The sequence below is a fragment of the Pseudoalteromonas sp. SG43-7 genome (genome assembly GCF_014164295.1).
In the GTDB taxonomy this organism is placed as follows: domain Bacteria; phylum Pseudomonadota; class Gammaproteobacteria; order Enterobacterales; family Alteromonadaceae; genus Pseudoalteromonas; species Pseudoalteromonas rhizosphaerae.
This window is the reverse complement of record NZ_JACJEY010000010.1, coordinates 1-57,671: the sequence shown is the minus strand read 5'-3', so window position 1 is coordinate 57,671 and position 57,671 is coordinate 1. Positions and strand designations below refer to the sequence as shown.

The 57,671-nt window shown below is 40.8% G+C and carries 51 protein-coding genes and 1 tRNA gene (1 of these 52 running past the window's edge); 26 read left to right on the top strand and 26 right to left on the bottom strand.

Annotated features, from left to right (window positions below):
- From H5200_RS06475 to H5200_RS06440, 8 genes are all read right to left on the bottom strand, one after another.
- On the bottom strand, window positions 1-590 hold the 5' portion of the coding sequence (locus tag H5200_RS06475) for a hypothetical protein (RefSeq protein WP_182761185.1). The gene continues 109 nt to the left of window position 1, outside the view; only the first 590 of its 699 coding nucleotides appear in the window; it begins with the start codon at window positions 588-590; its stop codon lies beyond the left edge, outside the window.
- Window positions 591-728: 138 nt separating this feature from the next.
- Complete coding sequence (locus tag H5200_RS06470; protein ID WP_182718464.1) at window positions 729-2,561, bottom strand: DUF885 family protein; 1,833 nt, start codon at window positions 2,559-2,561, stop codon at window positions 729-731.
- Between the two features lie 81 nt (window positions 2,562-2,642).
- The gene (gene hemW / locus H5200_RS06465; RefSeq protein WP_182718463.1) at window positions 2,643-3,779 is read right to left on the bottom strand and encodes a radical SAM family heme chaperone HemW; all 1,137 of its coding nucleotides are present in this window, start codon (window positions 3,777-3,779) and stop codon (window positions 2,643-2,645) included.
- A complete protein-coding gene (locus H5200_RS06460) occupies window positions 3,776-4,375 on the bottom strand; it encodes an XTP/dITP diphosphatase (protein ID WP_182761184.1) in 600 nt (199 codons plus the stop codon). Before H5200_RS06460 ends, hemW begins: the two co-directional genes overlap by 4 nt.
- A gap of 3 nt (window positions 4,376-4,378) precedes the next feature.
- On the bottom strand, window positions 4,379-4,822 hold the full coding sequence (locus tag H5200_RS06455) for a DUF4426 domain-containing protein (RefSeq protein WP_145234922.1): 444 nt from the start codon (window positions 4,820-4,822) through the stop codon (window positions 4,379-4,381).
- A 51-nt stretch (window positions 4,823-4,873) separates the two neighbouring features.
- Window positions 4,874-5,407, bottom strand: a complete 534-nt coding sequence (locus tag H5200_RS06450) for a YggT family protein (RefSeq protein ID WP_182718461.1) — start codon at window positions 5,405-5,407, stop codon at window positions 4,874-4,876.
- Window positions 5,408-5,464: 57 nt separating this feature from the next.
- On the bottom strand, window positions 5,465-6,286 hold the full coding sequence (gene proC / locus H5200_RS06445) for a pyrroline-5-carboxylate reductase (RefSeq protein WP_182718460.1): 822 nt from the start codon (window positions 6,284-6,286) through the stop codon (window positions 5,465-5,467).
- Window positions 6,287-6,301: 15 nt separating this feature from the next.
- The gene (locus tag H5200_RS06440; protein WP_310736240.1) at window positions 6,302-7,015 is read right to left on the bottom strand and encodes a YggS family pyridoxal phosphate-dependent enzyme; all 714 of its coding nucleotides are present in this window, start codon (window positions 7,013-7,015) and stop codon (window positions 6,302-6,304) included.
- Window positions 7,016-7,017: 2 nt separating this feature from the next.
- On the opposite strand from H5200_RS06440, the gene H5200_RS06435 reads away from it, so the two are divergent.
- Genes H5200_RS06435 through H5200_RS06425 form a run of 3 tightly spaced genes read left to right on the top strand, consistent with a single transcriptional unit; the run spans window position 7,018 to window position 10,121 of the window.
- Window positions 7,018-8,058, top strand: a complete 1,041-nt coding sequence (locus H5200_RS06435; protein WP_145234931.1) for a type IV pilus twitching motility protein PilT — start codon at window positions 7,018-7,020, stop codon at window positions 8,056-8,058.
- Between the two features lie 19 nt (window positions 8,059-8,077).
- Entirely contained in the window at window positions 8,078-9,208 is a 1,131-nt protein-coding gene (locus H5200_RS06430) for a PilT/PilU family type 4a pilus ATPase (RefSeq protein ID WP_145234933.1), read from the top strand.
- A 1-nt stretch (window position 9,209) separates the two neighbouring features.
- On the top strand, window positions 9,210-10,121 hold the full coding sequence (locus H5200_RS06425) for a hypothetical protein (RefSeq protein WP_145234935.1): 912 nt from the start codon (window positions 9,210-9,212) through the stop codon (window positions 10,119-10,121).
- Here the strand turns inward: H5200_RS06425 and ruvX are convergent.
- The 6 genes from ruvX to H5200_RS06395 form a co-directional block, all read right to left on the bottom strand.
- Window positions 10,084-10,530, bottom strand: a complete 447-nt coding sequence (gene ruvX, locus H5200_RS06420) for a Holliday junction resolvase RuvX (protein WP_145234938.1) — start codon at window positions 10,528-10,530, stop codon at window positions 10,084-10,086. The two genes, H5200_RS06425 and ruvX, sit on opposite strands and share 38 nt — an antisense overlap.
- Window positions 10,531-10,566: 36 nt before the next feature.
- Window positions 10,567-11,124, bottom strand: coding sequence for a YqgE/AlgH family protein (locus H5200_RS06415; RefSeq protein WP_145234940.1), 558 nt, complete (start codon window positions 11,122-11,124; stop codon window positions 10,567-10,569).
- Window positions 11,125-11,151: 27 nt separating this feature from the next.
- Window positions 11,152-12,105, bottom strand: coding sequence for a glutathione synthase (gshB, locus tag H5200_RS06410; RefSeq protein ID WP_145234942.1), 954 nt, complete (start codon window positions 12,103-12,105; stop codon window positions 11,152-11,154).
- Between the two features lie 54 nt (window positions 12,106-12,159).
- A complete protein-coding gene (gene rsmE / locus H5200_RS06405) occupies window positions 12,160-12,894 on the bottom strand; it encodes a 16S rRNA (uracil(1498)-N(3))-methyltransferase (protein ID WP_145234944.1) in 735 nt (244 codons plus the stop codon).
- 105 nt (window positions 12,895-12,999) lie between these two features.
- The gene (locus H5200_RS06400) at window positions 13,000-13,473 is read right to left on the bottom strand and encodes a hypothetical protein (protein ID WP_145234946.1); all 474 of its coding nucleotides are present in this window, start codon (window positions 13,471-13,473) and stop codon (window positions 13,000-13,002) included.
- Window positions 13,474-13,503: 30 nt separating this feature from the next.
- The gene (locus H5200_RS06395) at window positions 13,504-14,397 is read right to left on the bottom strand and encodes a hypothetical protein (RefSeq protein ID WP_149981269.1); all 894 of its coding nucleotides are present in this window, start codon (window positions 14,395-14,397) and stop codon (window positions 13,504-13,506) included.
- 73 nt (window positions 14,398-14,470) lie between these two features.
- On the opposite strand from H5200_RS06395, the gene glnE reads away from it, so the two are divergent.
- The gene (gene glnE / locus H5200_RS06390) at window positions 14,471-17,269 is read left to right on the top strand and encodes a bifunctional [glutamate--ammonia ligase]-adenylyl-L-tyrosine phosphorylase/[glutamate--ammonia-ligase] adenylyltransferase (protein WP_182761183.1); all 2,799 of its coding nucleotides are present in this window, start codon (window positions 14,471-14,473) and stop codon (window positions 17,267-17,269) included.
- Here glnE and H5200_RS06385 read toward each other — a convergent pair.
- The 3 genes from H5200_RS06385 to tolC all read right to left on the bottom strand — a co-directional run bounded on the left by H5200_RS06385 (window position 17,266) and on the right by tolC (window position 20,268).
- Window positions 17,266-17,838, bottom strand: coding sequence for a TcpQ domain-containing protein (locus H5200_RS06385; protein ID WP_145234952.1), 573 nt, complete (start codon window positions 17,836-17,838; stop codon window positions 17,266-17,268). The two genes, glnE and H5200_RS06385, sit on opposite strands and share 4 nt — an antisense overlap.
- Window positions 17,839-17,892: 54 nt before the next feature.
- Window positions 17,893-18,819, bottom strand: coding sequence for an LpxL/LpxP family Kdo(2)-lipid IV(A) lauroyl/palmitoleoyl acyltransferase (gene lpxL, locus H5200_RS06380; RefSeq protein WP_182718454.1), 927 nt, complete (start codon window positions 18,817-18,819; stop codon window positions 17,893-17,895).
- A 105-nt stretch (window positions 18,820-18,924) separates the two neighbouring features.
- The gene (gene tolC, locus H5200_RS06375; RefSeq protein ID WP_149981266.1) at window positions 18,925-20,268 is read right to left on the bottom strand and encodes an outer membrane channel protein TolC; all 1,344 of its coding nucleotides are present in this window, start codon (window positions 20,266-20,268) and stop codon (window positions 18,925-18,927) included.
- Between the two features lie 440 nt (window positions 20,269-20,708).
- Here tolC and H5200_RS06370 point away from each other — a divergent pair, with 440 nt between their 5' ends.
- The 11 genes from H5200_RS06370 (at window position 20,709) to H5200_RS06320 (ending at window position 33,047) form a co-directional block, all read left to right on the top strand.
- On the top strand, window positions 20,709-21,335 hold the full coding sequence (locus tag H5200_RS06370; RefSeq protein WP_182761182.1) for an NUDIX domain-containing protein: 627 nt from the start codon (window positions 20,709-20,711) through the stop codon (window positions 21,333-21,335).
- 44 nt (window positions 21,336-21,379) lie between these two features.
- A complete protein-coding gene (locus H5200_RS06365; protein WP_145234962.1) occupies window positions 21,380-21,838 on the top strand; it encodes a DUF1249 domain-containing protein in 459 nt (152 codons plus the stop codon).
- Window positions 21,825-22,616: a metallophosphoesterase gene (locus H5200_RS06360; RefSeq protein ID WP_182761203.1), complete on the top strand. Its 792-nt coding sequence runs from the start codon at window positions 21,825-21,827 to the stop codon at window positions 22,614-22,616. Before H5200_RS06365 ends, H5200_RS06360 begins: the two co-directional genes overlap by 14 nt.
- Complete coding sequence (locus tag H5200_RS06355; RefSeq protein ID WP_182761181.1) at window positions 22,601-23,161, top strand: YqiA/YcfP family alpha/beta fold hydrolase; 561 nt, start codon at window positions 22,601-22,603, stop codon at window positions 23,159-23,161. The genes H5200_RS06360 and H5200_RS06355 overlap by 16 nt, the downstream gene beginning before the upstream one ends.
- A gap of 31 nt (window positions 23,162-23,192) precedes the next feature.
- Entirely contained in the window at window positions 23,193-25,082 is a 1,890-nt protein-coding gene (gene parE, locus H5200_RS06350) for a DNA topoisomerase IV subunit B (protein WP_145234966.1), read from the top strand.
- A 20-nt stretch (window positions 25,083-25,102) separates the two neighbouring features.
- A complete protein-coding gene (locus tag H5200_RS06345) occupies window positions 25,103-27,031 on the top strand; it encodes a GGDEF domain-containing protein (RefSeq protein ID WP_182761180.1) in 1,929 nt (642 codons plus the stop codon).
- Entirely contained in the window at window positions 27,024-28,118 is a 1,095-nt protein-coding gene (locus H5200_RS06340) for a sorbosone dehydrogenase family protein (RefSeq protein WP_182739971.1), read from the top strand. Before H5200_RS06345 ends, H5200_RS06340 begins: the two co-directional genes overlap by 8 nt.
- Before the next feature lie 10 nt (window positions 28,119-28,128).
- Complete coding sequence (gene parC / locus H5200_RS06335) at window positions 28,129-30,420, top strand: DNA topoisomerase IV subunit A (RefSeq protein ID WP_182761179.1); 2,292 nt, start codon at window positions 28,129-28,131, stop codon at window positions 30,418-30,420.
- A gap of 159 nt (window positions 30,421-30,579) precedes the next feature.
- Window positions 30,580-31,293 carry a 1-acylglycerol-3-phosphate O-acyltransferase gene (locus H5200_RS06330; RefSeq protein ID WP_149981260.1) on the top strand — a complete coding sequence of 238 codons (714 nt, stop codon included), beginning with the start codon at window positions 30,580-30,582 and terminating at the stop codon, window positions 31,291-31,293.
- Entirely contained in the window at window positions 31,293-31,628 is a 336-nt protein-coding gene (rraB, locus tag H5200_RS06325) for a ribonuclease E inhibitor RraB (RefSeq protein WP_182718447.1), read from the top strand. Before H5200_RS06330 ends, rraB begins: the two co-directional genes overlap by 1 nt.
- A gap of 201 nt (window positions 31,629-31,829) precedes the next feature.
- Entirely contained in the window at window positions 31,830-33,047 is a 1,218-nt protein-coding gene (locus H5200_RS06320; protein ID WP_182761178.1) for an HD-GYP domain-containing protein, read from the top strand.
- Here the strand turns inward: H5200_RS06320 and H5200_RS23915 are convergent.
- Complete coding sequence (locus H5200_RS23915) at window positions 33,007-33,348, bottom strand: hypothetical protein (protein WP_259399182.1); 342 nt, start codon at window positions 33,346-33,348, stop codon at window positions 33,007-33,009. The two genes, H5200_RS06320 and H5200_RS23915, sit on opposite strands and share 41 nt — an antisense overlap.
- A 287-nt stretch (window positions 33,349-33,635) precedes the next feature.
- Here H5200_RS23915 and H5200_RS06315 point away from each other — a divergent pair, with 287 nt between their 5' ends.
- Window positions 33,636-34,937, top strand: coding sequence for an outer membrane protein transport protein (locus H5200_RS06315; protein ID WP_182761177.1), 1,302 nt, complete (start codon window positions 33,636-33,638; stop codon window positions 34,935-34,937).
- A 96-nt stretch (window positions 34,938-35,033) separates the two neighbouring features.
- On the opposite strand, the gene H5200_RS06310 is transcribed toward H5200_RS06315, so the two are convergent.
- From H5200_RS06310 to pepA, 3 genes are all read right to left on the bottom strand, one after another.
- Window positions 35,034-37,889: a valine--tRNA ligase gene (locus H5200_RS06310; protein WP_182761176.1), complete on the bottom strand. Its 2,856-nt coding sequence runs from the start codon at window positions 37,887-37,889 to the stop codon at window positions 35,034-35,036.
- A 60-nt stretch (window positions 37,890-37,949) separates the two neighbouring features.
- Window positions 37,950-38,396, bottom strand: coding sequence for a DNA polymerase III subunit chi (locus H5200_RS06305; RefSeq protein WP_145234983.1), 447 nt, complete (start codon window positions 38,394-38,396; stop codon window positions 37,950-37,952).
- A 175-nt stretch (window positions 38,397-38,571) separates the two neighbouring features.
- Window positions 38,572-40,083 (bottom strand): leucyl aminopeptidase, encoded by a 1,512-nt coding sequence (gene pepA, locus H5200_RS06300; protein ID WP_145234985.1) that lies wholly within the window; start codon window positions 40,081-40,083, stop codon window positions 38,572-38,574.
- 264 nt (window positions 40,084-40,347) lie between these two features.
- Between pepA and lptF the strand changes: the two genes are divergently transcribed.
- Both lptF and lptG read left to right on the top strand, forming a co-directional pair.
- Complete coding sequence (gene lptF, locus H5200_RS06295; RefSeq protein ID WP_182761175.1) at window positions 40,348-41,460, top strand: LPS export ABC transporter permease LptF; 1,113 nt, start codon at window positions 40,348-40,350, stop codon at window positions 41,458-41,460.
- The gene (gene lptG, locus H5200_RS06290) at window positions 41,457-42,524 is read left to right on the top strand and encodes an LPS export ABC transporter permease LptG (protein WP_182761174.1); all 1,068 of its coding nucleotides are present in this window, start codon (window positions 41,457-41,459) and stop codon (window positions 42,522-42,524) included. Before lptF ends, lptG begins: the two co-directional genes overlap by 4 nt.
- Before the next feature lie 32 nt (window positions 42,525-42,556).
- Here lptG and H5200_RS06285 read toward each other — a convergent pair whose 3' ends face one another.
- Window positions 42,557-43,051 (bottom strand): RDD family protein, encoded by a 495-nt coding sequence (locus H5200_RS06285; RefSeq protein WP_182761173.1) that lies wholly within the window; start codon window positions 43,049-43,051, stop codon window positions 42,557-42,559.
- A 261-nt stretch (window positions 43,052-43,312) separates the two neighbouring features.
- Between H5200_RS06285 and H5200_RS06280 the strand changes: the two genes are divergently transcribed.
- Window positions 43,313-43,397 (top strand) — tRNA-Leu (locus H5200_RS06280).
- Window positions 43,398-43,530: 133 nt separating this feature from the next.
- On the opposite strand, the gene H5200_RS06275 is transcribed toward H5200_RS06280, so the two are convergent.
- Entirely contained in the window at window positions 43,531-45,435 is a 1,905-nt protein-coding gene (locus H5200_RS06275; protein ID WP_182761172.1) for a hypothetical protein, read from the bottom strand.
- 430 nt (window positions 45,436-45,865) lie between these two features.
- On the bottom strand, window positions 45,866-46,249 hold the full coding sequence (locus H5200_RS06270; RefSeq protein WP_149981252.1) for a DUF1842 domain-containing protein: 384 nt from the start codon (window positions 46,247-46,249) through the stop codon (window positions 45,866-45,868).
- A gap of 519 nt (window positions 46,250-46,768) precedes the next feature.
- On the opposite strand from H5200_RS06270, the gene H5200_RS06265 reads away from it, so the two are divergent.
- On the top strand, window positions 46,769-47,395 hold the full coding sequence (locus H5200_RS06265) for a LysE family translocator (protein ID WP_149981251.1): 627 nt from the start codon (window positions 46,769-46,771) through the stop codon (window positions 47,393-47,395).
- A 153-nt stretch (window positions 47,396-47,548) separates the two neighbouring features.
- On the opposite strand, the gene H5200_RS06260 is transcribed toward H5200_RS06265, so the two are convergent.
- Window positions 47,549-48,844: a PAS domain-containing sensor histidine kinase gene (locus H5200_RS06260; protein ID WP_259398571.1), complete on the bottom strand. Its 1,296-nt coding sequence runs from the start codon at window positions 48,842-48,844 to the stop codon at window positions 47,549-47,551.
- On the bottom strand, window positions 48,841-50,190 hold the full coding sequence (locus H5200_RS06255; protein WP_145234997.1) for a sigma-54 dependent transcriptional regulator: 1,350 nt from the start codon (window positions 50,188-50,190) through the stop codon (window positions 48,841-48,843). Before H5200_RS06255 ends, H5200_RS06260 begins: the two co-directional genes overlap by 4 nt.
- Before the next feature lie 345 nt (window positions 50,191-50,535).
- On the opposite strand from H5200_RS06255, the gene H5200_RS06250 reads away from it, so the two are divergent.
- The 6 genes from H5200_RS06250 (at window position 50,536) to H5200_RS06225 (ending at window position 57,435) form a co-directional block, all read left to right on the top strand.
- Window positions 50,536-51,786, top strand: a complete 1,251-nt coding sequence (locus H5200_RS06250; protein ID WP_182761171.1) for an HlyD family secretion protein — start codon at window positions 50,536-50,538, stop codon at window positions 51,784-51,786.
- Between the two features lie 17 nt (window positions 51,787-51,803).
- A complete protein-coding gene (locus H5200_RS06245; protein ID WP_182761170.1) occupies window positions 51,804-52,541 on the top strand; it encodes an ABC transporter ATP-binding protein in 738 nt (245 codons plus the stop codon).
- Between the two features lie 87 nt (window positions 52,542-52,628).
- Window positions 52,629-55,064, top strand: a complete 2,436-nt coding sequence (locus tag H5200_RS06240) for an ABC transporter permease (protein ID WP_182761169.1) — start codon at window positions 52,629-52,631, stop codon at window positions 55,062-55,064.
- Between the two features lie 187 nt (window positions 55,065-55,251).
- A complete protein-coding gene (locus H5200_RS06235; protein ID WP_182761168.1) occupies window positions 55,252-55,713 on the top strand; it encodes a GNAT family N-acetyltransferase in 462 nt (153 codons plus the stop codon).
- 329 nt (window positions 55,714-56,042) lie between these two features.
- Window positions 56,043-56,594 carry a cytochrome b gene (locus H5200_RS06230; protein WP_145235009.1) on the top strand — a complete coding sequence of 184 codons (552 nt, stop codon included), beginning with the start codon at window positions 56,043-56,045 and terminating at the stop codon, window positions 56,592-56,594.
- Window positions 56,595-56,799: 205 nt separating this feature from the next.
- A complete protein-coding gene (locus tag H5200_RS06225; RefSeq protein WP_259399181.1) occupies window positions 56,800-57,435 on the top strand; it encodes a hypothetical protein in 636 nt (211 codons plus the stop codon).
- The last annotated feature ends 236 nt before the right edge of the window (window positions 57,436-57,671 follow it).

Below are 57,671 nucleotides of genomic sequence, written 5' to 3'. Positions count from 1 at the left end.
GATAACGTGAGTAAGGCTTTTAAGAATGCGGCAGTGTTTATATTGCTCTGATTTTGTTTAAACTCAACTTCCATTAATGCCAGCAAGGCCGAAAATTCATGCTTTGGTAAGCTGTGTTGGGCTGGATTGTTTGCAATGTAACTTGCAACTGGGGTCAGCCCGATATCATTAACTTGCGCTAAAGCTTGCAACAAGTTTTCGTTACTTTCAAATAGCATCAGTGAACGTACATAATTAAACGGTAATTTAGCCTCACTACACTCGCTAAATAAGCGGTGCAATACATTTTGCTGCTGTTGGTTTTGTTGTGTAAAACCATGATTGAACTTTAGACCAGGGGTAAAAAAACTTAATTGGTCGGTATTATTTAGCTGACTGATGATGGCTGTTGGTAGCGAGTGTTGAGTTAATATGCGTGTGGCGATATTTTGCAGATAAGTATATTTTACACTCATGCGTTGCGCACTGCTATATAAGTGCTGTAACTGCATGGCTTGTTGTATTGCAGATAAACTGGCAAAGCTATCAACAATGGCTTGCAACTGATGCTGCTGCATCTGTTGGTTTAGTTGACTGATACATGTATCCATTGTTAATCCTATACGTTACGTGTATATCAAGTGCTTTATCCTAGCGTAAAGCACTTGTTGGTCAAGTGTTTATCTATCTTTCAGGCAATAAAAAAGGCCGTAGATACGGCCTTTGTATATGTTATAAAGTAAGGATGCTTAAGCTGCTAGTTTGCTTGCAACCCACTCATCAACAAAGTTCTCTAGTACGTTTAGTGGCACTGCGCCATTTTTAAGTACCACATCATGGAATTCACGGATATCAAACTTATCACCTAGTTTAACCTTGGCAGCTTCACGAAGTTCTAGAATCTTCAGCATACCTACTTTGTAAGCCGTTGCTTGCGAAGGCATTACAATGTGGCGTTCAACCATTTTAACGCCGTCAGACGTCGCGTTTGGCGTGTTATTTACGTAGTAATCAATACCCTGTTGGCGAGTCCACTTCATTTCGTGGATACCAGTATCAACCACTAAGCGACATGCTCGCCATAGTTCCATCGATAGACGGCCAAAGTCAGAATAAGGGTCTGCATACATGCCCATTTCTTTTGGTAATAACTCTGAGTACAAGCCCCAACCTTCGATATAGGCTGTGTAGCCACCGAATTTACGGAACTTAGGCACGCCTTCAAGCTCTTGCGAAATTGCAATTTGCATGTGGTGACCTGGAATACCCTCGTGATAAGCCAGCGCTTCCATTTGATACGTTGGCATTGCTTCCATGTCGTAAAGGTTAGCGTAGTAAACACCCGGGCGTGAACCATCTGGTGCAGGCTGTTGGTAGAATGCTTTACCAGCCGCTTTTTCACGGAAGGCTTCAACACGCTTAACAATCATGTCGGCTTTAGGCTTAACAATGAATAGCTCATCCAAGCGTGATTTCATGGTGTTAATAAGTGCCGTGGCTTCGTCAAGGTATTGCTGCTTACCTGCTTCAGTATTAGGTAAGTAAAATTGCTTATCGGTTTTCATAAACTGCATAAAGGCTTTTAAATCGCCTTTAAAACCAACTTTTTCTTTGATTTGGCGCATTTCGTCATGAATACGAGATACTTCAGCTAAACCGATGGTGTGGATCTCTTTAGCCGTTAAATCAGTGGTAGTCGTGCGCGCTAATGCGTTGTTGTAAAACGCTTCGCCATCAGGAAACTTCCAAGCACCATCACGATCATCAGCACGTTTTTCAAGCTGTGCCAAATAATTAATCAACTTAGAGTAAGAAGGTTTTACAGCCGCTTTAAGGGCTTTCTCAGCATCGCTGATTAACGCGTCTTTATCAGCTTGAGCAATTTCAAGCTTCGCAACTTTACGTTTAAAGTCGGCAAGTAAGGTGGAATCATCACCTTGTTCAAATGGCGCACCGTGAATGATATTTTTGCTTGAATCAATCACATGTGGGAATACAAATTTAGGAGCGATAATGCCTTTATCAGCACGTACTTCTAAATCAGTGATCAGTTGATCAATAACCGTGGTTACGCCATTCAAACGCGAGATGTAGGCTTTGGCATCGGCAACATCAGAAATCTGGTGTTGGTTGATTAAAAAGGCCGGGATCATCGAGTGAGTACCAAACATTTGGTTCACTGGGTAGTTATGATAGCGCCATTTAAAATCAGCAATGCTGTTTTCAAGGTCTTGCTTTTTAAGGTCATAACTAACTTTTGTGGTGTCATCTAGGAGTTCGCGGTTAATAGCGTTTAATGCCACTAAATCATCTTTTGTTTGTTGATGATCTTTCAGTACGCGCGCTTCGCTACCGTCATCCCATTTGTCGTAGTCTTGTTTGATACCCATGTATGTTTGATAAACAGGGCTGCTCATCACATCACGGTTAAAAGTATCTTCGAAAAACGCATTCGCTTTGTCTATTTCGCTTTGTACCGGTTGTGCTTGTACAGTTGGCGTGCTTTGTTGCTCTGGTGTTTGCTGGCAACCACCTAGCAGTGCAATACTCACTGCGGCGGCGATAAAGGTTAGTTTACGCATGTTTTCCCTTTTGTTGTTAGAAACCATTGAAGGTTATTAATTATTATTAGTGTGTATTTGTTAGTAAAGTTTGGGTCGTTATTACACAAACAATTCTAGCAGGTCATTTAAAAAACGATGACCTTTTTGGCTTACCTGCCAGTGACTATCCGTTTGCTTAAGCAAACCCTTGGCAATGGCTTGTTGCAGCGCATCTGCTTGGCTTTGCAGCGGTAACTGAGTTAAGGCTGTAAAGTCACTAATTGGGCAGGCTTCAAATAACCGTAAGCGATTCATAAAGAATTCAAACGGTAAGTCGTGCTGTTCAACTGGCCACTGTTTAAATAAATACGGCTTAGCTAAATCCATATAACCGCGAGGATGTTTTACTTTCTCAGTGCGGGTAATGATGCCTGTTTTAGCATCGGTTACCTTACCATGGGCACCACAACCAATGCCTAAATAATCGCCAAAGCGCCAATAATTCAAGTTATGTTGGCATTGAAAACCCGGTTTTGCATAGCCGGAAATTTCATATTGCTGATAACCTGCCTCAGTAAGTAAGGCTTGGCCTTGCTCTTGAATATCCCATAAGGTGTCATCGGCCGGTAACGTTGGCGGTTTAGAGGCAAATTGGGTATTGGCCTCAATCGTTAACTGATACCACGAAATATGTGGCGGATTAAGGGCGATGACTTTTTTCAAGTCGCTCAGCGCATCAGCAACAGATTGCCCCGGTAAGCCGTGCATTAAATCAAGATTAAAGCTATTTAAACCTGCTTCATGAGCTTGCTCGGCGGCATATATGGCTTCATCAGCACCGTGAATACGCCCCAGCGCTTTGAGTTTGTCGTCTTGCATGCTTTGCACACCAATCGAAATACGATTAATGCCAGCTGCCACATAGTCTTTAAAACGGCCTGTTTCAACCGTACCGGGGTTAGCTTCTAAGGTGATCTCGCAGTTTTCACTTAGGCCAATTAATGAATCCACCGCCGTTAATAAATTAACGTAGGCCTCACCGGTTAATAAGCTAGGCGTGCCACCACCGATAAAGATTGAATGAATTTTACGTCCTTGCACTAAGTGCAGATCGGTTTTTAAATCATCAATTAAATGCTGCACATATTCCTTTTCAGGGATCTCACCTTTTTGACCGTGACTATTAAAATCACAATACGGGCACTTTTGCACACACCAAGGGACGTGCACATATAAACTTAATGGTGGTAAATTCACAGGCCGCCTTTGAGCTTAAGCTCAGACAATAAATGTTGTAATGCCTGACCACGATGGCTTACTGCATTTTTTTGCTGTTTAGTCAGTTGCGCACTGGTGCATTCAAGTTCTGGCACATAAAAAATAGGGTCGTAACCAAAACCACCTTGGCCATCTTGGCTTTGCGTAATTTGTCCTTCCCAGCTAGCACTGCAAATCAGTGGAGTAGGGTCATCAGCATGACGTATTAATACCAGCACACACCAAAAGCGCGCACTGCGGTTAGGGTTGTTAGCAAGTTCGCTTAATAATTTATCAATATTATCTTGATCGCTAGCGCCTTCTCCGGCATAGCGAGCTGAGTAAACGCCAGGGGCGCCGTTAAGGCCATCAACCTCTAACCCTGAGTCGTCAGCAATAGCTGGTAGCCCCGTTATTTTTGCAGCATGGCGAGCTTTGATAATAGCGTTTTCAACAAAGGTGGTGCCTGTTTCTGCTACTTCTGGCACATTAAAATCGCTTTGTGGCACAACGTTTATTTCAAGCGGGTTTAGCATCTGCGCTAATTCGTTGACTTTACCCGGATTGCCAGTGGCTAACACTAAAGTTTTTTTCATGAATTAATCTACGTAAAATTTTTGCTGGAACTGCAGCTTTTGAAATTGATTACCTTGTTGTATTTCAATTTCAAAGCGCAGAATTTCTTCGTTAGTAAAATCAACTTGCGCGAGGTAATAAATTGCATCGCCTTCGATGACTTCTTTGAAGTCCAAGGTTTGCTTATTACCAAGTAGGTTTTTAGCAGTGCCTTTAAGAATGGCCGTTTGCGCTGTGGCATCGGTATCTTTTTTAAGGATTGAAATATTGACAATGCCCTTATAACCACTACGTTCTAGGCCATAGGTTTTGGCTATTTGTGGTTGAATAAAGGTTGACGGAAATGCAATGTAATGTACTTGCCATGGGCCGAGTTCTTTGTATTGTGCGCCTTGCATTTGTTCACTGTGGGCACTAAAGGTAATACCTGCTAATGCAAAGAATAAAATACTTGCGAGCTTTTTCATAAATGACTCTTAAAAAAAGAGGCCTAGTAGGCCTCTGTGTTAATGATAAGGTTAGCCGACTAAATCAATAAACAAAAACTGGGCAAATTGCAGCGCGATAATTAACACTAAAATTGATAGATCTAAGCCGCCCAGTGGCGGTAACACTTTACGAATAGGTCTTAACATTGGTTCAGTTAGCTGCTGAAATACCGCTTCTACTGGATTGTTGCCTTGGCTTACCCAGCTTAATAACGCGCGAATAATTAATACCCAAAACAGTAAGTTTAAGCCTTCTTTAATCACCGTTACTAGCGCATTTAAAAGTACAAATCCAACTTCCCATGTCGCGCCTACTAAAAATATCAGCGCAGTAATTTTTGCAGCAGCGACAATGAACGCCAGTAATAACGAAGCTAAGTCTAGGCCACCTAACCCTGGAATAATTTTACGCAGTGGATTAACAGCAAATGAAGTAGCTTTGACCACAAACTGACTCAACGGATTGTAAAAATCAGCCTTGGCGGCTTGTAGCCAAAAGCGCATTAATACGACCATTAAAAATAGATCGAATAGTGTGCTTATTAAAAATTGCATGGCGTTCATAACGTACCTTAATTAAAAACCTTAAACATAAATAGGGCTAAAAGCAGCAAAGTGCTTTTAAAGTTCTTGTTCCATTTGTTCCGCGCGAGCAATACAGGCATCCATTGCATCGGCGACAGTGTTAGTCAGACCGTGTGCTTTTAAATGTTCAACAGCTGCATGCGTGGTGCCACCTTTTGATGTCACATTAGCACGCAATTGTGAAATACTAATATCAGGTTGTGATACCGCCATTTCAGCTGCACCTAATGCTGTTTGCTGTACTAAGCGACGTGCGTCTTCATCGCTAAAGCCAAGTGCTTTGGCTTTTTCTTCTATGGCTTCCATAAATAAGAAAAAGTAAGCCGGTGATGACCCCGTAACAGCAATAACATCGTTAATTTGTGACTCTTGCTCAACCCATACCGCAATACCTGTACATTCAAATACTTGTTGCACAAAAGTATGTTCTTGCTCGGTTTCGCCGGCACCAAATAAACCTGATACACCGCGCCCTAATAAAGACGGGGTATTTGGCATACAACGTACCATCTTAACGTCTTGTCCGAGCATTTCACGTAACCGCTTAACCGTTAAGCCTGCGGCGACAGAAATAAATAGCTTATCGCTAAAGTCGATACCCGAATCTTGAAATGATTGACATAAATCACCCATCATTTGCGGCTTTACAGACAACACAATAACATCGGCATCGCGCAGTGCTTCGTTGTTATCTGCGGTGGTTTTAACCCCGAAATCCGCTGCTACCTTAGCGAGTTTTTCTTGGTTACGATTTGTTGCAATAATACTCGATGCAGCAAATCCTTTTTTTACCATGCCGCCAATAATGGCGTAGCTCATATTACCTGTGCCTATGAATGCAATTGTTTTATCTGACATATCTTAGTTATCACCTTAGCTTCGTTGGCCAAAAATATCCGTGCCGATGCGTACCATGGTTGAGCCTGCTGCAATCGCAGCTTCGACATCACCACTCATCCCCATCGACAGGGTGTCTATTTGAGGATATTGGGCTTTAAGTCTATCAAAGCAAGCACGTAATTGCTCAAAATATTGTATTTGTTGCTGTGGATCGTCAGTTTTTGCTGGGATTGCCATGACACCACGCAATTCTAAATGCGGGCAATGGTGAATAAATTCAGCGAGGCTTGCAAGTTTATCGGGGTGGCAGCCTGATTTTGAGTCCTCTAAGCTGATATTTACTTGGATCAGTACTTTTAAAGGGGCTTTATCTGCGGGCCTTTGATCGTTTAAACGTTGCGCTATTTTTTCACGTTCAATACTTTGCACCCAATCAAAGTGGCTGGCAACAAGGGCGGTTTTATTTGATTGAATAGGGCCAATGAAATGCCAAACAATATCGCTATAATTTGCTAATTGGGTTATTTTATCAACAGCTTCTTGAACGTATGATTCACCAAATTCTCGGTGACCTTGTTGATAAGCCGCTAGAATGAAATCAGCAGGTTTGGTTTTTGATACTGCCAACAAGCAGACATCGTGTTCATTACGATGATGTTTTTTTGCCGCTAGGGCAATTCTAGCATAGGCGGACTTAAGTCGTTCTGCTATTGTAACCATATAATTATCAGTTAGTTGTGGAGTCATAAATGGATATTACCGAATTATTGGCCTTTAGTGTGCAGCACAAAGCATCAGATTTACACTTATCATCAGGGGTTGCGCCAATGATCCGTGTTGATGGTGATGTGCGACGTATTAATATACCAGCGCTGGAAAACAAAGATGTTAACAGCCTAGTTTACGATATTATGAACGATAATCAACGCAAGGACTATGAACAAAACCTTGAAGTGGATTTTTCTTTTGAAGTGCCAAACTTAGCACGTTTTCGTGTTAATGCCTTCAACTCAAATCGAGGCCCCGCAGCTGTATTTCGTACCATTCCCAGTGAAGTGCTGACGCTTGATGATTTAGGTGCGCCAGATATATTTAAAACAATCTCAGATACGCCGCGTGGTTTAGTGTTGGTAACAGGACCTACAGGCTCTGGTAAGTCGACCACCTTGGCTGCGATGGTGGATCATATAAATCAACACAAGCATCATCATATTTTAACCATCGAAGATCCCATCGAGTTTGTGCACGACAATAAACTATCGTTAATTAATCAACGTGAAGTGCATCGCGATACGCATAGTTTTTCTAATGCACTGCGCAGTGCTTTACGTGAAGATCCAGACGTGATTTTGGTTGGTGAGCTACGTGATTTAGAAACTATTCGCCTTGCCATGACTGCTGCTGAAACCGGCCATTTAGTATTTGGTACATTGCATACTACGTCAGCCCCGAAAACCATTGACCGTATTATCGATGTGTTTCCTGGTGAAGAAAAAAGTATGATCCGCTCAATGCTTTCAGAGTCATTACGCGCAGTTATTTCACAAACCCTGTTGAAAAAAATTGGTGGCGGGCGAGTCGCAGCACATGAAATCATGATTGCAGTGCCTGCGATCCGTAACCTTATCCGCGAAGATAAAATTGCGCAAATGTATTCGTCGATTCAAACTGGCGCATCGCATGGTATGCAAACCATGGATCAGTGTTTAATCAATTTAGTGAATCACGGTGTTGTTACCAATGCTGAAGCGCGTGCTAAAGCACAAGATAAAAATAATTTCGGCGGCTAGGCCCGAGTAAGGAGCAGTAATGACACATTCTCTTGATTACTTTTTACATTTGATGATTGAAAAGCAAGGTTCGGATTTATTCGTATCGAGCCAATTGCCAGTCAGCGCAAAGATTAATGGCGAGCTAATTGCACTTGGCGACGAAAAAATATCAGACGAAGAGTCGCTGCAATTAGTTGAATCAGCGATGAGTGAAAAACAAAAAGCAGAGTTTCATAATACTAAAGAGTGCAACTTTGCCATAGCTACCGATGAAGGGCGCTTTAGGATCTCGGCATTTTGGCAACGAGATTGCGCGGGTATGGTTATTCGCCGTATTGTTACGCAAATTCCTGATGTTGCTGAGCTTGGTCTACCGTCGACATTGACTGATGTGATCATGGCTAAACGTGGTTTAGTGCTGTTTGTCGGTGGTACTGGCACCGGTAAATCAACGTCGTTGGCTGCATTATTAGGTTACCGTAATCGTAATCAACGTGGGCATATCTTGACTATTGAAGACCCGATTGAGTTTGTCCATGAACATCGCAAAAGTATTATTACTCAGCGTGAAGTTGGCTTAGATACGGAAAGTTTTGAGGCGGCGTTAAAAAGCTCATTACGCCAAGCCCCCGATGTCATTTTAATTGGTGAAATACGTTCGCAAGAGACCATGGAATACGCACTTAGTTTTGCTGAAACCGGTCATTTATGTGTTGCTACATTACATGCCAATAACGCTAACCAAGCAATTGACCGTATTATGCATTTAGTGCCTAAAGAAAAGCACGATAAGCTAAAATATGATCTATCCTTAAACTTACGAGCTATCATAGCACAACAACTAGTGCCTACAGCCGATGGCAATGGTCGAGTAGCTGCTATCGAAATTTTATTAAATACCCCGATTATCGGCGAGCTTATCAAAAAAGGCGACATTGGCGGCATTAAAGAAGCCATGGCTAAAGCGAAAGATATGGGTATGCAAACCTTTGATCAAGCGTTATTTGAGCTCTATAAACAGCAACGTATCAACTATGCAGATGCTTTGCATCACGCTGACTCACCTAACGATTTACGTTTGATGATTAAGCTTCGAAATAATGAACAGCAAGGGGCTGGTTTTTTACAGGGAGTAACAATTGACGGGTTAGAACCTAAAGGTCAGTAGTATGAAAAAACGCATAAAATGGTTACTTGTAACAGTTAGTTTTTATGTTGTTAGTAACTCATTTTTTGCGATGGCGACAGATCAATCGATTGCTATTTTTATCCGAGATGACGTGCATTATGATTACACACATTTTTTAGCCGGTAGAGCACCGCAGGATATTACTGATTTTAGTGGTCGATTTATACGTCGCGATGTAGTTGATATGATCATTGCCCAACAAGCCTTGTACTTGGGGGGCTTTAATAAAACTTTCAGTTATCAAATTGGTAAAATTAATTTTCGTAATACCAAACTGTTAGAAAAAGGTGAGCTACTGATCAGCTTTGATAGTTATTGGTATGAAGATGCCAAATCACTAGCAGATAAAGTGTATATCAGCGATGAGCTGATCCGTAAAGGCGAGTATTTTGCGGGGATTTTTACTTCTCCAAACAATAAAAAAGTATTTCAGCTGCAGCACCTGTCAGATTTTAATCAACTAACTAGTGTGTCTACGCCGCGTTGGCGTACAGATTGGAAAACTTTATCGCAATTACCATTAAAAGATCTAGTTGCAGAGGATGAATGGCTCAGTCAAGTGCGTATGGTATCGATGCAATGGATTGATTTTATGTTAATGCCACTGATGCCACAGATGGGTAACCAATATGTACTTGAAGATATTGTTTTGCAAGCGGTACCTAATGTGCTGATATTATTAGATGATAGTCGTCATTTTGTAATATCAAAACGCCATCCTGATGGCGCTCAGGCTTTTAAAGCGTTGCAAAAAGGCTTAAAGATATTACGAGAACAAGGTGCGATAGAAAAAGCCTATCGCCAAGCTGGATTTATTCCTGAACTGAGTGAGCAGCTTATTATAAACCTACCGCTTACCCGTAAGCTTGTTCAAAGAAGCTTTCCAAAATAATAACAGCCGACATATTATCCACATTTCCTTTACCTAAGCTACGGTAACCGCCTTGCTCAAATAATCGTGCTTTTGCATCTGCTGTGGTTAAACGTTCGTCTTGGGTCTCTACAGGCAGTCCATAGTGATTATGTAAGCGGTTGGCAAACTTTTTAGCTTTAAAGGTGACTTCTTGATTTGTGCCATCCATATTAAGCGGTAATCCAACCACCAGTAAATCAGGTTGCCACTCATCGACATGCTTTTTAATAAAATCCCAATTTGGAATACCATCTTTGGCTTTGATAGCGCTTAGGCTCGATGCGGTTCCTGTTAGTTCTTGGCCGATAGCAACACCAATGCTGGTGGTGCCAAAATCAAAGCCCATCACGGTGCGTTCACCTTTGGGCTTTAGTTGTTTTTTAGTCATGCTATCTCTGTGCTTTAAAATTGTGGTTGACCACGCTTATGCGTGGCCAGCTTCCGAACTTAATTGGCTAATATCAAAACCGAGCGTCGCGACTGCTTTTTCCCAGCGTTGCTCTATCGGTGTGTTAAAAATAATCTCAGGATCGGCTTTTATAATTAGCCATGAATTTTCGAGTAGCTCTTGTTCGAGCTGGCCTTGCTCCCAACCCGCATAGCCCAGTGTAATAATAAACTGTTCTGGTGCTTGGGCTGTGGTTAAACTTGCTAACACATCTTTGGATGTGGTTATCATGATTTCGCTGCTAAGTTCTTGGCTTGCGCTATAACCTGCTTTTGGAGAATGCAGTACAAAACCACGATCGGTTTTTACAGGTCCTCCAGCAAATACTGCAACACTTGCTGCGTGGGTGGATTTGTCGTTATCAATCTCTATTTTGTCGAGCAAGTCGCCGACAGTAATATTGATCGGCTGGTTGATCACCAGCCCCATAGCCCCGTCTTCATTGTGCTCACAAATATACGCGACAGCACGTTTAAAAAAAGGGTCTTGCATTGATGGCATTGCGATTAAAAAATGATTTTCTAATGATTGCATAACGATACCCCTTTATTGTTAGTAAATTTAAGTATGGCTCAGTTTTCTTTCTATGGCATCAAATAAGCGCCCAGTAATTGAAATATCATAGGCAGCTTCGATTTCTTTTACGCAGGTAGGCGCTGTAACATTAATTTCTGTTAGCTTATCACCAATGATATCAAGACCTACAAAAATAAGCCCTTTAGCTTTTAATGTTGGTGCAACGGCTTCGGCAATTCTACGATCTGAATCACTGATTGGGCGTGCTTCACCACGACCGCCAACAGCTAAATTACCACGTGTTTCACCATTTTGTGGAATGCGGGCTAGGCAATATGGGATCACTTCGCCATCGACCACCAATACGCGTTTATCACCTTGTTTGATCTCTGGGATATAGTTTTGTGCCATGGCAAAACGGCTACCGTGTTCGGTGAGTGTTTCGCAAATAACCCCAATGTTGGCATCATTTTCAGTCACACGGAAAATAGAGGCGCCACCCATACCATCTAAAGGTTTTAGAATGATGTCTTTATGTTCAGCCAAAAATGCGCGGATCTGGTGCTTACAACGGGTTACTAAAGTGTCAGGTGTATGCTCACTAAACCATGCGGTGAATAACTTTTCGTTCGCATCACGCAGGCTTTGTGGCTTATTAATAATAAGCGTGCCTTCAAGTTCGGCGCGTTCTAAAATATAGGTTGCGTAAATGTACTCAGTATCAAACGGTGGATCTTTACGCATTAAAATAACATCTAAATCAGCAAGTGCGATACTGGCTTTTTCTTCCAGCTCATACCAATGGTTTGTATCGTCGAACACGGTTGCTTTTGCGGCTGTGGCATACGCTTTGCCTTTACGCAATGAAAGATCATTCATTTCCATGTAGTAAATTTCATAGCCACGGCTTTGGGCTTGCATCATCATTGCAAAACCGGTGTCTTTTTTGATGTTGAATCCGCTGATCGGATCTGAAATTATACCTAACTTAATTGCCATGTTCGTTGCCTTACTGAATCTGTTGCTATTGATATGAGGGTGGTTTTACTAATTTCAATTAGCTAAATCGCCAAATTGTAGCTGTAGTGCACTTAAGACTGTCAAAGCGGCAGTTTCAGTGCGCAGCACGCGTGGGCCGATACGGATATCAACAAAATTTTGTTGTTTGGTCTGGGCAATTTCATCATCAGTGAAGCCACCTTCAGGACCAACTAAAAACCGCACGCCAGCGCTAGGTACTTCGATTGTTTTAATACTGTGCTCTGCACGAGGGTGTAGGGTAAGCTTAATTTCATCACTGCTTTGTGCAAGCCATTGGCTGATGTCTATCGGTGGATGAATCGTGGTGATCCGGTTACGACCAGATTGCTCTGCTGCAGCAATCGCTATTTTTTGCCATTGCTGGTGTTTTTTTGCAAGTCGCTCGGCGCTTAATTTAACGCCACAACGTTGACTGAAAATAGGGGTGATTTCAGTGATCCCTAATTCAACAGACTTTTGAATGGTAAAGTCCATTTTGTCACCGCGAGAAATCCCTTGCCCTAGGTGAATGCTCAGCGGTGATTCAACATCTTTTTCATTAAATTCAAGCGGCATTGCAACGACTGATTTTTTTCCTACTTCAATGAGTTCGCAAAGATATTCGCCGCCTTGGCCATTAAATAATGAAATATGCTCACCGACTTTCATCCGTAATACGCGACCTATGTGGCCTGCTGCATCATCTTCTAACTGAAGTGCAGTGGCAATTACAATAGGACTTGCTTGATAAATATGAGGAACTCTCATGATGACCTTCAACAAAAATAGCTAATATCGTTATGGTATGTAAGTCATCTCTTCGGTGCAAATACTTATTGTGAGTCAGTGATAATTAGTTAAGTTTTATTTTAACTAATTATTAAGCTTTTCACATAATGCGTCTAAATTTTGCGGTGTTTCGGCTATTTCGGTTTGGCATGATAAGTGATTATTTTGTGCTAAGTCTGTGACTGGTTCAAACAGGTATCCATCATCAATCTCTTTAATTAAAAATCGTACAGAATGTAATGAATTGAATATAAATCGTTGTTTATCATCAGCTAATAAATAATCCGTTTGATTGTATAGTACACCGGCAATATCATGGTGTTCATGTAAATAACTCGCCAGTTCTGACACGCTAATTTCATTACTAAAGTCGCAGTAGCAATAATCTTTGATCAACTGGTCAAACATTAATTTAACCAAGTGACGGGTATTTGCACCAGCAACAACAAGGGTACTTGGACTGGTGCCGTGTGGCTGAGCAAAATAATGTTCAGTGAATTGCCGGCTGAATTCACTGTCGTTATCGATCAGTAGATAGTTATTTACTTCAAACGGCATAAGGCCCCACGTATTACGTCATTTTCAATATTAAATTGAAAACATACTTATTAGTAAATAGCCTATAGCGCTGAAAACAGCAAATTCAATGCAAGCTATTCCAATATTATCCTGATGATCAATTTCAAGCTCAGTATCAATGTTTGGCAAAGAGATGAACTTGATTATAGTCGTTAATAGATACAGTAATAACCACATAGTGCCGCAATGTAAAGCTAATGTGAATAAATTCTCAACCATTTTACCACTGTGAAAAGTGGCACTGGCAAGACCCGCATAGATAGCTAATGCAAGGCCAATGGATTTACCGGCATAACGAATGCCAATAGAGGTGTTTTCTAAATTAAAGTTACTTTGTAATGACGCCCCTTGATTGGCGCGAGCAAAGCGATATTCACGGAATTTACTGTCTAAGGCAAAAATAGTTTGCAGTAAAAAGAAGCTGACAAAAGCAATTAGTAAGCTGCTAAACCCTTGGGTATGAGACCAGCTGTATAGCCCTAATGTAATAATACAGTTAGCGATCAACATGCCTGAATCTACCAACGCGGCACAGACATTTTGTTTTAGTATGGCGGCTTCTTCATTAAAGCGGTGCAAAATCCACTTGCGGTGGATCAAGTGGCCTACTTTAATAAAAGTAAACAACAGTACTATCAGTATAATCATCTTAAGCGGGTTTGATTGGGCTGCACTGATACTAATTTCATCAAATAAAAATGCTACAGTCGCGATCACTACACTGATTTCTGACGCAAAACTAATTCCTAGAGCAAAATTGTCATGTTGAGCAAGTTCTTCTTTTAATGCTTGTTTAGCCTTGAGTTGACTTACTACCCGCAAACAAATAACAGCTAAACAAATAACCATAAAACAGATAGCAATCGCGAGTAAACTAGTGTTAGATAAAGATAAATATGACATTGAGAACCTAGGGTGGTTATTATTATGTTAACTATTCTAGTACGGTTACGACTGATATAAAAGAGAGTATTTGATGACACCAGGCGAACAACTCCCAACAGCACTGCATGGCTTAGGCAGCGAACGTTTTTTTCAGCTATATCCAGAGCTTCCTGCTAATGAATTAATTATTAATTTGTTAGGTTTGAGTGACTTTTCCTGGCGTTGCCTGCAATCTCAGCCGCAGTTAATTGAGATGTTGCTCAGTGATACTCAAATGAGTTTTCGAGATAGTCCTAACCCATTTCAAGACTTAAATCTTACCGAGGTTGATGAAGCGCAGTGCCATAAAATTTTACGCCGTTACCGGGAACGCTATTGGCTAAAAGTAGCGTGTTTAGATTTATGTTACAGCAATGATATAGCCGATAGTATTGGCTATATCTCGGCTTTAGCCGATCAGCTAATTGATAGTGCCAATAACTGGGCATTTGCCCAGGTTGCTCAGATTAATGGGCAACCATTCGATGAGCAACAACTGCCACTGGCGATGTTGGTATTAGGAATGGGTAAGTTAGGTGGCCAAGAACTTAACTATTCGTCAGATATCGATTTAATTTTTTCTTATCCGCGTAGTGTAAAAACTCAAGGTGGGCGGCGCTCTTTAGAAGCGCAAGTGTTTTACACTAAAGTGGCACAAAAGCTGATTGCCGCACTTAATCAAACAACGGTTGATGGACAAGTATTTAGGGTCGATATGCGGCTGCGACCTTTTGGTGAAAGTGGCCCCTTGGTGATGAGTTTTAATGCCATGGAAGATTACTACCAAGATCAAGGCCGTGAATGGGAACGCTACGCCATGCTCAAAGGGCGTTTAATTGGCCCGCAAACGCGCTACAGTGATGAATTCTATCAGTTATTAAAACCGTTTGTGTATCGTCGTTATATTGACTTTTCAGTGATTGAATCGTTGCGTAAAATGAAACAAATGATAGCTCAAGAAGTACGTCGTAAACGCTTGACTAACAATATAAAACTAGGTGCAGGAGGGATCCGTGAAGTGGAGTTTGTGGTGCAAGCACTGCAAATGGTAAGGGGCGGGCGAGAAGCTAATTTGCAAACACAATCCTTGCAAAAAGCACTGGCGAAGCTAGAAAACATTCAAGTTATTGGCGCAGATGAAGCAAAATTATTACGCCACAATTATTTGTTTTTAAGGCGAGTTGAGCAATATTTACAGATTTTTGCAGATCAACAAACGCAAACATTGCCAGATGATGGCCTGAACCAACAACGGCTAAATTACCTGTTAGAGCAGAGTGACTTCAGCGCATCTTTAGCGCAAATAAATGACATTATGGCTGGCATCCACAGTGAATTTGAACAAGTTATTGGTTATGAAAGTGAGCCAGTCGATCCTTGCGAAAGTGCTTTTATAAGTGCTTGGGAACACACCGATATTAGTGTTTTAACCGACCCAAATGATGCATGGCAAATACCATTAGAAGATTTTAAAGCCCGCTTAACGAAAACTAAAATTGGTCATCGTGGCCGTGATATTCTCGATAAACTCATGCCATTAATGCTAAAGCAACTATCAGACAGTCAAGCAAGTGGTGACGTATTTAGTATGATCTGCCAAGTATTAAGCAAGGTTATTTCACGAACAGCCTATTTAGAGTTGCTGTTTGAAAACCAAGGCGCGTTAAAACAGCTTGTTTCGTTGTGTTGTCATAGTAAATGGATTGGTGAGCATATTTCGCGTTACCCGATTTTACTTGATGAGCTTATCGATCCTGCGGTGCTGTATAAGCCTACACCACTGACTGCATATAAAGACGAAATACGACAGTATTTTTTACGTATTGATAGCGCAGACTTAGAACAGCAAATGGAAGCACTGCGTCAGTTTAAACAAACCCATCAACTACGTATTGCTGCCGCTGATGCAACCGGTGTGTTAGATGTAATGAAAGTAAGCGATCATTTAACAGCATTAGCCGAAGCGATAGTTGAGCAAGCGGTGAACCTTGCTTGGCAGCAAATGGCGCAGCGTTTTGGTATTCCGCCTAATACTGATGAAGAGCACAAGGGCTTTGCCGTAATAGCTTATGGTAAAACCGGTGGTTTTGAAGTGGGTTATGATTCTGATCTCGATTTAGTCTTTGTACATAATAGTGATGGCTCAGAGCAAACTAATGGCACTAAAGCGATTGATTCACGGCAGTTTTATTTAAAATTAGCACAGCGACTAATGCATTTATTTAATACTCGAACGGCGTCGGGTATTTTATATGAACTAGATACGCGGTTACGCCCAGAAGGTGCCTCAGGGTTAATGGCAATCAATCTTGAGAGCTTTAACCACTATCAGCAAACGCAAGCTTGGACATGGGAACATCAAGCGCTAGTGCGTTCTCGGATGATTTTTGGGCAACCCGAATTACAGCAGCGCTTTGCGCAAATTCGCTTAGGCATTTTGTGCCAGCAGCGCGACCCGCAAAAGCTTAAAGACGATGTGATCACCATGCGTGAAAAAATGCGCACACATTTAGCGAAAGGCAACGATATTGAGTTTGATTTAAAACAAGATACTGGCGGCATTGCTGATATTGAGTTTCTGACTCAATATTTAGTGCTTGATAACGCTTATAGCTTGGAGCAACTAACTACTTACTCAGACAACGTAAGGATTTTAACCGATGCAGCAAGGCTTGGTTGTATTAGTGATGAGATCAAGCAAGGGCTTATTACAGCCTATATTGATTATCGCTCGCGTTATCATGTGTTGAGTCTAGATCAGCAGGGACGTTGTGTAACAAAAGCTGAATTTGCGAAAGACATCGCATTTGTTACACAAGCATGGCAGCAGATATTTGAGTTAAGCGCTTAACTTCTTAGGCGCTTACAGTTTTCGCGCACATATTCAGAGGGCAGCTCGGTGATCACGGCTGCTCGCTGTTTAAAACAAAAGAAGGTATAAACTTCGTTTTCAAAGTCATCATTTATCGCCCGGCCAACTTGATAAAGCGTTGAATTAAAATTGCTATCCACTCGAAAGTGTTCTTTGATCACATAGTCTTTACTTAAATACCAATACAGAACGATATCTTCATCGCGTGCGTAATCAGTTAATACTTTTTTTAAAGTCGAGCCATTTTCAAAGCGTCTCGGCATTAACTCACCAGTCCAATTTGGTGAGGATGGTTCAACAACTTTAGCGCGCTCGGTCAGCGCCGCATCTATATTTATATCCGGATTAGCTAATTTAAGTACGTATTTATCGCGTTCATTGCTTTTATTTACCTGGTTGCGTAACGATGAATAAAAACGTGATAAACCTTGCGCAGCCGCATTTTTAGTATCTTTCATGTCCATGACTGGGCCATGACCTAATAAAAAATAAATCGCTGCGGCAATTAAAATAGCAGCTAGTGATAAATGCTTAACCCAAAACCACATGGCTCATACTCTTGTATTTATATTTACTAATAAAAGCATATTACAGCGGCGTTGTCACTTGTAATAAGAGGGGGCGTTCTCATCCGGCCTAGTTTTAAAGCGTCGATGAACCCACATATATTGTTCTGGTGCGGCATTAATAGCTTCTTCAATGCGTTGATTTACACGAGTCACATCGGCGAGGTTATCGCCAGATGGAAAGTCTTCAAGCATAGGGCGTACTTCTAAATGATATTTTCCCTGTTCGTCACGTCGACTTATAAGACTGACGGTTTCACAGTGCTTACTGGCTGCAAATAGCAAAGTCCCAGTGGTAGTTGCGGTATCTTGAACTGCAAAAAAAGGTGCAAATTCACAGCGTTGGCGGCCATAATCTTGATCGGGTAAGTAATAACATAATTTTTTATTTTTTAAGGCTTTGAGTAGGCCTTTAACATCGCGTTTGCCAACCACAAATTCATTTGAGCGTAAACGACCATTGGTAATAAAATATTCCATTAGCGGATTATTATGGGGGCGGTAAAAACCAATACCTTGATAGTGTAATCCCATGACACGGCTTGCCATTTCAAGATGCAGTATGTGTGGGACTATCATTAGAATCCCTTTACCAGATTGTTGTATTTGCTCAAAGTATTCAAGCCCTTTAACCGAGCCGCAAACTTTTTTTACACGCCAATCAGGCCACCACCATGACATGGCTGTTTCAATCATACCTATACCGGTATTTTCTAAGTTAGAAAGTACTAATGCTTGTTGTTCGGCTGCGGGCATATCTGGAAAGCAGCGTTTAATATTGACTTCAGCAATATGGCGACGACTTTTCATAAAACGATGGACTAAGCGACCTAGCAGTCGGCCCAATGCAAGTTGTAATTTCTGCGGTAGCCAAGAAATTATATACAAAATAAATACGCCAAACCAAGTAAACCAATAACGAGGGCCCAAGAAAGACCATTTAAATGGGGAGTTGTTGACCACAGAAGTATCTCATATGCAAAAGAAGCTAGTTTAACTGGATGAATAAAAAAATACAAAAAAGCCAGCAAGTTGCTGGCTTTTAAATGAGTAATGTTAAGCTTATCTTTATTGGATTTCTTTTAAACCTTGGTTGATGGCTTGTAAATCATTACTTGTTAACGTGCCCGCTGCTTGTTTTAAGCGTAGCGTTGATACAACGTAGCGATAGCGTACATCAGCGAGGTTACGTTTGGCGTTAAATAAGTTTTGTGTACTGACCAGTACGTCAACAATAGTACGAGTACCCACTTCAAAACCAGCTTCAGTGGCTTTTAATGCACTTTCAGCAGAAACTACGGCTTGTTCAAGGGCTTTAAAGGTCGCAATATCTGATACCACTTGATTATAAGAGGTGATCACCGAGCGGGTTACGCCACGTAGACTAGCTTCTAGATCTTCACTTGCAGCAACATAAAAAGCACGTGCCTGCTCAGTCGCTGCAGTAGTAGCACCGCCTGAATATATTGGCACACTAAAGTTAATGCCAATATTTGTACTATCACCACGTGGACGGGCAGTGTTGCTATTGCTATCAGTTAGTGTATCACCGTAGCTGGCATCTAAAGTCAGCTTAGGGTAATGACCCGCTTGTGCTAAATCAATTTGATCTTTAGCGATATCAACCGTTACTTTAGAGACCTGCAGAGTTAAATTATTTTGTTCTGCAAGCTTAATATAATCGGGTGATTTTTTTGCCGGTTGAACTGTAGAGAAAGTCTCAGTGTTTAACATATCCAGCTTAGCGTGATATTTACCGGTGATTTCGCGAAGCTGCTCACGGGCAGTTTCAACGCCGTTTCTGGCAACGATTTCGCGGGCAACCGAGTTATCGAATTGTGCTTGCGCTTCATGCACATCGGTAATTGCCGTTAAGCCTACTGCATAACGCTGTTTGGTTTGCTCAAGTTGACGTTCAATAGCGCGTTTTTCAGATTGTACAAATTCTAAGTTATCAATCGAACTTAATACGTTGAAATAGCCATCAGCAACACGAACAATTAGGTCTTGCTTGGCAAAGTCATATTGAGCAGCTGCTTGCAACGCTTGTTTGTCTGCAATACCGAGTGAATTCCATGCACCTAAATCAAACAGTGTCTGGCTTAGTTTAAGACCACGGCTGAATGTATCTGAATCGCTATCGACCTTGGTGTAACCTGCCGCATCAGTACCATTAAATGATGTGCTATCGGTTTTATCATACCCCATAGAAAAACCGATTTGTGGCAATAATGCGCTCATTGCACGGTCACTGTTATAAGCTTGTGCGTTTGCTTGGGCTTTTGCTTTTAAAACAGTAGGATCGTTAGCTGTGGCGATTTCATAAACTTGTAATAAGTCTTCAGCATTTGACGCTGTGGCAGTTAATGCGCAAGATATACCAATCAGCGCAGCAAGAATGTTTTTTTTCATTATTCGTTCAGTCCTTAGACAATTTACGTTCTAAAAGCATGGTAACCTGTTTTACTTAAGAACAAAAAAAAATTTGCGTAAAACAGCGTAAACAAGTGTAACAGAATATATACCCAAACCACCTCAATATGTCAGTTTCAGTTGGAATTAAAAGCGATTTAGGCAAGGCATTGATTGTAAGTTATAGTGGTTCTATTATTAAAATCAATAACGCAGTATAAATCGCTTTTAAACCAACCCCCTGGGCGTTTCACAGGAACTTACTCTCATCGTTGTTACCTCTTAAAAGGGACTGCCATTGTTGCAAAGTAACGCCTTGATATTAAGCCCCTGTGAAACGCTGGATTCTGCATCTTGAGGTGGTTTGGGTATAATCCCCGGACATGATAGTAAGTATCTAGGTTTAAATTCAAGTAATAGCATGTGTAATAGGAAACTTCATGGCTGATGAAAAGCTCACAAAATTTACCAAACAAGACGTTAAAATTGCTCCTATAGAAGTACTTTATAGCGGCTTTTTTTATATTAACTTATATCAGTTTGAACATGCATTATTTGCGGGGGGTCAATCAGAGACTATCCGTCGTGAGATACTCGAACGCGGTGACGCGGTTGCAGTTTTACCGTATGATCCCATAGCAGATAGTATTTTATTGATAGAACAAATACGTATTGGCGCGATAAGAACTAAACAGTCACCTTGGTTATTAGAATGTATAGCAGGCATGACCGATGGCAGTACTAATTATGAAGATGTCGCTAGGCGCGAAGCATTTGAAGAAGCGGGCTTAGTACTGAGCGAATTGGAATTTATGCTATCGTACCTGTCAAGCCCAGGAGGGACTACTGAGCGGTTACATCTTTATCTTGCAAAAACTGATTTAAGCCAGCTACAAAGTGACGTGTATGGACTTGCAACTGAAGGTGAAGATATTAAAACGCATATTCTCAGTTTTGATGATGCAATGGCGCGTTTAGCAACCGGTGAGATAGATAATGCTGCCTCGGTAATTTCATTGCAGTGGTTAGCGCTTAATCGCGAACGTATAATTAATCAGCGCAGCTAAAATAGTAATAGACTACCCTTAACCTCTAACTTTATGGCGGTAATGTGACAGCACTTGCAGTGAAACAACGATATATTCAGAGTCTTCCTAAATACTTGACGTTATGTGAGCATAACTACTTACGTGCTTTAAAATTGTTGCCCAATGAGCGCAAAGAAGGCAATACACGTCAAGTACAATTGGGTAATAACCAGTTTGTAATTAAGGTGGATGGCTGTGCTAAATACACGATGGATATTTCAATAACCCAATTAACCGGTATGTTAAAAGGGTTTAATCCGCTGTTTTTAACTGTGCGTTTATATCACGATGCAAAAGTTGCTGAAATAATTCACCATGATTACCATCAAAGGATCAAACCTTCATATGGTTACCCTAATCCGCAAATGCATCAAAAAGATGAAAAATATCAACTTAATGCGTTTTTGTATGATTGGTTAGTGGCGTGTGTTGAAAGTGGTCGAGCGGTACTTAACTGGGATATAAATGATGGCCTGGTTTGATGAGTCGGCGCAGTTCAATAATACTCAGCTGCGCTTAGCGCATATTACCGATTGTCACTTATTTGCAGACCCACAAGGGGAGTATTTTGCGGTCAATACCGCTGAGCACTTTTCTCGCGCGCTTGCTGATATGGCACACCAGTCATTAGACGCTGTGATCTTTGGTGGCGATTTAACCCAAGATCACAGTTTTGCATCATATTTGTTGTTTGCTCAGTTGATTGCCGATTCTGCGCTTACTTGCCCTGTTTTTTGGCTGCCTGGTAATCATGATGATATCAGTGCGATGCAGCGTATTTCTGGTGGTCAAATCAATAGCGCAAAACGATTAATTGCCGATGGCTTTGAAGTGTTGTTAATTAGCTCTAAAGGGCCAACACCAGCAGGTTGGGTAAGCGAAGCCGATTTAAATGAACTCGCTGATTTATTAGCGACTTCACAGTCGCCGAGCGTGGCTTTTTGCCACCATAATCCATTACCTATTAATGGTTACCTAGACAAGCATATGCTCGAAAATGGCCCGCAACTACTTAATGTATTGCATAATAGCGCGCTAGTAAGGCAGTTATTTCATGGTCATGTTCACAATGACTATCAATTTAAATTCAGAAGTATTGAGATTTTTGCCACGCCAGCAAGCTCAGTGCAGTTTACTAAACACACCGATGACTGGCAGCAATACAATGCGGGGCCTGGTTATCGATTGTTGACAATATCAAAGCCAACAAACAGTGCAAATCTATTAATTAACTCGGAACTGATGTGGCCCAACGAGTAATTTATATTCATGGTTTTAATAGCAGCGAACATTCATTTAAAGCTGTCCGCTTTGGTGAGTATATGGCACACTATGACGTTGATTATTGTGTGCCACGGCTAAGCCATGAACCGTTTCATGCGATAATTCAAATTGAACAATTATTAACGCCAAATACTGTATTACTTGGCAGTTCTTTAGGTGGTTTTTACGCCACTTATTTATCGCAAAAATATCAGTTACCAGCAGTGGTTATAAACCCTGCGGTTAAGCCTTATTTATTATTGAGTTCTTTGTTAGGGCCGAACTATAATCCCTATCAGGATAGCCATTACGAGCTCAAAAATAGTCATATTAACGCGTTAAAATCACTGTCGATACCCAGCTTAGAGCGCCCATCATTACTGTATTTATTACAGCAAACGGGTGATGAAGTACTGGATTATCAGCAGGCCGTTAAATATTATTCACAATGCAAGCAACAGATAGAATTTGGTGGTGATCATAGCTTTGTTGGCTTTGAAGACTCCATTGCTAGTATTGTAGATTTTCTTAAAATCACGTAAAACATAGCTAAGCGCATAAAAGATAAAAACTATGAGTCAGCAAAATTATAACGCCGAAGCCATTGAAGTATTAAATGGGTTAGAACCTGTTAAACGCCGTCCTGGTATGTACACCGACACCACCCGTCCTAATCACTTAGGACAAGAGGTTATTGATAACAGTGTCGATGAAGCCATGGCCGGACATGCCACTAGAATTGATGTCATTTTGCATGAAGATAATTCGCTAGAAGTTAGCGATGATGGCCGTGGTATGCCTATCGATATTCACCCAGAAGAAGGTATTCCTGGGGTCGAATTGATTTTTACCAAGCTGCATGCTGGTGGCAAGTTCTCTAATAAAAACTACCAATTTTCAGGTGGTTTGCACGGGGTAGGGATCTCCGTGGTTAATGCATTATCAACGCGCGTTGAAGTGGTTGTGCGCCGCGATGCACAACAATACATGATGGCGTTTGAAAGCGGTGATAAAGTTGAAGATCTTCATGTTATAGGCACCGTAGGTAAACGTAATACAGGTACAACTGTACGTTTTTGGCCTGATGTAAGCTACTTTGACTCAGCTAATTTCTCGTTGACTAAATTACATCATTTATTAAAAGCTAAAGCCGTACTTTGCCCTGGCTTACGTATTAAGTTTGTTAATAAACAAACCAAAGAAACCCAAGAGTGGTATTACGAAACAGGCCTTAAAGACTACTTAAACGAAGCTGTTAAAGGTTACGAAGTACTGCCAAAAGACCCATTTACCGGTGAGTTTTCAAGTTCAACGGAAGGTGCTGATTGGGCGGTTGTTTGGTTACCTGAAGGCGGTGAATCGATAGCTGAAAGTTACGTTAACTTAATACCAACTGCGCAAGGCGGTACTCACGTAAATGGTTTGCGACAAGGTTTACTCGAGGCTATGCGTGAGTTTTGTGAATTTAGAAACTTACTGCCGCGTGGCGTTAAGCTCACCCCCGATGACATTTGGGAACGGTGTAGCTACGTTTTATCAGTGAAAATGCAAGATCCACAATTTGCCGGTCAAACCAAAGAGAAATTATCTTCTCGTTCGTGCTCGGCATTTGTATCTGGGGTGGTAAAAGATGCATTCAGTTTATGGTTAAATGAGCACACCGATACTGCTGAGTTACTGTCAGAGTTATGTATTTCTAATGCACAGAAACGTCTTCGCGCAGCCAAAAAAGTGGTGCGTAAGCGTGTTACCGCAGGTCCCGCATTACCGGGCAAATTAACCGACTGTAGCGCTGCAGATAACGACCGTACCGAGCTATTTTTAGTAGAAGGTGACTCAGCTGGTGGCTCAGCTAAACAAGCACGTGATCGTGAGTTTCAGGCAATAATGCCACTACGTGGTAAAATTTTGAATACGTGGGAAGTTGAATCAGGGCAAATTTTAGCATCACAAGAGGTGCACGATATTTCTGTGGCGCTGGGTATCGACCCTGACTCAACTGATATCTCTTCTTTACGCTATAATAAAATTTGCATCTTAGCGGATGCTGACTCCGATGGACTGCATATTGCGACTTTGTTGTGTGCACTATTTGTTCGTCATTTCCCAACGTTGGTGAAAACGGGTCACGTATATGTAGCTATGCCGCCGTTGTTTAGAATCGACATTGGTAAAGATGTTTATTATGCCCTTGATGAAGATGAAAAATCCGGCATCCTAGCGCGTATTGAAGCAGAGAAAAAACGCGGTAAAGTAAATGTTCAGCGTTTCAAAGGCTTGGGGGAAATGAACCCACTGCAACTACGCGAAACGACCATGGATCCTAATACTCGTCGCTTAGTTCAGCTAACCTTAGAAGATGAAGTTGAAACCATGGAAATGATGGATATGTTGCTGGCGAAAAAGCGCTCATCAGATCGTCGTCAATGGTTAGAAGATCACGGTAATCGTGCTCAAGTGTGATTTTTCAAGGGTGTAATGCCATGCAAGTACAGCAAGGGAGTTGTTTTAAACATTTAAACAGTTTAGTTTTATTAACGATTCTTGTTACTTGTTTGTACTTGTACTGCGCACCTTTAAAAGCACAGCAAAAAACCGCTTTTGATGAGCAATGGTTAACAACACAATTGCATACCGCCCACGAAAAAAGCATTCAGGATCCAGGCCAAGCCATTGAGTTTGTAGCGCTATTATTAGTAGAGCATACGAGTCGCTTAACAGTGTTACAACGCACAAGGTTACAACTCAATTTAGCTGAAAATTACTTGTTAAATGGTGAAATAACTAAATCCATTGAATTGGAACAGCAAATAGCGAAGCAGCTAAACTCACTAAGTAGTGATGCGCTGATAAGCTACTACTTAGTAAAATCGGATATTTACAATTTTACTGGGCAAACTGAAAAATCATTAGCGGTTTTAATGACTGCCAAAAAGTTAGTTGAACAACTTGATAATGATAAGCTAAAAAGTGATGTATATGGCGCTTTAGCTAATTTTTATGTGTATAACCATGATGATATTCGGGCATTAGATTACTTCTATAAAAGTTATGTAATTATTAAGCGTAGTGGAAGTTTACTTGATTTAGCCTACATAGAATCAACAATGGCAAAATCGTACGAATATTTGTTTGATTACAACAAAGCAATTGAAGTGCAAACTAAGGCATTAGATTATTTTTTAAAACATGACTTAGCGTTTGACAGTTTAGTGTCGTATTTTCATTTAGCTAAAGTTTATTTAAAGATGGGGCGCAGCCAAGAGGCGATTGCAAGTAGTCAGAAATTACTGACGTTGAGCAAAAAGTTAGCCAATGAAAAATTAGTGTACTACGGTTATATTATCTTAGCGGAAGCATATTTATTAGAACAAGATATGGCTCAAGCTAGCCATTATTTGTCATTGAGTAATCAATATTTTGACAGGCTTGAAGATGTAGTTACCATTGCTAACCACTTCTATACTCAAGCAGGTATTGAGTTAGCACTGAATTTGCCTGAGCAAGCCACGATAACCTTAACTAAAGCGCAGCAGTTGTCGAAGCAAATTCCGATAGAAAACAGTATCACATCACTATTGAAGTTAACCCGCTTGCTTACTCAGCTTGCGGTGCAGCAACAAGATTATCAGCAGGCGTACTTACATCAGCAAGATCTTATCGCTTTAAATGCTCAACATTATAATAAAGTGCGCGAGTTATCCCGTTCTCGCTATCAAGTTCAGTTTGATACTAAACAAGTAGAAATTGAACGACAGCTGCTTGAAAAAGATAAAGAACTTAGCGAATTTGCATTACAAGAAATTAAGCAACAGCAAGCATTACAAAAAACCATTATGCTAAGCGTACTATTATTATTTTTATTGCTGTTAATCTTTTCATGGCGACAATATCGTTTAAAGCGCAAATTTAGTGTGCTAGCCAATACGGACGTTTTAACTGGTGTGGCTAATCGACGTAAAATAATAGAGTTTGCTCAGTTACAGTGGCAACAGTTAAAAAAAGACGATCACAATTTTTGTTTGATTGCTTTTGATCTAGACCACTTTAAAAACATTAATGATGATTTTGGCCACCCGGCAGGGGATTTAGTGTTACAAGCGATCACGAATACATCTCTGCGAGCGATCAGAGAGAATGATATTCTAGGGCGCATTGGTGGCGAAGAGTTTTTAGTGGTACTCAACAATACCACTTTAGCTGAAGCCACTGAAATTGCTTATCGAATTAAAACTGAGATTGAAAAAGAACGTATAATCAGTGATGGAAATGAGATCAAAGTCACTGCAAGTTTTGGTGTGGCGCAAAAGCAAGCGCAACTAGGCTCATTTAAAGATTTATTTAAAAAAGCAGACAAAGCGTTATATGCCGCAAAAGATCATGGCCGTAATAGGGTAGAAATCGATGAATAAATTACTAGTTTCTGTATTAACATTAGGCTTGCTAAGTACTCCCTTAGCAGCAAAAGAAATCCTTAAAGAACTCAGTGTTCCTGATGGCTTTACTGTAAACATATTTGCCAGTGATGTGGAAAATGCACGGCAATTAGCAGTATCTAAAAAAGGTATTGTGTATGTTGGCTCGCGAAACGCGGGCAATGTATATGCACTGATTGATCACAATAGTGATGGGGTTGCCGATAAACAAATTTTGGTGGCCACTGGTTTAACTATGCCTTCAGGTTTAGCGATCAAAGATGGCGACTTATATGTTGCTGAAGTGCAACGTATTATTCGCTTCAAAAATATTGATACACAATTGAAAGCACCTAAATATGAAGTGGTTTACGACGCATTACCGACAGAACGTCATCACGGTTGGAAGTTTTTACGCTTCTCACCAACCGGCGAGCTGATCATTCCTGTGGGCGTACCTTGTAATATTTGCGCTGAAGATGAGCGCTATGGGCGAATATTTTCATTGGATGTAAACACCAAACAAATGACCACGTTAGCACAAGGTGTGCGTAACTCTGTTGGCTTTGACTTTCATCCTGGCACCCAAGCTATGTGGTTTAGTGATAATGGCAGAGACATGATGGGTGATGATCTTCCACCGGATGAACTAAACCGCTTAACAACCGAAGGTGAACATTTTGGTTTTCCCTATGTGCATGCAGGTGCCATCTTAGATCCTGAATTTGGTAAAGGTAAAAATATTGCCGATTACAGTGCCCCAGCTTTAGCCTTGGGTGCGCATGTAGCCCCATTAGGGATTCATTTTTATCAAGGTAAACAATTTCCTGCTAATTATAAGCAACAATTATTTGTTGCTGAACACGGCTCTTGGAACCGCAGTAAAAAATCTGGATATAAAGTGGCAGTTGCCACTATTGAGCAAGGACGTGTGATAAAATACACGCCGTTTATTACGGGCTTTATGAAAAACGAAGAAACATTGGGTCGTCCGGTTGCTTTTGCAGAACTTGCCGATGGCAGCTTATTGATCTCCGATGATTATGCCAATGTGATCTACCGTGTAAGCTATAAAAAAAATTAGGTAGGCTTTGATGAGTGATACAGATACCTTGCTATTGCAAGGAATTGAGCAACAAACAATGGGGCGTTTTACCGAAGACGCCTATTTGAATTATTCCATGTATGTGATCATGGATAGGGCATTGCCACATATTGGCGATGGTCTAAAACCAGTACAACGTCGTATTATTTACGCTATGAGCGAACTGGGGTTATCGGCAACGGCTAAATATAAAAAGTCAGCCCGTACCGTTGGTGATGTACTTGGTAAGTACCATCCTCATGGTGATAGCGCTTGTTATGAAGCGATGGTGTTAATGGCACAACCGTTTTCTTATCGTTACCCATTAGTTGATGGGCAAGGGAACTGGGGTGCTGCAGATGATCCAAAGTCATTTGCGGCAATGCGTTATACCGAAGCGCGTTTATCTAAGTTCTCAGAAGTACTGTTAAAAGAACTTGGCCAAGGGACTGTTGATTGGACGCCAAACTTTGATGGCACAATGGACGAGCCACAAGTATTACCATCACGCTTACCACATATTTTACTCAATGGTATTACGGGTATTGCAGTGGGTATGGCAACTGACATTCCGCCACATAACGTACGCGAAGTAGCCAGTGCCTGTTGTTTGCTATTGGATAACCCTAAAGCTGAACTAGATCAATTGCTTGAGCATGTACAAGCTCCCGATTACCCAACTGAAGCTGAAATAATTACTTCAAAAGCGGATATTCGTAAAATTTATCAAACCGGCCGTGGTTCGATAAAAATGCGCGCTATTTATACAGAGGAGCACGGCGATATTGTCATTACTGCACTGCCACATCAATGTTCTGGTGGTAAAGTACTTGAGCAAATCGCAGCGCAAATGAATGCCAAAAAGCTGCCTATGGTGGCTGATTTACGTGACGAATCAGATCATGAAAATCCAACCCGGATTGTCATCATTCCGCGTTCTAATCGTATTAAAGTGGAGCCGTTAATGGCTCATTTATTTGCCACTACAGACTTGGAAAAAAATTACCGCGTTAATATCAATATGCTTGGCCTTGATGGCCGTCCGCAGGTAAAAGATTTACGAACCATTTTAACTGAGTGGCTGGTGTTCCGCCGTGAAACAGTGCGCCGTCGCCTGCAATACCGTTTAGATAAAGTATTGGCTCGTTTACATATTTTAGAAGGTTTATTGGCAGCCTTCTTAAATATTGACGAAGTGATCGAAATTATTCGTGCCGAAGACAAGCCAAAGCCGGTATTAATGGAACGCTTTGGTATTACAGACATCCAAGCCGAAGCAATCCTTGAATTAAAACTACGTCATTTAGCGAAACTTGAAGAGTTTAAAATTCGTGGGGAGCAAGATGAGCTTGCCAAAGAGCGCGATAAATTACAGCTGATATTAGGCTCTGAACGTCGTATGTCGACGTTACTAAAAAAAGAGATTCAAGAAGCAGCAGAGCTGTATGGTGACGATCGCCGTTCACCGATTGTCGAACGTCTTGAAGCGAAAGCATTAAGCGAAAAAGATTTAATCCCATCAGAATCAGTAACCGTTGTGTTGTCTGAAAAAGGTTGGGCGCGTGTTGGTAAAGGCCATGATTTAGATGTTGAAGGGCTCAGTTATCGAGCTGGCGATGCATATAAAGCCTCTGCCCGTGGTAAGAGTAATCAACCTGCGGTGTTCTTAGATTCTGCTGGGCGTGCATTTGCCACTGATGCGCATGGGTTACCGTCGGCACGAAGCCAAGGTGAACCAATGACAGGGCGGTTTAACCTCACTGCAGGTGCTAATTTTGAGCATGTAGTGATGGGCGAAGACAAACAAGTACTGTTAATGGCATCAGATGCAGGTTATGGTTTTATTACTGATTTTGTAGATCTAGTAAGTAAAAACAAAAACGGTAAAGCCTTGGTTAGTGTGCCTAAAGGTGGGCAATTATTAGCGCCAATTAGGGTTAATGATGTTGCTAACGATTACTGTATGGCGATATCGAATGAAGGCCGGATGTTGTTATTCCCATTACGTGATTTACCAAAACTAGGTAAAGGTAAGGGTAACAAGATAATCTCTATCCCAAGTGCCAAAGTACAAGCGCGTGAAGAGTTTGTTAAAGTGCTGGCAGTGGTGCCTGAAGGTACCAGTGTTACCCTGCATGCAGGTAAGCGTAAGTTGACTCTTAAACCCAGTGATTTAGAGCATTATCATGGTGAGCGTGGTCGTCGAGGTAATAAATTACCGCGTGGTTTACAGCGTGTCGATGAAGCGGTTGTAGAGTTGACGGCGATTGATGATGACATTGAGCCGACAGAAACCGAGTAAGTATTTTTTTGAATATCTATGAATAAAACGGCCTGCTATTGCAGGTCGTTTGTTTTTAAAGCAGAAAATTATTTTAAGCTTACATGTGTTCGCTAAACACTCGTTTAGCGGTAAAAATAACGCTATAATGCTGGCGTTATTATTTTTGGAGCGTTTTCTTTGTTAGCTATTATTCGTATTGTTATTATGGCATTGTTTATTTTATTAAGCTGTGTATTTGGTTTACTCCTTTGTTTAGTAAAACCTTTTCATATAAATAATGTACATATTATTTCAAGTTGGTTTGGCACAGTGGCTAAAATGCTTGGTGTAAACGTGGTTATTACACGCCATCCTGACGCGCAAAGTTGTGGCCCTGCAGTGTATGTTGCAAACCATCAAAATAATTACGATATTTTCACTTTACCGGCGGCGGTACCAAAAAACTGTGTCAGTTTAGGTAAAAAAAGTCTTAAGTGGATCCCATTTTTTGGACAGCTATATTGGCTTTCGGGCAATATTCTAATTGATCGGGGTAATCGCTCTAAAGCGGCTGGTACGATCACTAAATCGGCCGATAAAATCAAACAAAAAGGCCTGTCAGTGTGGATTTTCCCAGAGGGAACCCGCAGTTACGGACGTGGCTTATTACCATTTAAAACAGGTGCATTCCACACGGCTTTAAATGCGGATGTACCTGTAGTACCCGTATGTATGAGCACAACATATAAAACCATTAAGCTAAATCGCTGGGACAATGGTATAATCTACATAGACATGTTAGCGCCAGAACCACTTGATAAAACGATTGGAGCACGTGAACACGCAAAGCGTATTCATAGCAAAATGGCTGCTAGAATAACTGAATTAGATGCTCAAGTGAGAGAAAAGTAATGGAAAATTGGCGTGAAATTAGTGAAGACATTGTAACTTCGTTATTAGAAGATGGTTCTGATCCTGAGATCTTATACGAAGTAGAACATCACTTTGTTTGCGAAGACTTTGTCAAGCTTGAGCAAGCTGCACTAGCTGCGTTTAAACTAGGCTATGACGTTGAAGAGCCTGCAGAGCTTGAGCTTGAAGACGGCAGTAAGATTTGGGGCTTTGACATCGTTGTTGAAGCTGAGTTAGATGTTGAGGTAATAATGGAAGATGTTGATAAACTAGCACAACTTGCGATCGACACCGACGTAGAATACGACGGCTGGGGCACTTACTTCCAAGAGTAATGTGTTAGCCACTAGGTCCTAACCACTAGGACCTAGTGTAATCCATAACTATTATTGACTCGCCAACTCGCCAACTCACCAACTCACCAATTCATCATTTCCTAGTGCTTATTTCGTATTCGTTACTTTTGTTATAGACATTTGTAGTGGATCGTTGATAATCAGTAATTATTATTTTTTGAAATGAATTAATCACTTTATATGCTTATTACCCTTCCAATTTCTGAACTCGTACCAGGAATGTTTGTTGACAGTGTTAGCAAGCAGTTTGAGGGGGTTGATAGTATAAAAATCAAAACTCGCGGCCTAGTTCGCGATAAATCGATCATTAAGCGCTTGGTATCCGAAGGAGTTCAAGAGCTGCTGATAGATTTTACGCAAAGTGATGTGAGTGTTCCTGCCAAATATCAGCTCAAACCTGAAGTCGCTGCTGCAACGGCCAATAACCCTAATAAATTAAAGATAAAAAAGGTTATTTCAGTTGAGCAAGAGTTTGCTAAAGCGAGTGTGAGCTATGAGCAACATAATCGTAATTTACAAAGTTTATATGGCGACGTTACCTCAGGCTTAAAGATGAATATCGCACTGCTTGATGGTATAGCTAAAGATATTGTGGCATCGGTATTTCGTAATCATAATGCAATGACTATTTTAACCCGCATTAAAGATAAGCATATGTACAACTGGCGACATATGACTAACTGCGCTATTTTTGTCACTGTATTTGCCAAGTACTTAGGTTACAAAGAAAGTGTTGTGCAAGAGCTTGCCATGGGTGCCTTGCTGCACGATTTGGGACAAGCTAAATTACCACAAGGGATTTTTTCTAAACCTGAAAAAGTAAATAAACTTGAGATGCAAGCGATTAAAAAGCATGTAGCGCAAAGTTTAGGCTTGGTAAAAGGCGAAAAAGGCATTACCCCATTAATGCTTGATATGATAGTTAATCACCATGAGCGCTTAGATGGCAGTGGCTATCCTCGAGGTCTTCTTGGTGAAAAACTTAGTCGACCAGCACGAATTATGGCGATAGTTGATGTGTATGACGCGATGACAGCGGACAGGCCCCATCAATTAGGTGATGAACCGGTCAACGCACTGCGCTATTTACTTGCTAATAAACACATGTTTGATGGCGAGCTAGTACAGCGGTTTATTAAGTGTTTAGGTGTACATCCAGTCGGCACGATTGTTAAATTAACTAATGAACGGTTGGCATTAGTAACCGAAGGTAATCATCAGAACCCCATTCAACCTAAAGTTAAAGTTTTCTATAATGCTAAGCATAGTCATCATATTACGGCAAAAGATGTTGATTTAACTTCACCAGATCATGACTTAAAGATTTTAGCGAGTATCAAACCATTAGATTATCAGCTTAATTTGGCTCGTTTGTTAAAAGAGCATCTGTTGGTTTAAGCGGTTTTTTAGTTATTGCTTTGTCACAGTGTTTTTTAGTTGATTGCTTAGCCGATAATAGCGCACCACTGAAGCAACTCACCATTAATAGTAGCCACAATAAAGTCCCATTTTCTGAATGTAACGCACTACAGCAGCATACTAGTGCGACTAAAGCACAGACAATGGCACCTAACCAATAATGGTTAACAGGGTTATCGCATTCGCCAGCTCTGGTGCAGGCACAAAAATTAGCTTTGCAAAAGCAATATACACTTATCCCACAAAAAGCCAACGCAGCAATAATTAATCCTATTTCCATCGCTTCATCTCCTTTGCTAGTCTTGTTTGGCAGTCTAATAGTGCTGATCAAGCAAGTCAATCTAAATGATAATTAATTGCAAGTGAGTTTTATTGTAACTTATCCGATGAGTTTTAAAAAACTGTTACTTTGCTGTTAAAAAATGGTTTTTATGGGGTTTTTTAACGCTTTGTTACAGTTTTTTATTTAAAAGTAAGGTACTGTGCTAAGGTTTTGAAGTAACTTACTCCTAATAATTAGAGACAACACATGGGAACCCAAACATTTAGTTTGGTTAAGGAAACACAATGAAATTTACAAAAACTTTAATTGCAGCATCACTTGCTGTTATGTCTGCAGATACGTTTGCAGCGGCTTTCCAGCTTGCAGAGCAAAATGCCTCTGGCTTAGGGCGTGCATATGCTGGTGAAGCAGCTGTGGCTGATGATGCCTCTGTAGTTGCGCGTAATCCAGCATTAATGGCGTTGTTTAAAGAGAAGCAACTTAGCGTTGCAGCTATAGCTGTGATCCCTGATGTGAGCCTTGAAGGTACAGGAACAAGCTACGGTCTAGATAACAGTGTATTAAATGATGACAGCATTGCACCAAGCGCGATTATTCCGGCAGGTTATTTCACTATGCCAGTAAACGATAAAGTATCGGTTGGTTTTGGTGCTTTTTCTAACTTTGGCCTTGCCACTGAGTTTAACGATGATTACGCAGCTGGCCAAATTGCCGGTGAAACTGAAATTGTTACTGTAAACATGAACGCAAGTGTTGCTTATAAAGTATCAGAGCAGTTTAGCTTTGGTATCGGCTTAAATGCAATTTATGCAGAAGCGAAGATTATTCGTAAGTTTGGTGTAGTACCTCCTGTAAATGCTGCTATTGCTTCTATTCCTGCAAGTGCTGATGCTGTTCACCTTGAAGGTGATGATATGGGCTACGGTTTAAACGTCGGCTTAATGTATCAGCTAGATGAAAACAGCCGCTTTGGTTTTAACTACCGTACAGAAACAGATATTACTTTTGAAGGTGAATACTCGAATGAACTACCTTCATTTATTCCTGGTGGATTAAACGGACAACTTGAATTACCGGGCTCTGTTGAAATTACATTACCAGCAATTGCTGAGTTCTCAGGCTCTCATCAGTTAGACGAGAAACTAGGCGTTCACTACAGCGTATTATGGACAGGTTGGAGCAGCTTTGATTCATTAGAAGCACAAGTTACTGCACCTACAGGCGATAAGTTCAGTGCATTTGAAAAAACAGAAGACTTCTCTGATGCATTGCGTTACTCAATCGGTGCTGATTACCAATACAGCGAAAACTTAATGCTACGTGCCGGCTTTGCGTTTGATGAGTCGCCAGTATCACAACAGCATTTATCAATTTCTATTCCTGATACAGACCGTTTCTGGTTCTCGTTTGGTGGTAACTACGCGATTGATCAAAACTCAAACGTTGATTTAGGGGTGAGTGTATTGCGTGGCAAAACACAAAAGTTCACTGAAAAAGTAGAGAGTGAAACCTTACCTCAGCAATGGTCTTTTGAATCAAAAGGTCATGCTGTACTTGTTGGTGCGCAGTATAACTACACGTTTTAATTTGTAGGCGCGGGTTTATCCCGCGCAAATAAAAAGCCGCGTTATTTATTAACGCGGCTTTTTTGTGTCTAGCTGTGCGGGTTTCCCCGCATCTAGTTACAAGCTTTCGATCTTGGCTTTTTGCTCAAGTAGTTTTGCTTTCGCATCTGAGAACTCTGCAAGTTTCTCATTTTCTTTAGCAAGGACTGCTTCAGGTGCATTGTTAACAAACTTTTCGTTTGCTAGTTTATTTTGCACTTGAGCTAGGCCTTTTTCGGCTTTTTCAAGCTGCTTAGCAATACGTGCAAGTTCGGCGTCAACATCGATTAGACCTGCCATTGGGATCATGATCTCAAGGTTACCAACATAAGATGTTGCACATGCAGGTGCGTCATCTTTGTTATCAAGCAGCGTAAATTCTTCAATTTTAGCAAGTGATGCTAAGAAAGATTTATTTTCTTCAATACGACGTACATCATCCGCAGATGCATTTGCTAGTAATACTGATAACGGCTTGCTTGGGCTAATATCCATTTCACCACGAATGTTACGAATGGCTAAAATGAATTGCTTAACCCACTCTAAATCATCCATTGCTTTTGCATCAACGTTAGCTTCATTGTAAACAGGGAAGGCTTGTACCATGATACTAGTGTTCGCTGTTTCAAGACCTGCCAGTGGCGCAACACGTTGCCAAATCGTTTCGGTAATGTATGGCATCATTGGGTGCATTAAGCGCAGTAGGCTTTCAAGCACAGTGATCAGTGTATGACGCGTACCACGTTGTTGTGCTTCATTGCCTTTGAATAATACAGGCTTTGTCAGCTCTAAGTACCAATCGCAAAATTGGTTCCAAGTGAACTCATAAAGCGTATTTGCTGCAAGGTCAAAACGGTAGTTATCTAAGTGCTCAGTATAGGTTTTAACAGTTGCTTCAAATTGGCCTAAGATCCAACGATCAGCAAGTGAATACTCTTTAACTGCATCATTTGTAAAGCCACAATCTTGCTCTTCGGTGTTCATTAGTACATAACGGCTGGCGTTCCATAACTTATTACAGAAGTTGCGGTAACCTTCAAGGCGGTTCATATCCCAGTTGATGTCACGACCAGTCGATGCCATTGCCGCTAAAGTAAAGCGCAGTGCATCTGTACCGTGAGCTTCAATGCCGTTATCAAAGGTTTTACGAGTATCTTTTTCGATTTTCTTAGCGACTTTTTCTTGCATCAGGTTACTGGTGCGTTTTGTTACTAAGCTTTCAAGGTCGATACCGTCAATCATGTCGATTGGATCAAGTACGTTACCTTTTGATTTTGACATTTTATCGCCATTTTCATCGCGAATAAGACCCGTAACGTAAACCGTTTTAAAGGGCACTTGTGGCTTGCCGTTATCATCTTTGATGAAATGCATGGTCATCATGATCATGCGCGCTACCCAGAAGAAGATAATATCAAAACCAGTTACCAATACGTCAGACGGGTGGAAAGTTTTCAAATCATCTGTGTTCGCAGGCCAGCCTTGGGTTGAAAAAGTCCAAAGTGCTGATGAGAACCAGGTATCGAGTACATCTTCGTCTTGGCTAAGTGTTACGCTATCAGCAATGTTGTTTTCACGACGTACTTCTGCTTCATCACGGCCAACAAAAACGTTGCCTTCGCTGTCGTACCAAGCTGGAATGCGGTGACCCCACCACAGCTGGCGCGAAATACACCAATCTTGTACGTCGTTCATCCACGAGAAATACATGTTCTCGTATTGCTTAGGTACAAATTGAATATCGCCATTTTTTACTGCGTCTTTTGCAGGCTCAGCCAGTGGTGCAACACGTACATACCATTGGTCAGTAAGTAGCGGTTCAATAACCACACCAGAGCGGTCGCCGTAAGGTACGGTTAGAGCGTGATCTTCAATCTTTTCAAGTAGGCCTAACTGTTCAAATTCAGCCACAATTGCTTTACGTGCATCGAAGCGGTCAAGACCATGCAGGCGCTCAGGAATTGGTGCATCAAACTCAAGCTCTTTACCATCAAAGGTGTAGGTTTCGCCTTGGCTTAGAATTGCGGCATCTTTATCGAAGATATTGATCAACGGCATTTGATGACGTTTACCAACTTCGTTATCGTTAAAGTCGTGTGCTGGCGTGATTTTTACACAACCAGTGCCTTTGTCTTTATCGGCATGTTCATCAGCAACAATTTTAATTCGACGATTAACAATCGGCAGTAAAATCTCTTTACCGACCAAGTCTTGATAGCGTTCGTCATCTGGGTTTACTGCAACACCTGAGTCACCAAGCATGGTCTCTGGGCGAGTCGTTGCCACTACAATGTAGTTTTTACCGCCTTGGGTTGTAACACCATCAGCCAATGGGTAACGTAGGTGCCACATGTGGCCTTGTTTGTCTTTGTTTTCAACTTCAAGATCAGAGATAGCCGTGTGTAGCTTTGGATCCCAGTTTACTAGGCGCTTACCACGATAAATTAAATCTTCTTTGTGTAAGCGTACAAACACTTCTTTAACTGCTTCTGATAAGCCGTCATCCATTGTGAAACGTTCACGATCCCAGTCAACCGATGCGCCAAGGCGACGAAGTTGTTTTGTGATAGTCCCGCCAGATTGTTCTTTCCACTGCCAAATTTTGTCGATGAAAGCTTCACGGCCTAAGTCGTGGCGTGTTTTACCTTCTTCAGCAGAGAGTTTACGTTCAACCAGCATTTGCGTAGCAATACCTGCGTGGTCAGTACCTACTTGCCATAATGTGTTATTACCTTGCATACGTTTAAAACGCGTTAAGGTATCCATAATGGTGTCTTGGAAAGCGTGGCCCATGTGTAAGCTACCAGTGACATTGGGTGGCGGGATCATAATTGAATATGCATCGCCTTTACCTGATGGTTTGAAGTAGCCTTTTTGTTCCCAGTCTTGGTATAACGACTGTTCAATATCTTGCGGATTGTAGGTTTTATCCATTACACAGAACCTTAAATAAGTACTTAAATGAGTTAGTTAGCTATTTATACAAAAGGTATGTTAGCTATTAATATCTTGCGTGGTGATATTAGCACCGAGTTGGCGTAGCTTTTTAAAGCGCTCACGGGCAGCTTGTTTAGCAGTGGCTTCAACGGGCACAAAATCAAAAACTTGGTTAAACCGACGAATAAAGTCCGGCAATTGTGCAGCCAAGTTAATTAAAACTTTACGATTACCGACTGGCGGGGTAGTACCTATTTCAACGGGCGCACCACCTTTTGGACCTTCACCTTGGAGATTGTGAGGCACAAAACTGTCGGGGTCGAATGACCAAATAGTTTCATCAATGGCATGGGCAATTTCAAGATCATCAACGTAAATAAAGATACGATGACCAAGACGATACTGTTCAGCAGCAATATCAGCCGCTAAGCTAAAGTGATCATCAGCCTTGGCTAATGACTCATCTTGTTGCTTTAGAACGAAAAACTGGGCGTTCATGCTCATTGTATCGGGGCTTCCCACAGTATTGAAAATAATACTTAAATCAAAGCAGGGATTTTGCCATATAACGCGTTTTGCTTCAATTAATACGCTAATTTATACGTTAATAAGTGGGGAATAAATAAGGCGCTAAAAAGCGCCTTATTTAAATTTAACAATGTATTGTTAAACGCGGGGTTTAATCTTGGCTGGTTTCGCTTACACCGGCACGGTTGAGTAAATATTGCGTAAGCATTGGCACCGGTCGACCTGTTGCGCCTTTGTTTTTACCACTGCGCCAAGCAGTGCCTGCGATATCTAAATGGGCCCAGTTATACTTTTTAGTAAACTTAGATAAGAAGCATGCTGCTGTTATCGTTCCCGCAGAGCGGCCGCCTAAGTTAGTAAAATCAGCAAATGGGCTTTCTAGTTGATCTTGATAATCATCCCACAGTGGCAACTGCCACGCACGGTCGCCACTTTGCTCAGATGCTTTTAACAAGTCATGTGCCAGTGGGTTGTGGTTAGATAATAACCCCGTTGCATGAGCGCCAAGGGCAACAATACAAGCGCCAGTTAAAGTAGCGACATCAATCACGGTTTCAGGTTCAAAGCGCTCGACATAAGTGAGTGCATCACATAATACTAGGCGGCCTTCAGCGTCGGTATTTAGTACTTCAACTGTTTGCCCTGACATAGTGGTCAAAATATCACCCGGACGATAAGCATTCGAGCTTGGCATGTTTTCACAACCTGCGAGTACACCAATTACGTTAATCGGTAATTGCATTTGCACCAAAGCACGCATTGCGCCAATAACACCGGCTGCACCGCCCATGTCGTATTTCATTTCATCCATGGCTTCGCCTGGTTTGAGTGAAATACCACCTGAGTCAAAGGTTAAACCTTTACCAACTAGCACGATTGGGGCTTGATCTTTCGCGCCGCCTTGGTAGTTAATTACCGACATAATAGATTCGTTATCACTACCACGACCAACTGCTAAGTATGAATTCATACCTAACTCTGCCATTTTATCTTCGCCAATTATATCAACCGTAACGTTGTCAAAGTTAGCTGCAAGTTCTTGCGCTTGTTCACCTAAATATGCAGGATTACATATGTTTGGTGGCATGTTCGCTACGTCTTTACATAACTTACTACCTGCAGCAATCGCTAGGCCATGTTCAATGGCGCTTTCACCAATGGTAAGTTCGCGGCGAGTTGGTACGTTAAACACAATTTTACGCAGCGGGCGACGCGGGTCACTTTTTTTGCTTTTTAATTGGTTAAAGGTATACAAACAGTCTTGGGTGGTTTCGACCGCTTGGCGGACTTTCCAGTAGGTGTCGCGACTTTTAACATGTTGCTCAGTTAAAAAGCATACCGCTTCCATCGACCCAGTTTCATTTAGGGTATTGATAGTTTTTGAAATAATTTGTTTGTATTGTTTGTCGTCTAGCTCGCGCTCTTTACCACAGCCGACCAATAGTATGCGTTCACTTAACACATTGGGTACATGATGCAATAACAGCACTTGTCCCGGCTTGCCTTCAAGGTCGCCGCGACGCAATAAATTAGAGATATAACCATCACTGATTTTATCGAGTTGTTCACCAATGGGGGATAAACGACGTGGCTCATAAACGCCAACTACAATACATGCGCTACGTTGCTTTTCAGGACTACCACTTTTTACGCTAAATTCCATTGTCACTCCTAATTTTGAGTCATTTAACCCTTAAATAAGGGTAATAAAATAAAAATCCAGATACTAGCTTAATATTAGCTTATAAACGCTGACTCATTATGTGTATTTGAACTTTATACTTTTGTAGCCATCAATACCACTAATGCGACAATATATCGAGTTGCTAGGTATGATATTTAATGTTGATGACATATAATAAAACCCTAAGTTTACTCAAATTTTCTTACTCTTGAAGTAAAGCATCATGTTTAACAGGGGCGATCATTGCTAATTTTCCGTTATTTGACCACTGAAGTTTTAAAGTCTCAGGTCGCCGTATTTTTAACTTTGATGACAATTTTTTTGTCGCAAAAGTTTGTTGTTATTCTTGGCGATGCCTCTGAAGGCGGCATTCCTGCTAAGTTAGTGCTGTCGATGATTGCACTAAAATTACCGCAATTGGCATCATTAATATTACCGCTAAGTATCTTTTTAGGGATTATTCTCGCCTATAGTCGCATTTATGCCGACAGTGAAATGACCGTTCTCAAAGCCTGTGGTGTTAGTGAATGGTACGTAGTGCGTGTAACCTTAGTTTCTAGTGTGGTATTAGCGCTATTGGCGGGAGTACTGACTTTATATATAGCCCCATGGGCGAGTGAGCAAGAATATCAATTGAAAGAACAAGCCAAAGCGGATGCCGGGTTATCAGCGCTGCGTGCTGGGCGCTTTCAACAAACAGGTAACGAAAAAGCGGTGGTGTTTATTCACAATATCGACAACGGCGGCAAAGAACTACACAAAGTATTTGTAGCGCAACTACCAGACAGCGAAAAAGATAACCTAGCACGGTTAGTATATGCGCAGCGGGGTGTAGTGATCGAGCAAGAAAGCGGTGAGCAGCAATTGGTACTCAGTGACGGTAAGCGTTACGAAACCGACGGCAAAACCCCTGCGCTAAATTTAACCGAATTTGATGGCTATAGCGTACAAATTCGTGAGCAAGAAATAGAACATCAACGCCGTAAACTTGAAGCTGTGCCGACCATAGATCTGTTTGCGATGAAAACGACAGACGCGATTGCTCAGTGGCAGTGGCGTCTTGCTATACCGCTTTCTATTCCACTACTTACTTTATTAGCAGTACCATTGAGTGTCGTTAATCCGCGCCAAGGTAAGTTTGCTAAATTAGTGCCTGCCATCAGCTTGTACTTAGGTTATTTCATCTTATTGAATGCTGCAAAGTTTGCGATTGAGGATGGTAAAATTCCGCCTTCAATTGGCCTGTGGTGGATCCATTTAAGCGCTTTATTTATTGGCGGCTTTTTGATTATCAAAGGGCGACCGCTCGGCGCATGGTTAAAAGCAGTATTAACTAAGCGGGAGTTAGGCGCATGATGAAAACGCTTGATTGGTATTTAGGCCGCAGTGTTTTACAAACCACCGGTTTTGCTTTGATGGTCTTAGTTGGGATCAGTACCCTGATTAAATTTATTGAGCAGCTTAAATCAGTCGGTCGCGGTAGCTATGATATTGGAACTGCTTTGCTATATACCTTATATAGCATGCCTGATGATCTTGTGGTGTTCTTCCCAATGGCCGCTTTAATTGGTGGCTTAACGGGGCTTGGGGCACTTGCATCAAATAGTGAACTGGTGGTGATGCAAGCCGCCGGTATGTCGCGTTTGCAAATTATTCTCTCAGTAATGAAAACCGCAATATTTATGGCGCTTTGTATGATGGCATTAGGCGAGTGGGGCGCACCAGCGACACAACTTAAAGCGAAAGAAATGCGTAATCAAGCAATACATGGTGGTGATGTATTTAACGCTCAGCAAGGTGTATGGGCCAAAGATGGCAATAACTTTATTAATATAGAAGATGTTGACCAAAACGGCGTATTACATGGCGTGAACATGTATCATTTTGATAGTTCACTACAACTTACACAAATTACTAAAGCTCGCGAAGCGGTAGGCCGTAAAGACGGTTGGTTACTTCGAGATGTAAATAAAGTGCAACTCAGTGAAGAGTTGATCAGCACACAGCAGCAAAAAGAAGAGTTTTACGAATCACAACTTACAGCTGAAAAGCTGGGTGTCGTATCGGTAAAACCAGAGTCTCTGTCATTTACAGGGTTGTGGTCATATTTAGGTTATTTGAAACAAAATGAGCAAGATACTAGCACCTACGAGCTTGCTTTATGGCGTAAGATTATGCAGCCAGTATCGATAGCGGTGATGTTATTAGTGGCGCTGTCGTTTATATTTGGCCCACTGCGTACCGTGACGATGGGCGCGCGGATTGTAATGGGTGTAGTAACCGGTATTGCATTTCACCTAACCAATGAAATATTTGGTCCTGTGGTGATGGTGTATCAAATCCCTGCGATAATCGGGGCGATTTTACCAAGCATAATATTTATAGGTTTTGCGACTTACTTGCTTAATAAGCGAAATTGATAACGGGGAGCTAGCAGCCTAGCTCCTCATTGCTAATCTAAAGAACGATAAATTCGTTTGTTTTCTTCTTTTGTTAGCGCAACAACCTCGGTTTTAGACAGGTAATCTTGCAGCGCTCGTTTGTTTTTAAAATCAACTAATACCACTAAATTACCTAAGCCAAGTAATGCGGTTACGCTGCGAATAACGGCTTGTGGCCAACTAATTAGCTTACCATCTCGAGTTTGTACTTTTAAACGCCATGCGCGCATACCAATCGTTTGGCCACTCTTAGTCCAAAAATAGACAAAAAATATAATATTTACACCAACGAATAATGTACTGCGAATACCGTACAGCAATGGAGAGTCCTGAATTAAGGCGGCCGGATCTTCTGTCTGCGCAATTAGATCTAAGCCAATTAACCCCTGAATGGCTGCAAAGTAAAGTATGGCAGTAAGCATAGATAGCGAAATCACAACTAAAGAGTCGTAAATTAAAGAGGCAAAGCGACGCCAAAAGCTCGCACGCGGAAATTCAGCAGACATAAACAAACTCACAAAGTTAATATGCGCGCTAGTTTAGCAAATAGCGAGACAAATACTAGCCGCACAGTTAGTAGCTTTTATGAGTGAATGTTAATGGTTGCTCAATTGTTAAGCGGTTGATCGTGGTTTTGTAAAAAACGCTTGCTGCTCCTCTTATTGTTTGTATAATGCATGGCATAGAGACAAAGACAGCTTGATAAGTCCTAGCTCTAAAGTGGTTTTTCTTTATCTTCTCATGTTAGAAGGTTAAAGAAAAATGATGCCAGCGTGATGAAATTGGTATACATGGGGGATTCAAAATCCCCTGCCGCAAGGCGTGCCGGTTCAAGTCCGGCCGCTGGTACCACTTTTAATAACCCTGACCACATTGGTCGGGGTTTTTTTATGCCTGAAATAAAGTGGTCAGTTGTTAGTTTATAGCCATATGATGTGGCAAACGATTAATACCGTATAATCTGCATTAATCGTTTGATTTTTAGTTAATTACTTCTGTATATACAGACGCTATCGCATAGTTTTAAGAATTGAATACTTTGTGTTACTGATTGGGCTATTTTTCCATCTGAGTATTTGTCTTGGTTGCTATGAGACCTTAAAAACCAATAGCCGGCTTTTTCCTTTTTGAAAAGTTTGTAGTTGATCACATCAACTTCTTCAGAATTATCGATACAACTGCTTATTGTTTCATCTTGACTACAAGGAGTTACGAAGCTCATGCTATTGTCTTCTTCAAACTGCCAACGGCCATTAGGGCCAAAAATACCACCGCTATAAACAATGGCTGTACCGTTATCGTGAGGCTCTATAACGGCATGTTTGTTGTTATTTAACAAGTTTAAATCGTTAACATAGAAGGTTTTCATATAATCTTCTTGAGTCGCATTATAGGTAGTATCTGCTTGGGCTAGATTAGCGTAAGAGTAGCTTGATTGTTTTTTGCTGGAGTAAAAATCGTCTACAGTAGCAATGCGATTATCGTAGAGTTTTACATAGCGTACATTTCTAGTTTCAATACCTATGGTGAATTCTAAAGTATCGCCCAAGTTGCTGAACGTAATATCATAAGTAGACTCTTCACCAGTAAGTGCGTTTTTCACTGAGTAATGTCCTGAAGTTTCTGAATCAACCGTGATAGGTGCATTGATTATTTTAAAGGAACTGCCATCAGCTAATTGCACACTTGAATACAATGGAGATAAGCCGAATAACACATCACCCGCTGAAAATTCAGGAACTGGCGCCTCTGCAACACCTCTAAATACTTTATAGGTTTTGCGATCAACAAGCTCTTTTTCAAGCTCAGGCCAATTAGCCGTATCTTGAGATGTTTGAGGGATAAAATGATAGGTGACTTCAAAAACAGCAAAATCATCTAAGCTTGCAATGAGTTCGGCTTGTTTTAATTGAACAGAAAAACTGATTTGTTGATATGAGCCATCAGTATTTTGAAACGTTTTTGTATAGTCTTGCCCAAATATACTATTACCTTTCTCTTCAGGCTCAATAAATTGATATATACCGTCAGTTAGAATTACATTCTCGTGAAATCCAGCCAACTGAGTGTAACCTTCTGCTTTAATCGCTACATTGGCAAAGAAAGTATATTTGACGCCTTCTTCATTACCTAGTTGGCTTAGTCTAAGTGTTTGCTCTTGGCGTTGATCGCTATAAGTATCAAAACTAAGCGCTTTTTTCTCGCCTTTAATCAGGGTAAGCCAAGTGAATTCGGTTTCACTTATGTACTTTTTAGCTAGGATAGAATTAGCTTTCTTAGCTAAAATCTCGAGAGGTATAAACTTTGAACGCATGCAATTTGCAATGCATTCAAACTCTTGAGTATGCAGTTCAACATCATCTGGGTTATTCCAGTTAAACATAAAGTTGTCACTGTCAATTTTTGCAAAACCTGTTTGGTCAGCTGAAAAATGAAATAGTGAGCTAGAGTCAGCTGTAGTCCACGTGCCGATTAATTCTTTATCTGCAAGTGTAATTGCTTCGCCAGGAAAGTTAACGGCATCATAGTGAACGTCAATACTTAGGTTAAACTGGTTCGACTCTTTACCATCACTAATTGATAGGTCGATTTGATGTTCAGCTATGTCAAAAAGAGTAGGCGAAGCACTGAGCGTTAGTGTATTTTCACTTAGTTCATAGCTTAGCCAATCAGGTTTGTTTATTACAGAGACAGTTACTGTGTCGTTGTCTTTATCGCTTACAGTAAGTGCATGTTCTAAACTAGATCCCGCAGCGAGTTCAAAACTGAACTCACCCGCTATAGTAGGTTTGTTATTTGCTGCTTTTTGTTGTTCTTCAGAGCTACTTCCCCCACCACAGGCAGAAAGTAGTAAGGTTAAAAGGCAGACAGCTGTTGTTTTTAGTTTCATCACTAATTTTCCTTAATATTTTATGCGATTATATCAGATGGTTAACTTGAATGGACCAAACGTAGGTAAAGTTAAGAAGGAAATGCTTTAAGTCATTAAGCGCTTTGTTGAAGATTCTTCTATTGAAGTTTTGCTACTAAACCTAGTTATATGAATGCCTAGTTAAATGAATACAAAGGCTTAAACAAATGATAAAAAAGTTAGGCAATCCTAATTAAATCATAGCAAAGCAAGTCGACACTGTTTTTCAACGTTTTTATAAACGTGAAGCGGACCAAATTGGTCGGTTTTTTATGCCTGAAATAAAGTGCTAAGCCATAAGCTTTGGCGAGAGCTTGAAGAAGGGTAGTAATGACGCTGCTTGGTGAATTATTAAATGACATTCAACTGGATTGAATGCCATTTAATAGAAAAACTATTTTTAATCAGCTTAGTCGATTAGACTCACTTTACATTGGTAAGTATTCTCACCCACAGAAAAGCTGCCTTTGCCATTCCATTGATTATCAACGCCAAAGCTTGCCGTAAATGGTGACTGGTAACTACCTATTGCAGGTGGTGGAAAAGACACCACGGCTTGACCAGTTAGCGCACCAACTTTAGTTACATCATTATAGCCAGTTGCATGCATATGGCCCGATGCGCTAGCGGTGAAATGAGGTGAATGCTGCGTTCCTTCTTGGATGCTGCCATTCGCTCGACCATTTAATGAACCTGTTTTTGGATCTACAGCAAACTGAATTTCCATAGAGCCACCACCAACAACACCAGATTGAAATTGTAATTTAACGAGATATAAGCTTTCATCAGACATTTTCTTGTTCCTTTTGTAGATTGCATTCACACTGTTATATGGTTACTTAGTAACCGAGTGAAAGTGTAGAATGACCACCACAAAAGACATATTACAGCGTATTACAGCTAGGTCATGTAAATTAGTTTACGGCATAGTCGCTCTATTCTTGCAGTTCAAATATCTGCTGTAATGCGTTGGATTAGTCGTTTTTGCGATAGATTAGGAATGCATGTGAATTGTGAGCTATAAAAAAAGCAGAGGAGCTTGCTCTATTTACAAGTGATGCAAATAAACAGCATTTATCAATATATTCCAAATAAATCAACCGTACCACTAATAGGTATGTTTAATTCTCTTTGTTTATCTTGTAAAGTTAATAATATAAAAAACTCAACAACACTTTTTATGGTTGTAAAAACATGGCTGTGTGTTGAGTTTAGAAAATAGACAATTAACCACTTGTATCTACATTGCAAAGCTAGCAATGTGTATAAAAAACCTAATATTAAGCCTTAATAGTAAAAATGGAGAAAGTTAATGGAATTTAATTCAATGATGTTATTTGTTATTGCTTGTCTGACTATCAATTTAATACCGGGGCCTGATGTTATCTACATCGTATCAAATACCATGAAAGGTAAGATGGTCAGTGGCATGAAAGCTGCGCTTGGCTTGGGGGTTGGTTACTTTTTTCATACATTAGCGGCCTGTGTGGGATTATCAGCCATTATTTTAAGTTCAGCTTTAGCTTTTAGTATCGTTAAATGGCTTGGTGCCCTTTATTTAGTTTATTTAGGTGTTCAAGCACTTATTTCCATGTACAAAGGGAATAGTCGGGTAGTCGTTAGTGAAAGTAAGGATACGAAAGGAAATATTTTTATGCAGGGGGTTGTGGTCAGTGTTTTGAACCCTAAAGTTGCTTTGTTCTTTCTCTCATTTCTCCCGCAATTTATAAATACATCCACTGGCTCAGCAGCCTCGCAATTACTGATTTTAGGATTAGTTTTTAGTGTGTTAGCAACCCTCTGCAACGTACTGTATGCAACTGTTGGAAGTTGGTTGTTCAATCGACCTAACGCAGGTAGATACACGCGAATATTGGAAGGAGTATCAGGAGTATTGCTAATTGGTTTAGCTGGTAAAATTGCATTGAGCGAACGTTAGGGAGAAGTTGATTCTACATACAGCGTATTACATGAAGTTGAGTTTGAGGGCGTACAGGTTTTTTTATCGTTGTTTTTTAGAATAGGGGCTGCTTTTACAAAGTATTCGCTGATTAAACTAAATGTTCTTTTTAGTATTTCTTTTCGAAGCTAGCTACACTGGCAATAGTATTGTTGCGACTGCACCTTGGTGTTTTTCTTTATTCGCTAAGCTCAAACTACCATGATGCTGCTCTATCACGTTGCGACAAAAGCTTAGACCAATCCCTTGACCTTGTTGTTTAGTGGTGTAAAACGGCACGAATATGTTATCGGGGTTGGCAAGGCCTTGGCCGTTATCATCAATGGTGATGCAGCTTACTTTTCCTTGCTTATGCACACCTAATGTTACTTTAACGGGCGGGGTGCTTGCTTCGATGGCATTTTTTATTAGATTGATCATGACTTGATGAATAAACGTGCGGTCGGCCTTAAAAGTTGCGGCGTCTGTTACGCAGCTAAATGCAACGTCAGGGTATATTGCGCACACTTGTTTTAAAAATGTGTCGGTGTCTATTGCTACTATATTAAGTGCCAGTGGTTTATTTATATCGCCATAGCGCGTGACAAATTCATTAAGATAATTACAGCGCTCACTTATAACATTAAGTGCTTGTATTTGTCGTGGCTCGGTGAGCTTCACGGCGAGATTTTCAGCCATTGCAGTAACTGGTGTGAGTGAGTTGCGAATTTCGTGACCGAGTACGCGAATAATTTGCTGCCATGCTTGCAGTTGGCTTTCGCGAAGGGCTGAGGTGATGTCGATCATAACAATAAGTTGATGACAGCTGCCTTGCTCTATAAATTCACTGTGGCGTATTTGCCATTGCTGGGCTGTAATAACATCGCTAAATTGCCAATGTGCGTCTTGCTTTGTAAGCCCTAATTGTTCAGCGCTTGCATAGCGTAAGGTTTGCCATTGAGTCTGTTTAAATTCGCTAAACGCATTATTGGCATAACTGAGCTTATTATATTGATCGAGCACCATGATCGGCACATTAAAATGCTCAATTAATTGGTACACCAAAAAAACATGCTGATCGTATCGCGACTTCTTTTTAAATAACTCTTCACTTAACTCAATCAAGCTTTGTTGTAATTGGTGAATACTCCCCGCCTGATAGCTGGGCTTAACGAGCTGGTTATAATCTTCGTTTAAAATGGCATCTAGGTGGGCGTAATTGCGGTTAAAGCTGTTGATCACTTTTTTATAGGTACGAATAAACAGCTTAAGATAAATAGCTAAAAATAGGATTGAGATAACGGCAGAAGTAACAACAGATAAAGCAAAATATTGGCCAATAAAATAGCACCCCAACGCTGCTAAAGTGCTACTAAAAAATGCAAAGCCAATTAAACTGCGTTCCAGCGATGAGTGATAAAGACAACTAAGTGTCATACTGCTTTTCATACGGTAATCCCGTATTTTTCAAGGCGACGATACATAGAAGATTTACCTAAACCTAATAATTTAGCGGCGTTAGGAATATGGCCTTGGGTCTGCTTGAGGGCTAAATCAATTAATTGGCGCTCTGCGTGCTCTAGTGTCATTAGTGGTAATGTGTTATTGATTTGACTGCTGTGCAGGTTTAAGTCATCGGCGGTCAATGTGTCGGTTGTTGCTAACAATATTGCCCGTTCAATCACATGGCTTAGCTCGCGTACATTGCCCGGCCAAGTATAGTGGTTTAATTCCTGTTTAGCGCATTCACTCAATGTAAGTATGGTGCTTGAGTATTTTTTAGCATGTAAATTTATAAAGTGCTCGCACAAAGGCACTATATCTTCAATGCGTTCGCGTAGTGGCGGTATTACAAACTCCAAAGTGTTTATCCGATAGTATAAATCTTCTCTAAACTGGCCTTGTTTTATCAGTGTGGCAATATCGCCATTGGTGGCACTGATCAAGCGTACATTGGTTTTTTTAGTGTGACTCGCGCCAACCATCTCAAACTCTTGGCTTTCGAGTACCCGTAATAATTTTGCTTGTTGTGGTAGTGGTATATTGGCTATTTCGTCTAAAAATAAACTGCCGTTATCGGCCAGTTCAAAGCGGCCAATGCGCTCATTTTTAGCATCAGTAAACGCACCTTTTTTATGACCAAACATTTCGCTTTCAAATAACGATTCAACAATAGCCCCCATATTCACTGCAATAAACGGTTGTGTATGGCGCGTTGACTGCTGATGAAGCCATTGTGCTAATTGGCTCTTACCCGTACCATTTTCACCGGTTAGTAAAATGTTAGCATCGGTTTTAGCCACCTTAGCTAACTGACTTATCAGTTGTTGCATAGCGTGTGACTGATACACAAATGCAGGCGAGGCACGATCGTTAAGCTGTTGCAGCAACTTTTGATTTTGTTTGTTTAACTTTTTAAGTGTGAGTTGCTGATCGAGCAATTTTAATAAGCGCTGGTTTTGCCATGGCTTTTCAATAAAGTCACACGCACCGTGTTGCATAGCGCGAACCGCTAGATCTACGCTCGACCACGCAGTCATTGCGATGACAGGGATATCTAACTGTTGTTTATGTAAGTGCTGTAAAAACGCCAAACCTTCGTCACCTGATGTGGTGTCGCGGGTAAAATTCATATCGAGCAAAATAAGGTCAATCGCTTGGCTATCTTTAACTACTGCTTGCGCGCTAAAAGGTGAGTCGCATTCGAGCACTTGGTAGCCGTTATCTTCTAAAATAAAGCGCGCGCTTAGGCGGATTTCGGGGCTATCTTCAATGATCAAAATAGTGGCAGGCATAAACTTCCAAATAGGTGAATAAGCACAGGTTGATTGTAGCGTATAGCGATTTCTATGCCAGTGATTTTATTGCTGTATTTCAGCTTGTTAGCTATTTAAAGATGATTTTACTAGGTGTTTCAGTCCGATTGCGGACTGTTTGAGTCCGGTTTCAAGGTTGAGATATGTGGTGCAACGAAAGCGCAAGACCATGGCCAGTCTCAAATTGATACTGAGGAGTCCGGTATCGCCGCTCAATAAGAATTTTTAAATAGTACATACTTGTAATTGTTTGTATTTATTGATTTTTAATGTTGGCACGTGTTTCGCTATAGCTTAGATATACAAAGCATAATGCGGTGCAATATGGACATAGTAAAAACAAAAGTAGTCAAGCAGTTATCGCTTTGGCATAAGCTAATTTTATTACTGGCTGTTATTTTAATTGTGGCAGTGATTTATCAGCGCAGCAGTCAAGTAGGTGTGTCAGTATTGCGCAGTAATATTATTATTAGTGATGTACGCCAAGGCGCGCTTGCGATTACGGTTACAGGTTATGGTGAACTTAAATCTGCGCAGCAGCAATTGCTTACGGCAAAAACGTTGGCCACTGTGCAGGCTATTTTATTAAAACCAGGCGCAATAGTGACCAGTGACTCAGTGATTGTGCAGTTAGCCAATCCAGCGCTTGAGCAACAGCTCGAAAATGCGCAGCAAGAACTTAATAAACTCAATGCTAACTTACGCCAGTTAAGATTAAACAATACTCGCGAGTTATTAAACGAGCGCTCTCATGTGGCGCAAAGCCATGCCGCTTACGAAAATGCCAAACTAAAATTAAAAGCTGAAACCAGTTTGGTTGAACAGGGCATAGTATCAACGCTTAATTATCAGCGTAGCGTGTTAGACGAGCAACAACTTCGCCAGCAATTAGCAATAGCTAAGCAACGTTCAGAGCAACTAAAAGCCGTACACATAGAATCTGAAAACATTCAGCTTGAGCAAATTAAACAGCAACAAGGGTTAGTAGTTATGGCACAAACACAATTGGCCAATCTATCTGTAGTAGCGGGAATGGATGGGGTATTACAGCGTTTACCGATTGAGCTTGGGCAAAGCGTAAATGCAGGGCAAGAAATTGCGCTTATCGGCTCGGTTGATTCGTTAATTGCAATTATTCAAGTACCACAAAATCAAGTAGATGATATTCGGTTAGGGCAGCTCGCAGAAGTAGATACACGCCGCGGTGTTGTTATGGCAAAGGTGTCACGCATCAGCCCTGTGGTGAGTAATAATACAGTAGAGGTAGAGTTATCGTTGCCTAAAGAGCTCCCTGAAAATGTTCGGCCGCAATTAACCGTCGATGCCAATATTAAGGTCGCACAGCTAAAAGATGTTACTTATATCGAGCGCCCAGCAAACGTAAAACCGCACAGTGTAAGAGATCTGTATCAGGTAAACTCACAGCAGCAAAGCGCACACTTGGTTGATATCAAATTTGGTCGCGAGGCTGGGCGCTTTATCGAAATACTAAGCGGCGCACAGTTAGATCAGCAATTGATTATTTCAGATTTAACCAACCTTACTCGCAGCAATAGCGAAATTCTAATTAACTAATGAACAGGATAAAAATAATGACAGAGCAAAAAATAACGAACACCCAAGCCGATGTCGTATTAGCAATGAAAGGAATTAGTAAGGTATTTGAAACCCAAGAGTTACAAACCTATGCACTGCGTAGTATTGATTTGTGTATTTATCGCGGTGAATACTTGTCGATATCGGGGCCATCTGGCTGTGGTAAATCAACATTACTTTCATTATTGGGTTTACTTGATATGCCAACCAGCGGTGAATATTTAATTGACGGTAAAAACGTTTCTGCACTTTCGCTGAATCAGGCTGCTGAAACTCGCAATGCAAAAATAGGATTTATTTTTCAATCATTTAATTTAATTGATGAGTTAAGTGTGTTCGACAACGTGGCATTACCACTGCGTTATCACCACTGTAAACCAAACAAGCAAATAATTGCTGAAAAAGTAAAAGCGTGCCTTGAAAAAGTAGGGCTTGGGCATCGTATGAGTCATAAACCTAACCAATTATCTGGTGGACAGCAGCAACGCGTGGCGATAGCCCGAGCGCTGGTGACTGAACCGGCAATATTATTAGTTGATGAGCCAACGGGTAATTTAGACTCAAAATCGGGAGATCAAGTTATGCATGTATTAAGTGAGCTACATGCAGCCGGCGCCACTATTTGCATGGTGACACATGACCCGCGTTACTGTGATATGGCTACAAGGCAACTAAAGCTATTGGATGGTGAGATGCTAGGGGCTGTGGGTATAAAAGATCAGCTAAGTGCTTAAATAACCTGTTTAGTGAGAGTAAAATGGAATATCCAAAAATAATAAAACGTCAATGGCTATTAAGGGATAACTTAACGGAGTGCCATAATGACTTATAATTTAAAAAATGCATTACTTAATATAACTAATCATAAAGTTTACAGTTTAAGTGTTGTAGCGACGTTAAGTATTGTTTTAGCTGCATTAATTACTGTATTAACACTTGCCTATATTATGCTGTTAAAACCATTGCCATACCCTGAGCAAATGCGGTTAGTAAAAGCTGAATATGCTCAAATAGACCAAACCGGGGCGCTTAATACCCGCGCTTTTAATTACCCTGCACTGATTGATTTATATAAAAATCATAAATTATTTGAGCAAGCTGCGTTGGTGTATTACGGTGAACAACGCCTTGATGATGTAGCGGGCTTACCCATAGTAAACACCTCATTTGTTACCCCTCAGTGGTTTGAAATGTTTGCAATTAAGCTACATTTAGGACGAGGTTTTACGCAAACTGAAGCTCTTGATAGTTTTAACCCCGTTGCCGTTATAAGTTATCGAACATGGCAAAATGACTTTGCCAGTAAAGAAAACATAATAGGTCAAACACTTAGTGTGGGCGCTCAGCAATTCAAAATTATAGGTGTGGCTGCAGCCAACTTTAAATCGCCTGCACTTATCAAAACAGGGCAGGTCACTGACGTATGGTTGCCGTGGGATTATAATTTAACCTCTGCAGAGGCTAAACCATTTTGGTGGAACCGTTACTCGCGCAGCCATTTTGTGGCTAAATTACCAAGCGATGTAAGCATTGAGCAGGCGAGTAAAAGGTTATCGCAGTATGTGGATGATGTATGGCAACAGCATATTACGACCGAAGCATTCTTTGCAGGTTGGCATATCGAACTTGAGCTAAACACCTTGCAAACAGTAATATTAAAAGAGACACCGCAGAATATTTATTGGCTCATTTTAGCTGTAACGGGGTTGGTTATTATTGCCTGTGTAAACATTAGTAACGTGTTTATTGTAAGAACTGCAGCGCGTAAACACACATTAGCACTGAGTGCGGCGCTGGGCGCAACACGGTTTACTTTGTTTAAACAGTTTTGGCTGGAGGTTGCCTTACTAATAGCCTTAGCAAGTATAATAGGCCTTGCGTTAGCGGCGATTTTTTTAGCAACCTTAAGCGATTTTGCCATGGCAATATTACCGCGCGCCAATGAGCTTTCTATTAATGCAGTATCATTCCTTATCACACTGGTTAGCGGCTTAATATTAACGACGCTGTTCGCTTTTTTATGTACGCGAATAGTAAATTACCAACAACTGATAAGTAGTTTAAAGTCAGCAGGAAAAGGGACGACAGTGCAGGTGGGCAAGCGCGTATGGCAAGGCTTGGTCGCTTTTCAAGTAGCTGTAGCGTGTACATTATTGTTTATTAACTTTTTAGTTTTTAGCGTTAATAAAAGTAATATTGACGAGGCTTTCACACTGCCACTTGAGCAATTAACGAGTTTAAAGGTTAATGTAGCAAGCCATGTAGCGGCTGATAGAGACAAAGCAAATCAGCTATTAGAGCAAGTAGCTAACGAGCTTGCTTTACTGCCAGAGGTTAGGCAAGTAAGTCGTTCATCATCACCTATAAACGATAATTTAATTACTTGGTCATTGGTTGAGGTAGCAAGCAATCAAAACGTATTACCTTATGGTAAATCAGTTGATGAGCAGTATTTTTCATTACTTAAACAACCCGTATTACAAGGACGTGGTTTTACAAACGAGGATACTAAAAGTAATGCGAATGTTATTATTATTAATGATGTACTAGCAGAAAAATTATCAAATGATGGTAATGCATTGGGTATGCATTTGAGTTTTGATATAACTTCAGAGCGCGAAAATGATTTAGTAATAATAGGCATAGTTAAAACAATGCTTATACCGGGGAAAACGTCGCTTGAGCCTAAAGCTTATTTGACTCGTGCTGGTTATAATTCATTTATTATCGAGTTTAAAAATGCTCAGCACTTAACAAAAAATACGCTTAACACCTTATTACAATCTATTGATTCAGGCTTATCAGTTCATCAATTAGCGCCATTAAATGCACAGCGCGATACAGCACTGTTTCGTCAATATGTAGTATCGGCGACAACGCTGATGATCATTGCTGCCACTATTGCCTTAACCAGTATTGGTTTGATAGGTATTATGCGCTACTCAGTGTTATTAAGGCGTGCTGAAATTGGTATTCATTTGTGTGTTGGCGCAAAGCCACTGGCATTGTTTTTGTTAGTATTTAAGCAAAATGGCAGCGCAATCGTAACGGGTATAATACTCAGTATTGCGTTATTGCTGGCTTTACAACAACCACTACAACTGATTGCGGATGGAGTACCGCAAATTATGCAGCTTGGTATGTTATTCATGACTTTATTGTTTGTAATTAGCCTTGGCGCACTGGCGTGTTATTTACCTTTAAGTGCCCAGCTAAAGCGCCCTGCAATTTACGGTGTACAAGGATCACAACAGTAAAGTGTGTAGTTTAGGAGGGACTGATTGAGTAAAAGGCTTAAATCAGCTCCTTCAACTAGCTCTTTTAAAAACACTTTATAAAATTTGGCACGTTGATAAGTTAATAATAATTATAAAGATGGTACGGGCTGAATGTTATTATCTGCAGTCTATACAACTAAAAATGCTACAACAGGGATTTCAGTCAATGATTGCAAAGTTAGATAATGCAAATGAGGCAGTCGCAAAGCAAATTTACACCACCTTTCAACGCTCTTATAAAATAGAAGCTGAATTAATAGGTACGCAGAATTTTCCGCCTTTATCGCGCACTGTTAATGACATACACAATTCGCAAACGCTTTTTTATGGATTTTATGACGATACTCAGCTTGCAGGGGTTATTGAACTGGTAATTATCAATGAGCGATTAGAAATTAATAGCTTAACGGTTGACCCAAAGCATTTTAGAAAAGGCATCGCCGATAAGTTAATCCGCTATGCGTTAACTAACTTTATTGAAACAGCATCAACAGCGATAGTTGAAACCGCAGTAGTTAACGAGCCCGCTATTAAGTTATATAAAAAGCATGACTTTGTTGAGTTTAAAAGATGGACGCCCGAACACGGTATTGAAAAGCTGGCCATGCTTCGAACTGGCATTGTTTGATTCAAAAGCCACAGTGTAAAAAACGTTGTAAATTCAATTTCTTTTCAATTATTAGTTTAACTAGCAAATACTTATCGAAAGGTAACCAACGGTTGTTATTTTGTTATGCCAATCACTTAAGTTTATTTTAAGTTTTACTGTTTACGCTTAACCAACCATATTTAAACATGATTTTTGAAATACAAATTTTATGTTTTAGATCACTAAATACTTAGTAACGATAGGTTACTGTATGTGGAGTATTTAATACGTACAAGGGTAGAGGTTACCTCTTCAAGCTCTCAAAACATAAGAGGTAGGTTGAGACGTTTCATTTTTCGAGAGGCATTATGAATTTAAAAAACACGACAACTCATTACAATACGCTCTCCATTGCTTTGCATTGGCTTATGTTCATATTGATAGTCGCTGTTTACGCAAGTATTGAACTGCGCGAATTATTCGACAAAGGGACTACAACCCGAGATGCCTTTAAAATGTGGCATTTTATGCTTGGTTTATCGGTTTTAGCTTTAGTAAGCGTTAGGCTAATTGCTCGCGTAGTGGGTGGCTCGGCTCCTGATATAAAACCAGAACCAGCTAAGTGGCAAAATAACCTGGCCAAACTAGTGCATGTTATTTTGTATGGTTTCATGTTTGCTATGCCTATTGCTGGATGGTTAATTTTGAGCACGGCAGGCAAACCAATTCCGTTTTTTGGTCTAGAGCTGCCGCCATTGGCCAGTAAAGATTTAGACTTGGCTAAAACCATCAAAGAGCTGCATGAAACCGCAGGGGAAGTTGGTTATTACTTGATTGGATTACATGCCGCCGCCGCCTTATTCCACCATTATGTTTTATCTGATAATACGGTTGCAAGAATGCGTTTGCCGAAAAAATAACAGCGAATAAAAATTTTAAAAAAGGGAGATTCAGTCTCCCTTTTTTAATTTTGCTACTTTCTGTTTGACTTAACGCTATTGCCACTTTGACGAAGTTCGGCTAAAAGTGATCACAGGAAATTGAAATTGACTAAATATAATAGCTAATTAAGTGCTCAAACTGTTGTTTGCGCACATATTCAAGGATATGTGCGGCGCGTGTATATTGTTTTATTTAGTTTTGCTTAAAGATAATAGAAAACTTAGTGATAGTAATACCTTAGCTAATTTGTTAAAACTATATAAAGTAAAAAATGAGCGTGGTCGTAGTAGAAAGATCCGCCCTTCGCGCACTATAAAATTGTTAACTGCACAAGGAGGCTTAGTGCTTAAACTATACAAATTTTCAGATTCAAAGAAAGAATACTGGGAGACATGGGATAACGACGATGGCTCCCATACAGTTCACTGGGGTGAATTGGGCACAACTGGCGAAAGCAAGAATGTAAAAAACTCTCTTTTTAAAAAAGCCGAAAAGGTAATCCAAAAAGAGATTGATAATAAAGTTAGTGACGGGTTCTCACCTAGCGATGATGAGTATATATTGCTCGTTGAATATGCCGTTGATGGATTTGGAACATCTGAAGATTTGGATAAGCGTAACAGACTGATTGACAGATTGAATGAAACTTTAGGTTGGACTGGTTTGGGCCATTGCGATGGTGGCAGCATAGGAAGTGGAACCATGGAGGTATGCAACTATGTTGTCGATTTCGAAGTTGCTAAAAGAGTCATAGAAGCTGATCTCAAGGGAACAGAGTTTGAGAATTATACAAGAATCTATGATGAAGAAGCAGAGTAAAGTGCAGTTAATCGGGTAGCCGGAGGTCTCTAACCTCCAGCCCCCACACCACCCATCATGCGGGTCCGCAATGGGCGGTTCATCTCCCGTAATGAATATTGATCCAAATACCTCTCAGTGACACTAAACCTTTTGACGCTAAATAGTCATTGCCTAGCGCAATGTTAATTCCTTTTGTTTTTGAGCTTCGACAAGGCCCCTTGCTGGTGATACCACATGCTATGGCTAGTCTCTCA

Excerpts from the sequence above, each read along its gene's own strand:
- H5200_RS06470 (WP_182718464.1), bottom strand. The coding sequence starts at position 2,561 with ATGCGTAAACTAACCTTTATCGCCGCCGCAGTGAGTATTGCACTGCTA.
- H5200_RS06460 (WP_182761184.1), bottom strand. The coding sequence starts at position 4,375 with ATGAAAAAAACTTTAGTGTTAGCCACTGGCAATCCGGGTAAAGTCAAC.
- H5200_RS06455 (WP_145234922.1), bottom strand. The coding sequence starts at position 4,822 with ATGAAAAAGCTCGCAAGTATTTTATTCTTTGCATTAGCAGGTATTACC.
- H5200_RS06450 (WP_182718461.1), bottom strand. The coding sequence starts at position 5,407 with ATGAACGCCATGCAATTTTTAATAAGCACACTATTCGATCTATTTTTA.
- proC (WP_182718460.1), bottom strand. The coding sequence starts at position 6,286 with ATGTCAGATAAAACAATTGCATTCATAGGCACAGGTAATATGAGCTAC.
- H5200_RS06440 (WP_310736240.1), bottom strand. The coding sequence starts at position 7,015 with ATGACTCCACAACTAACTGATAATTATATGGTTACAATAGCAGAACGA.
- H5200_RS06435 (WP_145234931.1), top strand. The coding sequence starts at position 7,018 with ATGGATATTACCGAATTATTGGCCTTTAGTGTGCAGCACAAAGCATCA.
- H5200_RS06430 (WP_145234933.1), top strand. The coding sequence starts at position 8,078 with ATGACACATTCTCTTGATTACTTTTTACATTTGATGATTGAAAAGCAA.
- H5200_RS06425 (WP_145234935.1), top strand. The coding sequence starts at position 9,210 with ATGAAAAAACGCATAAAATGGTTACTTGTAACAGTTAGTTTTTATGTT.
- ruvX (WP_145234938.1), bottom strand. The coding sequence starts at position 10,530 with ATGACTAAAAAACAACTAAAGCCCAAAGGTGAACGCACCGTGATGGGC.
- H5200_RS06415 (WP_145234940.1), bottom strand. The coding sequence starts at position 11,124 with ATGCAATCATTAGAAAATCATTTTTTAATCGCAATGCCATCAATGCAA.
- gshB (WP_145234942.1), bottom strand. The coding sequence starts at position 12,105 with ATGGCAATTAAGTTAGGTATAATTTCAGATCCGATCAGCGGATTCAAC.
- rsmE (WP_145234944.1), bottom strand. The coding sequence starts at position 12,894 with ATGAGAGTTCCTCATATTTATCAAGCAAGTCCTATTGTAATTGCCACT.
- H5200_RS06400 (WP_145234946.1), bottom strand. The coding sequence starts at position 13,473 with ATGCCGTTTGAAGTAAATAACTATCTACTGATCGATAACGACAGTGAA.
- H5200_RS06395 (WP_149981269.1), bottom strand. The coding sequence starts at position 14,397 with ATGTCATATTTATCTTTATCTAACACTAGTTTACTCGCGATTGCTATC.
- glnE (WP_182761183.1), top strand. The coding sequence starts at position 14,471 with ATGACACCAGGCGAACAACTCCCAACAGCACTGCATGGCTTAGGCAGC.
- H5200_RS06385 (WP_145234952.1), bottom strand. The coding sequence starts at position 17,838 with ATGTGGTTTTGGGTTAAGCATTTATCACTAGCTGCTATTTTAATTGCC.
- tolC (WP_149981266.1), bottom strand. The coding sequence starts at position 20,268 with ATGAAAAAAAACATTCTTGCTGCGCTGATTGGTATATCTTGCGCATTA.
- H5200_RS06370 (WP_182761182.1), top strand. The coding sequence starts at position 20,709 with ATGGCTGATGAAAAGCTCACAAAATTTACCAAACAAGACGTTAAAATT.
- H5200_RS06360 (WP_182761203.1), top strand. The coding sequence starts at position 21,825 with ATGGCCTGGTTTGATGAGTCGGCGCAGTTCAATAATACTCAGCTGCGC.
- parE (WP_145234966.1), top strand. The coding sequence starts at position 23,193 with ATGAGTCAGCAAAATTATAACGCCGAAGCCATTGAAGTATTAAATGGG.
- H5200_RS06345 (WP_182761180.1), top strand. The coding sequence starts at position 25,103 with ATGCAAGTACAGCAAGGGAGTTGTTTTAAACATTTAAACAGTTTAGTT.
- H5200_RS06340 (WP_182739971.1), top strand. The coding sequence starts at position 27,024 with ATGAATAAATTACTAGTTTCTGTATTAACATTAGGCTTGCTAAGTACT.
- parC (WP_182761179.1), top strand. The coding sequence starts at position 28,129 with ATGAGTGATACAGATACCTTGCTATTGCAAGGAATTGAGCAACAAACA.
- rraB (WP_182718447.1), top strand. The coding sequence starts at position 31,293 with ATGGAAAATTGGCGTGAAATTAGTGAAGACATTGTAACTTCGTTATTA.
- H5200_RS06320 (WP_182761178.1), top strand. The coding sequence starts at position 31,830 with ATGCTTATTACCCTTCCAATTTCTGAACTCGTACCAGGAATGTTTGTT.
- H5200_RS23915 (WP_259399182.1), bottom strand. The coding sequence starts at position 33,348 with ATGGAAATAGGATTAATTATTGCTGCGTTGGCTTTTTGTGGGATAAGT.
- H5200_RS06315 (WP_182761177.1), top strand. The coding sequence starts at position 33,636 with ATGAAATTTACAAAAACTTTAATTGCAGCATCACTTGCTGTTATGTCT.
- H5200_RS06310 (WP_182761176.1), bottom strand. The coding sequence starts at position 37,889 with ATGGATAAAACCTACAATCCGCAAGATATTGAACAGTCGTTATACCAA.
- H5200_RS06305 (WP_145234983.1), bottom strand. The coding sequence starts at position 38,396 with ATGAGCATGAACGCCCAGTTTTTCGTTCTAAAGCAACAAGATGAGTCA.
- pepA (WP_145234985.1), bottom strand. The coding sequence starts at position 40,083 with ATGGAATTTAGCGTAAAAAGTGGTAGTCCTGAAAAGCAACGTAGCGCA.
- lptG (WP_182761174.1), top strand. The coding sequence starts at position 41,457 with ATGATGAAAACGCTTGATTGGTATTTAGGCCGCAGTGTTTTACAAACC.
- H5200_RS06285 (WP_182761173.1), bottom strand. The coding sequence starts at position 43,051 with ATGTCTGCTGAATTTCCGCGTGCGAGCTTTTGGCGTCGCTTTGCCTCT.
- H5200_RS06275 (WP_182761172.1), bottom strand. The coding sequence starts at position 45,435 with ATGAAACTAAAAACAACAGCTGTCTGCCTTTTAACCTTACTACTTTCT.
- H5200_RS06270 (WP_149981252.1), bottom strand. The coding sequence starts at position 46,249 with ATGTCTGATGAAAGCTTATATCTCGTTAAATTACAATTTCAATCTGGT.
- H5200_RS06265 (WP_149981251.1), top strand. The coding sequence starts at position 46,769 with ATGGAATTTAATTCAATGATGTTATTTGTTATTGCTTGTCTGACTATC.
- H5200_RS06260 (WP_259398571.1), bottom strand. The coding sequence starts at position 48,844 with ATGAAAAGCAGTATGACACTTAGTTGTCTTTATCACTCATCGCTGGAA.
- H5200_RS06255 (WP_145234997.1), bottom strand. The coding sequence starts at position 50,190 with ATGCCTGCCACTATTTTGATCATTGAAGATAGCCCCGAAATCCGCCTA.
- H5200_RS06250 (WP_182761171.1), top strand. The coding sequence starts at position 50,536 with ATGGACATAGTAAAAACAAAAGTAGTCAAGCAGTTATCGCTTTGGCAT.
- H5200_RS06245 (WP_182761170.1), top strand. The coding sequence starts at position 51,804 with ATGACAGAGCAAAAAATAACGAACACCCAAGCCGATGTCGTATTAGCA.
- H5200_RS06240 (WP_182761169.1), top strand. The coding sequence starts at position 52,629 with ATGACTTATAATTTAAAAAATGCATTACTTAATATAACTAATCATAAA.
- H5200_RS06235 (WP_182761168.1), top strand. The coding sequence starts at position 55,252 with ATGATTGCAAAGTTAGATAATGCAAATGAGGCAGTCGCAAAGCAAATT.
- H5200_RS06230 (WP_145235009.1), top strand. The coding sequence starts at position 56,043 with ATGAATTTAAAAAACACGACAACTCATTACAATACGCTCTCCATTGCT.